53 protein-coding genes and 1 pseudogene (2 of these 54 running past the window's edge) are annotated in these 56,719 nt (G+C 61.3%); 27 read left to right on the plus strand and 27 right to left on the minus strand.

Annotated elements, in window-relative coordinates:
• Nucleotides 1–1,410, minus strand: the 5' portion of a protein-coding gene (locus QMG46_RS03845) for a S9 family peptidase (protein ID WP_281851157.1). 819 nt of this gene lie to the left of the window's left edge; only the first 1,410 of its 2,229 coding nucleotides appear in the window; its start codon is at nt 1,408–1,410; its stop codon lies beyond the left edge, outside the window.
• A 94-nt stretch (nt 1,411–1,504) separates the two neighbouring features.
• Nucleotides 1,505–2,209 carry a glutathione binding-like protein gene (locus QMG46_RS03850; RefSeq protein WP_281851158.1) on the minus strand — a complete coding sequence of 235 codons (705 nt, stop codon included), beginning with the start codon at nt 2,207–2,209 and terminating at the stop codon, nt 1,505–1,507.
• 130 nt (nt 2,210–2,339) lie between these two features.
• Between QMG46_RS03850 and QMG46_RS03855 the strand changes: the two genes are divergently transcribed.
• The 9 genes from QMG46_RS03855 to QMG46_RS03895 all read left to right on the plus strand — a co-directional run bounded on the left by QMG46_RS03855 (nt 2,340) and on the right by QMG46_RS03895 (nt 9,704).
• A complete protein-coding gene (locus QMG46_RS03855) occupies nt 2,340–2,750 on the plus strand; it encodes a hypothetical protein (protein WP_281851159.1) in 411 nt (136 codons plus the stop codon).
• Nucleotides 2,751–2,889: 139 nt separating this feature from the next.
• Nucleotides 2,890–3,783 (plus strand): ribokinase, encoded by an 894-nt coding sequence (locus tag QMG46_RS03860; RefSeq protein ID WP_281851160.1) that lies wholly within the window; start codon nt 2,890–2,892, stop codon nt 3,781–3,783.
• On the plus strand, nt 3,780–4,178 hold the full coding sequence (gene rbsD, locus QMG46_RS03865; RefSeq protein WP_281851162.1) for a D-ribose pyranase: 399 nt from the start codon (nt 3,780–3,782) through the stop codon (nt 4,176–4,178). The genes QMG46_RS03860 and rbsD overlap by 4 nt, the downstream gene beginning before the upstream one ends.
• Nucleotides 4,179–4,186: 8 nt before the next feature.
• Nucleotides 4,187–5,026, plus strand: coding sequence for a sugar ABC transporter ATP-binding protein (locus QMG46_RS03870; RefSeq protein WP_281851163.1), 840 nt, complete (start codon nt 4,187–4,189; stop codon nt 5,024–5,026).
• On the plus strand, nt 4,962–5,669 hold the full coding sequence (locus QMG46_RS03875; RefSeq protein ID WP_281851164.1) for an ATP-binding cassette domain-containing protein: 708 nt from the start codon (nt 4,962–4,964) through the stop codon (nt 5,667–5,669). The genes QMG46_RS03870 and QMG46_RS03875 overlap by 65 nt, the downstream gene beginning before the upstream one ends.
• 96 nt (nt 5,670–5,765) lie before the next feature.
• Nucleotides 5,766–6,734: an ABC transporter permease gene (locus tag QMG46_RS03880; RefSeq protein ID WP_281851165.1), complete on the plus strand. Its 969-nt coding sequence runs from the start codon at nt 5,766–5,768 to the stop codon at nt 6,732–6,734.
• Between the two features lie 38 nt (nt 6,735–6,772).
• Nucleotides 6,773–7,717: a ribose ABC transporter substrate-binding protein RbsB gene (gene rbsB, locus QMG46_RS03885; protein WP_281851166.1), complete on the plus strand. Its 945-nt coding sequence runs from the start codon at nt 6,773–6,775 to the stop codon at nt 7,715–7,717.
• 131 nt (nt 7,718–7,848) lie between these two features.
• Nucleotides 7,849–8,946, plus strand: coding sequence for a DNA polymerase beta superfamily protein (locus tag QMG46_RS03890; RefSeq protein WP_281851167.1), 1,098 nt, complete (start codon nt 7,849–7,851; stop codon nt 8,944–8,946).
• Nucleotides 8,947–8,999: 53 nt separating this feature from the next.
• Nucleotides 9,000–9,704 (plus strand): nucleotidyltransferase domain-containing protein, encoded by a 705-nt coding sequence (locus QMG46_RS03895; protein WP_281851168.1) that lies wholly within the window; start codon nt 9,000–9,002, stop codon nt 9,702–9,704.
• Between the two features lie 27 nt (nt 9,705–9,731).
• Here QMG46_RS03895 and QMG46_RS03900 read toward each other — a convergent pair whose 3' ends face one another.
• From QMG46_RS03900 to rpmH, 5 genes are all read right to left on the minus strand, one after another.
• Nucleotides 9,732–12,233, minus strand: coding sequence for a DNA translocase FtsK (locus tag QMG46_RS03900; protein ID WP_281851169.1), 2,502 nt, complete (start codon nt 12,231–12,233; stop codon nt 9,732–9,734).
• A gap of 135 nt (nt 12,234–12,368) precedes the next feature.
• On the minus strand, nt 12,369–13,712 hold the full coding sequence (mnmE, locus tag QMG46_RS03905) for a tRNA uridine-5-carboxymethylaminomethyl(34) synthesis GTPase MnmE (RefSeq protein WP_281851170.1): 1,344 nt from the start codon (nt 13,710–13,712) through the stop codon (nt 12,369–12,371).
• 230 nt (nt 13,713–13,942) lie between these two features.
• On the minus strand, nt 13,943–15,640 hold the full coding sequence (gene yidC / locus QMG46_RS03910; protein ID WP_281851171.1) for a membrane protein insertase YidC: 1,698 nt from the start codon (nt 15,638–15,640) through the stop codon (nt 13,943–13,945).
• 61 nt (nt 15,641–15,701) lie between these two features.
• Nucleotides 15,702–16,082, minus strand: coding sequence for a ribonuclease P protein component (gene rnpA, locus QMG46_RS03915; protein ID WP_281851172.1), 381 nt, complete (start codon nt 16,080–16,082; stop codon nt 15,702–15,704).
• 13 nt (nt 16,083–16,095) lie between these two features.
• Nucleotides 16,096–16,233, minus strand: coding sequence for a 50S ribosomal protein L34 (rpmH, locus tag QMG46_RS03920; RefSeq protein WP_019464789.1), 138 nt, complete (start codon nt 16,231–16,233; stop codon nt 16,096–16,098).
• A 202-nt stretch (nt 16,234–16,435) separates the two neighbouring features.
• Between rpmH and dnaA the strand changes: the two genes are divergently transcribed.
• The 9 genes from dnaA (at nt 16,436) to QMG46_RS03965 (ending at nt 27,051) form a co-directional block, all read left to right on the plus strand.
• Nucleotides 16,436–17,788 carry a chromosomal replication initiator protein DnaA gene (dnaA, locus tag QMG46_RS03925; RefSeq protein WP_281851174.1) on the plus strand — a complete coding sequence of 451 codons (1,353 nt, stop codon included), beginning with the start codon at nt 16,436–16,438 and terminating at the stop codon, nt 17,786–17,788.
• Between the two features lie 255 nt (nt 17,789–18,043).
• Complete coding sequence (gene dnaN / locus QMG46_RS03930; protein ID WP_281851175.1) at nt 18,044–19,144, plus strand: DNA polymerase III subunit beta; 1,101 nt, start codon at nt 18,044–18,046, stop codon at nt 19,142–19,144.
• Between the two features lie 100 nt (nt 19,145–19,244).
• Entirely contained in the window at nt 19,245–20,324 is a 1,080-nt protein-coding gene (recF, locus tag QMG46_RS03935; RefSeq protein WP_281851176.1) for a DNA replication/repair protein RecF, read from the plus strand.
• A 77-nt stretch (nt 20,325–20,401) separates the two neighbouring features.
• Nucleotides 20,402–22,825 (plus strand): DNA topoisomerase (ATP-hydrolyzing) subunit B, encoded by a 2,424-nt coding sequence (gene gyrB / locus QMG46_RS03940; protein WP_281851177.1) that lies wholly within the window; start codon nt 20,402–20,404, stop codon nt 22,823–22,825.
• Between the two features lie 410 nt (nt 22,826–23,235).
• On the plus strand, nt 23,236–24,540 hold the full coding sequence (locus QMG46_RS03945; RefSeq protein ID WP_281851178.1) for a tetratricopeptide repeat protein: 1,305 nt from the start codon (nt 23,236–23,238) through the stop codon (nt 24,538–24,540).
• Nucleotides 24,541–24,746: 206 nt separating this feature from the next.
• On the plus strand, nt 24,747–25,406 hold the full coding sequence (locus tag QMG46_RS03950; RefSeq protein WP_281851179.1) for an energy transducer TonB: 660 nt from the start codon (nt 24,747–24,749) through the stop codon (nt 25,404–25,406).
• A gap of 47 nt (nt 25,407–25,453) precedes the next feature.
• Nucleotides 25,454–26,203: a MotA/TolQ/ExbB proton channel family protein gene (locus QMG46_RS03955; RefSeq protein ID WP_281851180.1), complete on the plus strand. Its 750-nt coding sequence runs from the start codon at nt 25,454–25,456 to the stop codon at nt 26,201–26,203.
• Nucleotides 26,204–26,214: 11 nt separating this feature from the next.
• Nucleotides 26,215–26,628: an ExbD/TolR family protein gene (locus tag QMG46_RS03960; RefSeq protein ID WP_281851181.1), complete on the plus strand. Its 414-nt coding sequence runs from the start codon at nt 26,215–26,217 to the stop codon at nt 26,626–26,628.
• A gap of 6 nt (nt 26,629–26,634) precedes the next feature.
• Complete coding sequence (locus QMG46_RS03965; RefSeq protein WP_281851182.1) at nt 26,635–27,051, plus strand: ExbD/TolR family protein; 417 nt, start codon at nt 26,635–26,637, stop codon at nt 27,049–27,051.
• A gap of 90 nt (nt 27,052–27,141) precedes the next feature.
• Here QMG46_RS03965 and QMG46_RS03970 read toward each other — a convergent pair whose 3' ends face one another.
• Both QMG46_RS03970 and QMG46_RS03975 read right to left on the minus strand, forming a co-directional pair.
• Nucleotides 27,142–27,885 (minus strand): pyridoxine 5'-phosphate synthase, encoded by a 744-nt coding sequence (locus QMG46_RS03970; protein ID WP_281851183.1) that lies wholly within the window; start codon nt 27,883–27,885, stop codon nt 27,142–27,144.
• A 62-nt stretch (nt 27,886–27,947) separates the two neighbouring features.
• The gene (locus QMG46_RS03975; RefSeq protein ID WP_281851184.1) at nt 27,948–28,589 is read right to left on the minus strand and encodes a 4'-phosphopantetheinyl transferase family protein; all 642 of its coding nucleotides are present in this window, start codon (nt 28,587–28,589) and stop codon (nt 27,948–27,950) included.
• 104 nt (nt 28,590–28,693) lie between these two features.
• Here QMG46_RS03975 and QMG46_RS03980 point away from each other — a divergent pair, with 104 nt between their 5' ends.
• Together QMG46_RS03980 and QMG46_RS03985 are read left to right on the plus strand one after the other, a co-directional pair.
• Nucleotides 28,694–32,158, plus strand: coding sequence for a PAS domain-containing hybrid sensor histidine kinase/response regulator (locus QMG46_RS03980; protein WP_281851185.1), 3,465 nt, complete (start codon nt 28,694–28,696; stop codon nt 32,156–32,158).
• A 208-nt stretch (nt 32,159–32,366) separates the two neighbouring features.
• Nucleotides 32,367–33,797, plus strand: coding sequence for an insecticidal delta-endotoxin domain-containing protein (locus tag QMG46_RS03985; RefSeq protein ID WP_281851186.1), 1,431 nt, complete (start codon nt 32,367–32,369; stop codon nt 33,795–33,797).
• Between the two features lie 210 nt (nt 33,798–34,007).
• Here the strand turns inward: QMG46_RS03985 and QMG46_RS03990 are convergent.
• Nucleotides 34,008–34,088: pseudogene (locus tag QMG46_RS03990) on the minus strand (LuxR C-terminal-related transcriptional regulator); the annotation flags it as partial.
• A 309-nt stretch (nt 34,089–34,397) separates the two neighbouring features.
• Between QMG46_RS03990 and QMG46_RS03995 the strand changes: the two are divergent.
• Complete coding sequence (locus tag QMG46_RS03995; RefSeq protein ID WP_281851187.1) at nt 34,398–35,420, plus strand: M35 family metallo-endopeptidase; 1,023 nt, start codon at nt 34,398–34,400, stop codon at nt 35,418–35,420.
• Between the two features lie 107 nt (nt 35,421–35,527).
• Here the strand turns inward: QMG46_RS03995 and QMG46_RS04000 are convergent, their stop codons facing one another.
• Nucleotides 35,528–36,205 (minus strand): response regulator transcription factor, encoded by a 678-nt coding sequence (locus QMG46_RS04000; protein WP_281851188.1) that lies wholly within the window; start codon nt 36,203–36,205, stop codon nt 35,528–35,530.
• Nucleotides 36,206–36,302: 97 nt separating this feature from the next.
• A complete protein-coding gene (acs, locus tag QMG46_RS04005; RefSeq protein WP_281851189.1) occupies nt 36,303–38,243 on the minus strand; it encodes an acetate--CoA ligase in 1,941 nt (646 codons plus the stop codon).
• 274 nt (nt 38,244–38,517) lie between these two features.
• Between acs and QMG46_RS04010 the strand changes: the two genes are divergently transcribed.
• Both QMG46_RS04010 and QMG46_RS04015 read left to right on the plus strand, forming a co-directional pair.
• Nucleotides 38,518–39,975 (plus strand): hypothetical protein, encoded by a 1,458-nt coding sequence (locus tag QMG46_RS04010; protein WP_281851190.1) that lies wholly within the window; start codon nt 38,518–38,520, stop codon nt 39,973–39,975.
• Between the two features lie 80 nt (nt 39,976–40,055).
• Nucleotides 40,056–41,714: an MFS transporter gene (locus tag QMG46_RS04015; RefSeq protein WP_281851191.1), complete on the plus strand. Its 1,659-nt coding sequence runs from the start codon at nt 40,056–40,058 to the stop codon at nt 41,712–41,714.
• A gap of 63 nt (nt 41,715–41,777) precedes the next feature.
• Here the strand turns inward: QMG46_RS04015 and QMG46_RS04020 are convergent, their stop codons facing one another.
• Nucleotides 41,778–42,020 (minus strand): hypothetical protein, encoded by a 243-nt coding sequence (locus QMG46_RS04020; protein WP_281851192.1) that lies wholly within the window; start codon nt 42,018–42,020, stop codon nt 41,778–41,780.
• Between the two features lie 346 nt (nt 42,021–42,366).
• On the opposite strand from QMG46_RS04020, the gene QMG46_RS04025 reads away from it, so the two are divergent.
• Complete coding sequence (locus tag QMG46_RS04025; RefSeq protein WP_281851193.1) at nt 42,367–44,571, plus strand: hypothetical protein; 2,205 nt, start codon at nt 42,367–42,369, stop codon at nt 44,569–44,571.
• 2 nt (nt 44,572–44,573) lie between these two features.
• Here the strand turns inward: QMG46_RS04025 and QMG46_RS04030 are convergent, their stop codons facing one another.
• From QMG46_RS04030 to QMG46_RS04055, 6 genes are all read right to left on the minus strand, one after another.
• On the minus strand, nt 44,574–45,620 hold the full coding sequence (locus QMG46_RS04030) for an AI-2E family transporter (RefSeq protein WP_281852800.1): 1,047 nt from the start codon (nt 45,618–45,620) through the stop codon (nt 44,574–44,576).
• A gap of 116 nt (nt 45,621–45,736) precedes the next feature.
• Complete coding sequence (locus QMG46_RS04035; protein ID WP_281851194.1) at nt 45,737–46,054, minus strand: hypothetical protein; 318 nt, start codon at nt 46,052–46,054, stop codon at nt 45,737–45,739.
• A complete protein-coding gene (locus QMG46_RS04040; protein WP_281851195.1) occupies nt 46,051–46,545 on the minus strand; it encodes an ABC transporter ATP-binding protein in 495 nt (164 codons plus the stop codon). The genes QMG46_RS04035 and QMG46_RS04040 overlap by 4 nt, the downstream gene beginning before the upstream one ends.
• Before the next feature lie 21 nt (nt 46,546–46,566).
• On the minus strand, nt 46,567–46,929 hold the full coding sequence (locus QMG46_RS04045) for an ElaB/YgaM/YqjD family protein (protein ID WP_281851196.1): 363 nt from the start codon (nt 46,927–46,929) through the stop codon (nt 46,567–46,569).
• A gap of 91 nt (nt 46,930–47,020) precedes the next feature.
• On the minus strand, nt 47,021–47,176 hold the full coding sequence (locus tag QMG46_RS04050) for a DUF1328 domain-containing protein (RefSeq protein WP_281851197.1): 156 nt from the start codon (nt 47,174–47,176) through the stop codon (nt 47,021–47,023).
• 192 nt (nt 47,177–47,368) lie between these two features.
• Entirely contained in the window at nt 47,369–47,992 is a 624-nt protein-coding gene (locus tag QMG46_RS04055) for a YbhB/YbcL family Raf kinase inhibitor-like protein (RefSeq protein WP_281851198.1), read from the minus strand.
• A gap of 298 nt (nt 47,993–48,290) precedes the next feature.
• On the opposite strand from QMG46_RS04055, the gene QMG46_RS04060 reads away from it, so the two are divergent.
• Nucleotides 48,291–49,766 (plus strand): AAA family ATPase, encoded by a 1,476-nt coding sequence (locus QMG46_RS04060; RefSeq protein WP_281851199.1) that lies wholly within the window; start codon nt 48,291–48,293, stop codon nt 49,764–49,766.
• Here QMG46_RS04060 and QMG46_RS04065 read toward each other — a convergent pair.
• From QMG46_RS04065 to QMG46_RS04080, 4 genes are all read right to left on the minus strand, one after another.
• Entirely contained in the window at nt 49,763–50,161 is a 399-nt protein-coding gene (locus QMG46_RS04065; protein WP_281851200.1) for a DUF3224 domain-containing protein, read from the minus strand. The two genes, QMG46_RS04060 and QMG46_RS04065, sit on opposite strands and share 4 nt — an antisense overlap.
• 208 nt (nt 50,162–50,369) lie before the next feature.
• Entirely contained in the window at nt 50,370–51,377 is a 1,008-nt protein-coding gene (locus QMG46_RS04070; protein WP_281851201.1) for a YheT family hydrolase, read from the minus strand.
• Nucleotides 51,374–52,174, minus strand: coding sequence for a lysophospholipid acyltransferase family protein (locus QMG46_RS04075; RefSeq protein WP_281851202.1), 801 nt, complete (start codon nt 52,172–52,174; stop codon nt 51,374–51,376). The genes QMG46_RS04070 and QMG46_RS04075 overlap by 4 nt, the downstream gene beginning before the upstream one ends.
• An 80-nt stretch (nt 52,175–52,254) precedes the next feature.
• Nucleotides 52,255–52,731 (minus strand): Lrp/AsnC family transcriptional regulator, encoded by a 477-nt coding sequence (locus QMG46_RS04080; protein ID WP_281851203.1) that lies wholly within the window; start codon nt 52,729–52,731, stop codon nt 52,255–52,257.
• 135 nt (nt 52,732–52,866) lie between these two features.
• Between QMG46_RS04080 and phhA the strand changes: the two genes are divergently transcribed.
• A complete protein-coding gene (gene phhA / locus QMG46_RS04085) occupies nt 52,867–53,757 on the plus strand; it encodes a phenylalanine 4-monooxygenase (RefSeq protein WP_281851204.1) in 891 nt (296 codons plus the stop codon).
• An 18-nt stretch (nt 53,758–53,775) separates the two neighbouring features.
• Here phhA and QMG46_RS04090 read toward each other — a convergent pair whose 3' ends face one another.
• The 4 genes from QMG46_RS04090 to QMG46_RS04105 all read right to left on the minus strand — a co-directional run bounded on the left by QMG46_RS04090 (nt 53,776) and on the right by QMG46_RS04105 (nt 56,337).
• Complete coding sequence (locus QMG46_RS04090; protein ID WP_281851205.1) at nt 53,776–54,459, minus strand: RES family NAD+ phosphorylase; 684 nt, start codon at nt 54,457–54,459, stop codon at nt 53,776–53,778.
• Between the two features lie 132 nt (nt 54,460–54,591).
• The gene (locus QMG46_RS04095; RefSeq protein ID WP_281852801.1) at nt 54,592–55,005 is read right to left on the minus strand and encodes an MbcA/ParS/Xre antitoxin family protein; all 414 of its coding nucleotides are present in this window, start codon (nt 55,003–55,005) and stop codon (nt 54,592–54,594) included.
• Nucleotides 55,006–55,078: 73 nt separating this feature from the next.
• Nucleotides 55,079–55,831 carry an anti-sigma factor family protein gene (locus tag QMG46_RS04100; RefSeq protein ID WP_281851206.1) on the minus strand — a complete coding sequence of 251 codons (753 nt, stop codon included), beginning with the start codon at nt 55,829–55,831 and terminating at the stop codon, nt 55,079–55,081.
• Nucleotides 55,828–56,337, minus strand: a complete 510-nt coding sequence (locus QMG46_RS04105) for an RNA polymerase sigma factor (RefSeq protein ID WP_281851207.1) — start codon at nt 56,335–56,337, stop codon at nt 55,828–55,830. Before QMG46_RS04105 ends, QMG46_RS04100 begins: the two co-directional genes overlap by 4 nt.
• Before the next feature lie 120 nt (nt 56,338–56,457).
• Between QMG46_RS04105 and QMG46_RS04110 the strand changes: the two genes are divergently transcribed.
• Nucleotides 56,458–56,719, plus strand: partial view of a catalase family peroxidase gene (locus QMG46_RS04110; protein WP_281851208.1) — the beginning only. 848 nt of this gene lie beyond the right edge of the window; only the first 262 of its 1,110 coding nucleotides appear in the window; its start codon is at nt 56,458–56,460; its stop codon lies off the right edge, out of view.

Genomic DNA, 56,719 nt, shown 5'->3' on the forward strand with positions numbered 1-56,719 from the left:
CGAGTTCTGTTCGATCCAGCTGATCAACGTGCCGTCTGGCTTGTGCACGCTTACCTGCGGTGGCGTCTGCGAGTTGGAGAACGTATCTAGGTAGAACGCCGCATCGTGCGAGAACTCCGCCTGATGCGTGCCGTTGCCCTGGCTGATGCGCGCAGGCGCCGTCGCGTTGCTCCCATCGAGCTTGAGTTCGTAGACCTGACGATCGGGTACAAACTCGCGGTTCGAGCTGACATAGACCTTGCCGGCTTTTTCATCCACCGCCAGTACGCCGTCGAGCTGCCAGTCGCCCTGGCTCACCGGGTGCTTGAGCTTGCCGTCGATGCCATACAAGTAGAGGTGATGGTAGCCGCTGCGCTCGCTGCCCCACAGGAAACTCTTGCCGTCCTTGAGGAAGGTGAGGTCGTTGTTGAGATTGATCCAGGTCGGGCTGGTCTCGGTGACGAGCACGCGCTGCGCCAGCGTTTTGGCGTCGACCAGCCGCAGCTCCAGTTTTTGCTGACTGCGCGGCATCCACTGATAGCTCAGATGTTTCGCATCGGGTAGCCATTTCACGCGGGTGAGGTAACTGTCGGTGTCCGTGCCCAGGTCGATCCAGCGCGCCTGGCCACCGGCTGGCGCCACCAAGCCCAGCTTGACCAGCACATTCGGGTCGCCGGCAGCGGGGTAGCGCTGGTCGATCACATCGGTGCGATCGGCGTAGACCTCGGTACGCTTGACCGTGGGCACCTTGGATTCGTCGTAACGCTCGAACGCAATCTGGCTGTCGTCCGGTGCCCACCAGTAGCCCTCGCTGCGCTCCATTTCTTCTTGTGCAACGAACTCGGCCTCACCGTTGTGCACCGCACCCCCACCGTCGTGCGTCAGCTGGTGCGCGTTACCGCTGGCCAGATCGATCACCCACAGGTTCTGGTCACGCACATAGGACACATAGTGGCCCTTGGGCGAAATGCGCGGATCGATCACGTCGCCGCCGGTGTCGAGCTGGCGCGGTGCCGGCTTATCGGCGGCAAGGTCGTAGAGATAGAGCTTGCCGCCGATGGGGAACAGCAGCTGCTTGCCGTCCGGCGACCACTGATAGGTCAGGATGCCGTGCAGGCCGGCCGTGCGGGCCCGTTCGCGGCGTGCCTTTTCGGCATCGGACAGGTGCTCGCCCTGCGGCTCGAGCTTCTTGGAGTCGACCAGGAGATGCGTGCTGTTGTCCTTGATGCGGTATTCCCACAGATCGAGCTGATTCTGGTCGTCGGGCTTGGCGCGCAGGAAGGTGACGCGGGAGCCATCGGGCGAGATCTGCAGGCCGCGGGGCGCGGGACCGGCGAGGTTGCCGCCGTCGAAGATCCGTTCGATCGTCAGTTTTTCAGCCATCGCGGGACCAGCCATCGTCATCAAAGCCGCAAACAAGAGAGCGCGCATAGAGAACATCCTGATAAAGCGCCAACACAAAAGATCGAAAGATTAAAACGCGTTGTGTGACGCAATACCAGTATGTTTTCGCAATGGATCACACTCAGGCTTGCGGCTTGGCACCCTGGCCGAACAGCACTTTGCGTGCTTCTTCGTCCTTGGTCAGGTCGAATCCGTTTCGAATCGGCTCGCCTAGCGCATAGGCACGTTGCGTGGCCGGGCGGGCGGCAATGGTGTCGAACCATGCTTTGAGATGGGGGAAGTCGGCCAGGTCCATACCCTGCGCCTCGTGCGACACGGTCCACGGATAGGCCGCCATATCGGCGATGGTGTAGTCGTCGCCGGCAATAAAGGCACGGCCGTCCAGACGCTTGTTCAGCACGCCATAGAGACGGCGCGTTTCATTGACGTAGCGATCGATCGCGTAAGGAATCTTTTCCGGCGCGTAGCGATTGAAGTGGTGGTTCTGACCGAGCATCGGCCCCAACCCGCCCACCTGCCAGTACAGCCATTCCAGCACCGCGTAGCGTGCGCGGGTGTCGGTCGGGAGGAATTTACCGGTCTTGCCGGCCAGGTATTCGAGAATCGCGCCCGATTCGAACACGCTCAGCGGACCCTGGCCATCCGCCGGCTCGGTGTCGACGATGGCCGGCATGCGATTGTTCGGCGAGATCGCCAGGAAGGCTGGCTCGAACTGATCGCCCTTGCCGATGTTCACCGGTTTGATCGCATAGGGCAGGCCGCTTTCTTCCAGGAACATGGTGATCTTGTGGCCGTTGGGCGTGGGCCAGTAATACAGCTCGATCATGGGAAACCTTTAAAAAGAACGGACGGATCTCTGATTTTCGGGGCGTTGCACCGGCTTTCAAGCGAGAGAACGTCAACGCCGGCCGCGGGCGAGGCGTTGAGCCGTGGACCCAACCCAAAGGATCGGTCCGATGAAACGCTTGATACTCGCGTCGCTCTCCCTGGCTTTCGGCCTCGCCGCCGTTCCTGCGCTGGCCCAGGACAGTGCACCGGCCGGCCACGCTCAAGGCCAGCACATGGACCCGCAGCAGCAGCTGCAAAAGCTCAGCAAACGCCTGCAGCTGACCGCCGATCAACAGAGCAAGATCGGCGCGATCCTGCAGGACCGCCAACAGCAGGTGCAGTCCATCCGCGGCGACAGCAGCCTGAAGCCGGTCGACAAGCGCGCCAAGCTGAAGTCCTTGATGGAAAGCTCGCAAAGCAGCATCAGTGCCGTGCTGACCGACCAGCAACGCCAGCGCTGGACGGATATGCGCGAGAAAATGATGGAGCGGCGTGAAGCAAAACAGGATGGCCAGGCGGCACCGGCCAGCGGCAAGTAGTCAGATCTCCGAGAAACGTCGAACAGGAAAAGGGGGTTTGTCTCTCTTAGTATCTGTTTGAAAAAGCACCCTTTTGACGATCGGATCGCGCAGGATCGCGTATCCTGCGCGGTCTCTTAAATTCGTTCAAAGGAACCACATGACCCGTGTCGTCGTGGTTGGCAGCATCAATATGGATCTCGTCACCCTGGCGCCGCGCTTCGCCGGTCCGGGCGAGACCCTGCTCGGCGAGCGCTTTCTCACCCTGCAGGGTGGCAAGGGCGCCAATCAGGCCGTAGCCGCTGCCCGTCTGGGTGCCGAGGTGACGATGGTCGGTGCGGTTGGCGACGATGCTTTCGGCGATCAGCTGCGGGAAGGGCTGCAGCGTGAAGGCATCGCGCTCGATCACCTGCACCGTATCGACGATTGCGGTAGCGGTACCGCCTCGATCACTGTGGCCGGCGGCGAAAACCAGATCGTCATCGTCCCCGCAGCCAATGCCCGCCTGACACCCGCTCACGTCGAGCAGGCAAGTGACGCCATCGCGCGTGCCGATGCCGTGCTGGTCCAGCTGGAATCGCCGCTGGAAACGGTCGAGGCCACGTTGCGGATGGGCCAACGCCTCGGTGTGCCGGTCATCCTCAATCCCGCGCCGGCCCAGCCCTTGCCGCTGGACTGGCTCAAGCTCGCACGCTTCGTCACGCCCAATCAACATGAATTGGCGATCCTGCTCGGAGCCGATCCCAACGAAGACTTCCGCGAACTGATGCGCCGAACGCCTTGTCCTGTTGTGCTTACCCGTGGCGCCGACGGCGCCTGGTATCGCGATGGCGGCGAACCCCAATCGCAGGGCGGCTTCAGCGTCGATGTGGTCGACAGTACCGGTGCGGGCGATACCTTCAACGCTGCGCTTGCTGTGTTTCTCAAGGACGACCTGGGTACCGCCGTACGCAAGGCCTGTGCGGCCGGCGCCTTGTCGGTCACCCAGTTAGGCGCACGCGACGGCATGCCGACCCTGGCTGCCCTGGACGCATTTCTGGAGCGGCAATCGTGAGGCGCCAAGGCCTGCTGCATGCCGAGCTCAACCGGGTGATTGCCGCGATGGGACATACCGACACCATCGTCATCGCCGACGTCGGCCTGCCAGTGCCTGCCGGTGTGCCGTGTATCGACCTGGCGCTCGTCGCAGGTACGCCACGCTTCGTTGACGTGTTCGACGCGGTCTATCGCGAACTCGCGGTGGAGCGCATCACCGTGGCGAGCGAAATCCATGCGCGCAACCCTTCGATGCTGGCGCTGGCGGAGCGATTGCGTGCCGATGGCCTCGCCGTAGATGAAATGGCTCACGAAGATTTCAAACGCGCCTGCGCCTTTGCGCGGGCCGTGGTACGTACCGGCGAAACGTCGCCTTACGCCAACGCGATCCTGCACGCCGGCGTCACTTTCTAAGCATTCCCATGACTACCAACCTGGTCAGCATGCACGGCATCCATAAGGCCTTTGGGCCGGTGCAGGTGCTGCGAGGCGTCGATTTCGAACTGCGTGTGGGTGAAGTCCACGCGCTGATGGGCGAGAACGGTGCCGGCAAATCCACCCTGATGAAGATCCTGACCGGGCAGTACCGGCCCGATCAAGGCGAGATTCGCGTCGATGGACAGGCGACGACGATCGGCTCGCCCACCGACGCCGAGAAACATGGCATCGCGATCATTCATCAGGAACTGAACCTGATCCCCAACCTGACCGTGGCCGAGAATCTTTTCCTCGGCCGCGAGCTGCGTCGCTTCGGCGTATTGCAACAACGCGCGATGCGAGCAAGAGCGCGCGAGTGGTTGGCTCGCGTCGGCATGCAGGCGTTGTCGCCCGATGCCAAGGTGGACACGCTGTCGGTCGGCCAACAGCAGATGGTGGAGATCGCCAAGGCGCTGGCGCAGAACGCGCGCGTGCTGATCATGGACGAGCCCACTGCCGCGCTGACCGAACGCGAGACGACGACGCTGTTCGCGTTGATTCGCGAACTGCGCGAAGGCGGCACCGGCATTGTCTACGTTTCGCATCGGATGGAAGAAATTTTCGCGCTGTGCGATCGGTTGTCGGTCTTGCGCGATGGCCAGTTCGTCGGCGTGCGCGACGTGGTTGGGCTGGATCTGGACGAAGTCGTGCGCATGATGGTTGGACGCAGTCTGGAAGCTCGCTTTCCCTCGCGTAGCGCCAAGCCGGGGGCCCGTGCGTATGACAGTGCATGGGTTGGGGGACGACTACCTCCGCGATATCAGCTTCGACGTGCGTGCCGGTGAAGTGTTTGGCGTGTCGGGCTTGATGGGTGCGGGTCGCACGGAACTCGCGCGCTTGTTGTTTGGGCTACGCAAGCCGCGGACCGGCAGCATCACCCTGGACGGCAAGCCATTGACCGTACGCAATCCAGTCCAGGCCATCGATGCCGGCATGGGATTCGTCACCGAAGACCGCAAGGGCCAGGGCCTGGTGTTGGATCTGTCGCTACGCGAGAACATCAGCCTGGCGCATATCCCGGCACGTCTGGGCGTGATCGATCGCGGCCGCGAGCGCACGCAGGCGCGCGAATTGATCGAGCAACTGCATATCCGTACCCGCGATATGGAACTGGACGTCCGCGCGCTTTCCGGCGGCAATCAACAGAAGGTAGTGCTGGCCAAATGGCTGGCGCTCAAACCAAGCGTGCTGCTGCTGGACGAACCCACGCGCGGCGTGGATATCGGCGGCAAGGCGGAGATCTACCAGATCATCAACCGCTTGGCCGAGCAAGGTGTGGCCATCGTGATGATTTCGTCGGAGCTACCCGAAGTGCTGGCGATGAGCGATCGCATCCTGGTGATGCATGAAGGGCGTGCGACCGCATTGCTGGAAGCTGCTGCCACCACGCAGGAAGAGATCATGCGTGCCGCCACTGGCGGGCATTGAAGAACGTTGTAGGAGCGACTTCAGTCGCGACCGTTCGCTCACATGTCGCGACTGAAGTCGCTCCTACAAGACTAGCTATCTATCGAGACTCCGAACATGACCGACGCAACCGCTCCAACGCCTCCCTCACGCTTCAGCCTGGATAACACGCTGACCCTCCTGCAGCGTCTGGGCTCGGTGATCGGTCTGGTGCTGCTGGTGATCGCACTCAGCATCCTGAGCCCCGATTTCCTGACCACCGGCAACTTGCTCACGGTGCTGCGCCAGGTGTCGATCAATGCCCTGATCGCCTTCGGCATGACCTTCGTGATCCTCACTGGCGGTATCGATCTGTCGGTCGGCGCCTTGCTCGCGTTTTCCGGCGCAGTTACCGCGGGTGTCATGGCAGCGGGGCAGAGCGCGGGGCTGGCCATCTGTGCCGGCCTGGGCATGGGTACCTTGCTGGGCCTGGTCAACGGCGTGCTGGTGTCGTGGGGTCGCGTCGCACCCTTCATCGCCACACTGGGCATGATGACGCTGGTGCGCGGCTTGACGCTTTCGTACACGCAAGGTCGTCCGATCAGTGTCTCCAATCCGCGGTTCGCGTTGCTTGGTGATGGTTATGTCGCCCACCTGATTCCCATCCCGGTGATCTGGATGTTCGTGCTGTTCGCGGTCTGTGGCTTTGTGCTGCGCGGTACCGTGTTCGGTCGACATATCTTCGCCATCGGCGGCAATGAAGAAGCCGCACGCTTGTCCGGCGTACGCGTCTGGGCGATCAAGCTCGGTGTCTACGGTCTGTCCGGCCTGCTTTCCGCTTTCGCCGGCATCGTGCTGACCTCGCGGCTTTATTCGGCACAGGCCACCGCGGGTAGCGGTTACGAACTCGATGCGATCGCCGCCGTCGTGCTCGGCGGCACCAGCCTGTCGGGCGGACGCGGTTGGTTGTTCGGCACTCTGGTCGGCGTACTGCTGATCGGTTTTCTCAACAACGGCTTGAACCTGCTGGGCGTATCGTCGTTCTACCAGCAGGTCGTGAAGGGCGCAGTCATCCTGATCGCTGTACTCATCGATCGCCGCAAATAGTCCCCAGACAATCCCCGTATTACCGAAGGAGTACCATCATGCGCACACTAAGGCTCATTGCCGCGGCCACATTCGTCGTCTTCGCTGCCGCCTGCAGTCAGCAGGGCCCGGGTGAAGCCTCCGCACCGGCTGCATCGTCGTCGAGCGCAGCGGGTGGCAACAAGACCATCGGTTTGGCCATCTCCACGCAGAACAACCCATTCTTTGTCGAGTTGAAGGACGGCGCGCAAAAAGCGGCAGCGGCCGCCGGCTTGCAGTTGGTCGTCGTCGATGCGCAGGACGATCCGGCCAGGCAGATTTCTGGCGTCGAAGACTTGATCCAGAAGAAGGTCGGCGTGATTCTGCTCAATCCGACTGATTCATCCGCGCTGGCTGGCGCCGTGCAATCGGCGAACAATGCGCATATCCCGGTGGTGACGCTGGATCGCGCCGTCGACGGAGCCAACGTCGCTTCGCACATCGCTTCTGACAATCTCGCCGGTGGTGCCATGGCGGCGAAGTTCCTGTCCGAACAGTTGCAGGGCAAGGGCAATGTGCTCGAGCTTCAAGGTGTGCCCGGTACCTCTGCCGCGCGCGATCGCGGTAAAGGTTTCGACGACGAAGCGCAGAAAGATGGCTTGAAGATCATTGCGCAGCAGCCGGCCAACTTCGATCGCGCGGATGGACTCTCGGTCACCGAAAACCTGTTGCAGGCGCATCCCGACGCCAATGCGATCTTTGCGCAGAACGACGAGATGGCATTGGGTGCGTTGCGCGCGCTCGATAGCGGCAAGCACGGCAATATCATCGTGGTCGCTTTCGATGGTACGCCAGACGGCATCAAGGCAGTGAAGGACGGCAAGATGGCCGCCACCGTCGCCCAACAGCCCGGCGAGATCGGTCGTCTCGGCGTGGAAACCGCTCAGAAGCTGCTGGGCAATCAGAGCGTGGACAAGAGCATCGCCGTGCCGCTGAAGCTGGTGACCAAGGACTCGGCCGACTGAGCTTTCCTGTTACCCCGCCGACGATACACGTCGGCGGGGCACGCCGCTGTTGGAACCGATGCCATTGGCATGGCTTAATGCCGATCTTTGGTCAGCTGTCGCCCACCGTTGGGCAGCCCAAGGATCGCCGCATGTACTCCCTTGAAAGCTTGTTGGCCCACGACGCACCTGCCTTGCTATTCGAATGCATCGGCGGCAGCCATGCCTATGGCACCGCCACAGCGGAAAGCGACCGGGATATACGTGGCATCTTCGCCGTGCCCGGCCATGCCTATATGGCATTGAACGCGCCGACCAATCAGGTCGCCGATGCACGTAACGACATCGTCTTCTATAGCCTGCGCCGAGTCGTGGAGCTTTTGACCGGCGCCAATCCCAACGTGCTTGAGCTGTTGTTCATGCCGGCTGATTGCGTTCGCTGGACGTCTCCCGAAATGCAGGCTCTTGTGGAGCACCGGCATCTGTTCATATCGCGTCAGTGCGTTCAGACGCACCTCGGTTATGCGATCAGCCAGATCAAGAAAGCCCGGGGTCAAAACAAGTGGGTGAACCAACCCAGGGCAGAACGGCCGCCAGCCAAGGAAGACTTTTGCCACATTGTCCCGCGTGAGCATCTGCTGCCCGCGGGTCAACCTGCGTGTCGGCCAGTCCCTTTGCCGACGTTGCAATGGAATCTTGCGGAGTACCACGTATCCCGGCTCGAACATGCGCGCGACGGTTATCGACTGTATCGGTACGGCGCGCAAGCGCGCGGCGTGTTTCGTGAAGACATGATCGCCTGCGAGTCGATTCCGCTCGAACATGAATCCTCGCATTTTTCAGGGCTGCTTTTCTTCAATGAGCAAGCCTGGAAGCAGGCGCTCGTGGATCATCAGAACTACTGGATATGGCGTCGTGAACGCAACGAAGAACGTTGGCGGCAACAGGAATCGGGCGAGCTCGACTATGACGCCAAGAACCTTATGCATACGATTCGCCTCCTTCTTTCCGGGGAATCTATTCTTACCCGAGGCGAGCCGATGATTCGCTTCGAGGGAGAAAGGCTGCAGCTCTTGATGGACATCCGGCATGGCCGCTTTCAGTACGACGAGATCATGGCCATGGCACAAGACATCAGTGAGCGTTGCGAGAAGCATATGAATACCGATCTGCCGCCTGCCATCGATGCATTGGCCGCCGATCGACTGTTGCAGCAATTGACGACGCAATGGGAGGCGCGCCAGGTATGAATGAAGCTATTCAAGCCGCACTCAATGACATCGAACGCGAGCACCGGGTTCGTGTGCTTTATGCGGCCGAATCGGGAAGCCGTGCCTGGGGGTTCGCTTCGCCCGATAGCGACTTCGACGTGCGCTTTGTCTATGCGCATACACAGGACTGGTATTTGAGCGTGTTCGAGCAGCGAGATGTAATCGAGCGCATGCTTCCCGGCGACCTGGACGTAAGCGGCTGGGAGCTTCGAAAATCGCTTCGTCTTTCGTCGAAATGCAACCTTGCATTTAACGAGTGGTTTGATTCCCCCATCGTCTATCGACAGGATGAGGCGTTTGCGCGGGATATACGCAATGCGATAGCAGCGTGCTTTCAGCCTGCTCGAGCGTTATTTCACTACTTGAGCATGGCTCGCAGCACCTATGCGGATCATCTGGAGAGTGAACAAGTCCGCATCAAGAAGCTCTTTTACTTTCTGCGCCCGATCCTGGCTTGTCGCTGGATTGAACACTCGCGCTCACAACCGCCGACACGGTTCTCCGCGTTGGTGACAGCGCCATGGGTCAATGACGATGAGCGCGCCTGGATTGCCGACATCGAGGCTCGCAAGGCAGTCACCAGAGAAGGCGGCATGGAACCTGTGCCTGATTTTCTGCGCCAATGGATGCTGTCGGCGATGGAGCATTTCCAAGCCACCGGACATCAGCTGGCGGAGCGAAGCGAGATCGATCACGCTCTTCTCGATACGACGTTACGCCGGTGGATTCCAACCTGATGGTTCAACGCTATAGCGAGTTCGCAGTCACTCCGCGGGTGCGGGCGCAATCACATCGCGCTGACCATTGATCCCCATCGATGACACCAGACCCGCCGCTTCCATCGCCTCGACCAGGCGTGCGGCGCGGTTGTAGCCGATGCGGAACTGACGCTGCACGAACGAGATCGACGCGCGGCGTGTACGCAGCACGAATGCGGCTGCCTCGTCGTAAAGCGGGTCGAGCTCGGCGTCGCCGCCTTCTTCGGCAAACAGCTCGCCGGAACCTTCGCTCGGCGGACCGGCGAGGATTTCGTCCTTGTAGTCGGGCTCGCCGAATTGCTTGAGCCACGCCACTACACGATGCACTTCCTCGTCTGCGACGAAGGCACCATGGATACGCTGCGGATAGCCCGTGCCGGGCGGCAGGAACAACATATCGCCTTGCCCGAGCAAGCTTTCCGCGCCCATCTGGTCGAGGATGGTGCGTGAGTCGATCTTCGATGAGACCTGGAACGCCACGCGTGTGGGGATATTGGCTTTGATCAGGCCGGTAATCACATCGACCGACGGGCGCTGTGTGGCAAGGATCAGGTGAATGCCGGCGGCACGTGCCTTTTGCGCGAGACGCGCGATCAGCTCTTCGATCTTCTTGCCGGCCACCATCATCAGGTCGGCCAACTCGTCGATCACCACCACGATCATCGGCAGCGTATCGAGCATCTCGGGAATTTCCGGATGCGCCGGGAAAGGATTCATCAACGGCCGACCGGCAGCACGTGCGTCGCGCACCTTCTGATTGAAACCAGCCAGGTTGCGCACGCGCAGGTCGGACATCACCTTGTAGCGGTTCTCCATTTCCGCCACGCACCAGTTGAGCGCGTTGGCCGCGAGCTTCATATCGGTGACCACCGGCGCCAATAGATGCGGAATACCCTCGTAGACCGAGAGCTCCAGCATCTTCGGATCGATCATGATCATGCGCACGTCGTCAGGCGTGGCTTTGTAGAGCATCGACAGGATCATCGCGTTGACCGCCACCGACTTGCCCGAGCCGGTGGTGCCGGCGACCAGCATATGTGGCGCCTTGGCCAGATCCGCCACCACGGGATCACCAGTGATGCCCTTGCCCATCGCCAGGGTCAGCAGCGAATCGGAGGCACGGTAGGCATTGGAGTCGAATATCTCCGACAGCGCGATCATCTGCCGTTGCTCGTTTGGCAACTCCAACCCCATGCAGGTCTTGCCGGGGATGGTTTCGACAACGCGGATCGAGGTGCGACCGAGACCGCGTGCGAGATCCTTCATCAGCGCAACGATCTGGTTGCCGCGCACGCCCACCGCAGGCTCGACTTCGAAACGCGTAATGACCGGACCAGCCGAGGCGCCCACTACGGTTACCGGCACCTTGAACTCTCGCAGACGCTGCTCGATCAGTTCGCCGGTTTCCGCCAGCTGCGCGTCGTCGATCGACGAACTCTGCTGGCGTGGCGCGGAAAGCAGATCCAATCCGGGCAAATGAGCCGCGACGCGAGATCGTTGCGCGACGATAGATGTCGTAACGGCCACGGGCTTCGCCGTGGCTTCGACGATCTCATCATTCGCTGCGTAACCGAGCGCGCGTATCGGAGAGGGTGTGACTGCACGCGACCAGCGCGGCGGCTCCGGTGCGATCGGCGTTTCGGTATCGGATGCCTGCACAGGAACAGCGTATGTCTCCGGCACCTCGACGGGCGGGGCGGGAATGCCTGGCTCGTCGCCTGGGAGATTCTCATCCACTTCAAGTATCGCCCCGGCACCAACCGATGCAAACGATTCCTGCTGTGCGCGCTGCGATGCCTGGACTGCCGCAACGATGGCCCCCGTAGAAACCGATGGCGACCTCGGCGCAATTTCACGGCGGGGCGCAGGCGACGCTGACGATGGCCGGATGGTCTTGGGCAATAACCAGGGCTGGTCGATCACGCGTTCGCGCGGCGCAGGGCCACGGTCAACGCCAGGCCGGGAAGGCTCTGATGCCGCAACTGACGGCTCGACGCTTACCGGCGGTGCGGGCGCTCGTCGAGGACGCTGCGAACGATCCGCGCGGCGCACCGCCCCCGAACGCGGGCGTCGCGAAGCACCCGCGCGAGCGAACACGCGCTGTACGCCCTCGACTGCCAAAGCCCCCAAGGGTTCGATGGTGTCAGTGATGCGGGCAAGCGCTACCGACCAGGAGACGCCGAGATACCAAGGCAAGGTGGCGATCAGCACCACGAGCGCTAGCAAGGCGGCCAAGGCACTCCCTAACAGGCTGCCCAGACCGGTCGCGAGGGCACGGCAAACCGAGCCGCCGACAGTTGCTCCCGCAGTTACCCAATCGATGACGACGCCTTCCAGCGTTGCGCTTGCGAGCAATACCAGCAGTACGCCTAGCCAAAAGCGAATGGCACCGGCACCGCCGATCGTCATCGGCTCGCCACGGCGCCAAAGGGGCCGCAGCAGACGCCAGAAGGGCCGGATCAACCAGAGCGTAGACAGCCCGAAGCCGCCGAAAATAAGGGAGAACATGCCTGGGTTCGCAAGGACTATCTAGCAAACCCAATATGTTAGCGCCTACTTATAAGGTGTGACAGCAAAGCTGTGGATAAATCTCACGCTCGTGTCACCGAGGTTCATTTCGCGAACCAATTGTGAGTCGGCGAACTACTTGCCGATGCAGAACGAACTGAAGATCGCACCAAGCAGATCGTCGCTGCTATAGGTGCCGGTAATTTCACCGAGTGACTGCTGCGCCTGGCGCAATTCCTCGGCAGCCAGTTCGCCGGCGCGGCTGGTGTCCAGAATCTCGGCGGTGCGATCGAGATGGATGGCTACCTGCTGCAACGCCACGACATGGCGACGTCGCGCACTGAAGGCGCCTTCGCCGCTGCCCGCGCCGGCGAGTTGTTTGAGCGTATTGCGCAAGGCGTCGAGGCCGGTGCCGGTCTTGGCTGAGATCCACAACCACATGGCATCGCTACGTCTCTCGGCGTGCTCCGGGGTGGCGTCGATGTCGATCTTGTTGATGAGTACAAGGCGTTCCACTGTCGACGGTACATTCGCCAGCAAGGCCATATCGCGTTGCGCATGCTCGATGTCGGTAACGAGCAATACGACGTCCGCGCGTGTGAGTTCGCCATGCGCGCGGCGCACGCCTTCACGCTCAATGGGATCGTCGGTTTCGCGCAGGCCAGCAGTATCGGCCAATTCGAGTGCAATCCCGTCCAGTTGCAGGGATTCGCGCAGCACGTCGCGTGTCGTTCCGGCGATATCGGTCACGATGGCGCGTTCGCTGCCCGATAACGCATTAAGCAAACTGGATTTACCGGCATTGGGACGCCCGACGATGGCAACGCGCAAGCCGTCGTTCAAGCGCAGACCACGTTTGGCTTCGCGCAGCAGGTCGGCAAGTTGCGCGCGTAACGCGTGCAGTTGTGCGGTGATCGCCGGATCGGCGAGAAAGTCGATCTCTTCTTCGGGAAAATCGATCGCTGCCTCGATATGCACGCGCAATGCGATTAAAGCGTGCAGCAAGACATCCACTTTGCGCGAAAAGACACCTTCCATGGATTGCAATGCAGCGCGCGCGCCGGCTTGCGAGCGTGCGGCGATCAGATCGGCAACCGCCTCGGCCTGCGCGAGGTCGAGCTTGCCGTTGAGAAAGGCGCGCTCGGTAAATTCGCCAGGTCGCGCGAGGCGCGCACCGAGTTCGCAAACACGGTGAAGCAGGGCGTCGAGCAATACCTGGCTGCCATGGCCCTGCAGTTCGAGCACGTGCTCGCCGGTGTACGAAGCCGGAGCGGGGAAGTGCAGCAACAGACCACGATCGATCAATTGGCCTTTGGCATTGCGAAATGCGCTCATATGCGCATGCCGTGGTTGCGGCTCGCGGCCCAATAATTGATTGGCGATAGCCGGGACATTCGGGCCAGATACGCGTAGTACGCCCACGCCAGCAGCACCGGCGGCGGATGCGATGGCGGCGATCGTGTCGTTGGGGTGAGTCATGACGGAATGGTAGCGGCTTTGATTTTCTGTGGTGGGTAAGGCGAAGAGCCCCCCCTCACCCCAGCCCTCTCCCCCGGCAAAGCCAGGGGAGAGGGGGTATACCGAGGTAAGCTTGAATCGTGCGCGCTTTTGGCTCCCTCTCCCCTGGCTTTGCCGGGGGAGAGGGTTGGGGTGAGGGGGCCGGGTGCTCACCTGAACGATAAAAAAAGGCCGCTTTCGCGGCCCTTTTCTTAAGCGGTCTTGACCTTCTGGTCAGCCCGCTCGACTTGTTGCGTGATAAACCATTGCTGGCCCAGGCTGACCAGGCCGTTGGTCACCCAGTACAACACCAGACCGGCAGGGAAGAAGAAGAACAACACGCCGAACAGCACCGGCATCACCTTCATCATCTTCGCCTGCGCCGGATCCATGCCGGCGGCCGGCGGCGTCAGCCACTGCGTAGCGAGCATCACCAGCACATACAGCACCGGCAACACAAAGAACGGATCGGGCGCGGAAAGATCGTGGATCCAGCCGAAGAACGGTGCCTGGCGCAGTTCGACGCTTTCCATGATCACGCGATAGAGGCCGAAGAAGATCGGCATGGTGACCAGCACCGGCAAGCAACCCGTCATCGGGTTGACCTTCTCCTTCTTGTACAGCTCCATCATGGCCTGCTGCATCTTCACCTTGTCGTCGCCGTAGCGCTCCTTCAAGGCGTTGACGCGCGGCTGCAGCTTGCGCATCTTCGCGCCGGAGCGGAACTGCGTCGCGGTGAGCTTCCACAGCGCTGCCTTGATCAGCAGCACCAGCACGATGATGGACAGACCCCAGTTGCCGACGAAGGCGTGAAGCTGGGAGAGCAGCCAATGTAGCGGCTGTGCGATGACGGTGAGCCAGCCATAGTTAGTAGAGAGTTCCAGACCCGGTGCGATCGAGTCGAGCGTGCCCTGCAACTTCGGACCGACGTACAGGCGCGCACTCGACGTCGCGTTCTGGCCCGGTGCCACGGTCATCGACGGGCCGACCGAACGGATCAGGTAGGTCGGCGTGGCGGTGTCGGGGTTGCTCACGCTGGTGGAAAAAGTGCTTGCTTCATCGGCCTTGGGGATCCAGGCAACGAAGAAGTAGTGCTGCAGCATTTCCACCCAGCCGCCGGTGACGGAACGGTTGAGCGGCTTTTTTACAAAGTCGGTAAAGCTCAGGCTATCGAACTTGTCCTGCGGGCTGTACCAGCCGGCGCCGAAGAAGCTATGCGACGACGGATCGCTGAAACTCTGGAACCAGCTCTTGCTGGTGGCCGGCGCCAGGCGCTGCAGCTGTTGATAGGCGTTGCCCTGCCAGCTAGCGCTGCCGGCGTTGTCTATGCGCTGGGCCAGGTCGATGACGTAGGAGCCGCGATTGAGCGTGTAGGTCTTGGTGACCTTGATGCCGTCGGCACCGGTCCAGGTGAGGTCGACCTTGAGTTCGTTCTGGCCGTTGGCCAGCGCGTAGCTGGTCTGCGCGCTCTGGAACACCGCGCGATGATCGGGTGCATTCCCCTGCGCGCTCACCAGGCCGCTTTGTGCGGTGAAGAAATGCGCCTGATCGTCGTCCAGCAGACGTGCCGGCGCCGGGCTCGGATTGTTCTTGGTGCGTGGCTCAGCCGGGTAGTTGAGTAGTTCGGAACGCACCACGCTGCCGCCGCGGGTGTCGATGGTCAGACGCAGCAGGTCGTTGCTGACAGTAATCAGCTGCGCCGGTTGCTCCTTGCCGCCGACACCGGTCGTCGGAATCGCCGCGTTGCTGCCGCTGGCGCCGGGTACCGTGCCATCGGCGGACGGTGCCGTGCTGGTGGTGTTGGCAGCTACCGGAGCGGGTTGCGGGCCGTAGTCCTTCTCCCAGTCAGTCCATAACAGGTACGCCAAAGCCAACAAGGCGAAGATAAGAAACGTGCGCGTTTGATTCATCGCGGAGCGGTCCGGGGTGGGCGCTGCGGCACAAAGCCCGCAGCAAACAAAAGAAATAAGGTCAACGGACCATTGTGCCGGCCGAATCGTCCAGCTTCAACGGCTTGAGCCTGGCCCAGAGGGCATCGATGTCGGCCAGTAATTCGGCGCTCGACTGGCCAGCGGCGTGGTCGCGGCCCATGACCAGGACATCGATCGGCGGAAGTTCGTGACGAATGCGACGAAATGACTCGCGAACCAGCCGTTTCAGGCGGTTGCGATCCACCGCGCGCTTGGAGACGCGCTTGGAGATGGCCAGCCCCAGACGGGCGTGATCGAGGCCATTGCCGCGATAACGCACAGCAAAACAGCGCCCGCCTGAGCGGCCGCTGTTTTGGCGTAACGCAGCGAAATCACCAGCGCGGCGGAGCCGCGCATCGCGCGGCAAACCGGCGGCGCGCATAGTCGCGTGCCGCTTACGGGATCAGACGCTTGCGGCCCTTGGCACGGCGGGCGTTCAGAATCTTGCGACCATCGGCCGTGGCCATACGGGCACGAAAGCCGTGCGTGCGGGCGCGCTTGAGCTTGCTGGGCTGGAAGGTCCGCTTCGACATGGCTTCCTCCTATTGGTATGTGGGTAAAAAGGTTGGAAATTATGCAAGGCTTTCGAGCGGGATGTCAAATCCGCCACAATGGGCTGCCTGGGAACCCTGTGGATATCCATGTGGATATCCTCCACTTTGAGCAGCCTGCGTGCTGCTAGACTTCCCGGTCCACCCTGCGCGCAAGCGCCCCTTTCGTGGTTGAAAATTATTCATGAGTGATCTGTGGCGGCGCTGTCTGGAGCGTCTCGAGGGCGAATTGAGCGCCGAGGACCTGCATACGTGGCTGATGCCACTACAGGCACGCGACGACGCGGCCGGCATGCAGCTGTTCGCGCCCAATTCTTACACTCTCGACACGGTCCGCGAGCGTTACCTGCCCAAGATCCAGGCCATGCTGAGCCACTTGGCCGGGCATGATCTGACGGTCAGGCTGGAAGTCGGTTCCAGCGCTCCGCGCATGCCGCCCAAACCCGCCAGCGCCGCTCCTCCGGTGGCCAAGGCCGCGACATCGTTCAGTGAAACGGTGGCGCCTGCGCCAGTGTTCCACCACAACCTGGATCCGCATTACACGTTCGAGACCTTCGTGGAAGGCAAGTCGAACCAGCTGGGCAAAGCCGCTGCCATGCAGGTGGCGATGAATCCGGGCCGCGCCTACAACCCGCTGCTGCTTTACGGCGGCACCGGTCTGGGTAAGACGCACTTGATGCACGCTGCCGGCAACCTGATGCGCGAGCGCAATCCCGATTGCAAGGTGCTGTATCTGCGCTCCGAGCAATTCGTCGGTTCGATGATCGAGGCCTTGCGCACCAAGAGCATGGACGAGTTCAAGCGCCGCTTCCGCTCGGTCGACGCGCTGCTGATCGACGACATCCAGTTTTTTGCGGGCAAGGACACCACGCAGGAGGAGTTTTTCCACACCTTCAATGCGTTGTTTGAGTCCAAACAGCAGATCATCCTGACCTGCGACCGTTATCCGAAAGAGGTCGACAAGCTTGAGCCGCGGTTGAAGTCGCGCCTGGGCTGGGGCCTTTCCGTGGCGATCGAGCCGCCGGATTTCGAAACCCGCGCGGCGATCTTGCTGGCCAAGGCGCACGAGAAAAATGTCGCTGTCAGCGAAGACGTGGCGATGCTGCTGGCCAAACGCATCCGTTCCAACGTGCGCGACCTGGAAGGGGCGCTCAACACGCTGGCGGCGCGTGCCAATTTCTATGGCCGTCCGATCACCACGGATTTCGCCGAAGAGACCTTGCGCGATCTGCTGGCGACCCACGCACAGGCGGTGACGGTCCCCAACATCCAGAAGATCGTGGCGGACTACTACCAGGTTCGGCTGCAGGACTTGCTATCCAAGCGCCGCGTGCGTTCGCTGGCACGGCCACGTCAGATCGCCATGTCCTTGTCCAAGGAATTGACCGAGCACAGCCTGCCGGAGATTGGCGATGCATTCGGTGGGCGTGACCATACGACGGTGCTGCACGCGTGCCGGACGATCAAGAAACTGTGCGAAACCGACGCCCGGATGCGGCAGGATTGGGAGCAACTCATCCGCATTCTTACCGGTTGAGTTCGAAGTGCGCCAAGATGGGGAAAACGCTTGATAACCCCAGGGGCAAGCTGTGGATAATAGGTGGATGAAAACGGCCCCCAAAGTTATCCACAGAACACCCACAGTAAGCAGGTCGTTCGGAACACAGTGTAGAAATCGCCTAAGATTTTGTTTTTAAAAGAAAATCTCGGGTTTTAAAGTTATCCACGGCACCTACTGCCACTACTATTCTTTCTTTTAAAAACAGAACAGCAGTAAAGGGGAAGCGCCCACATGCAATTCAGCATTCAACGAGAAGCTCTGCTCAAACCCTTGCAACAAGTCGTAGGCGTCGTCGAACGCCGGCAGACCTTGCCCGTTCTTGCCAACCTGCTGGTTCGCGTTGCTGACGGAAAAGTGTCCTTCACCGGCACCGACCTCGAAGTCGAAATGATCGCCACCACCGAAGCTGAAAAGCTGGCCGACGGTGAAATCACGATTCCGGCGCGCAAGCTGTTTGACATCGTGCGTGCGTTGCCCGATGGGGCGCGCATCGAGCTAAAGCTCAACGGCGACCGCATTGCGCTCAATGCAGGACGTAGCCGTTTCACTCTGGCGACGTTGCCGGCAACCGAGTTCCCAACGATCGATGAGATCGAGCTGGTCGAGCGCGTATCGCTGCCGGAAGAAGTGCTTCGCGACCTGATGGAGCACACGTCGTTCGCAATGGCCAATCAGGACGTGCGTTATTACTTGAACGGCATGCTGCTCGATCTGCAGGAGCACACGCTGCGTTGCGTCGCCACGGACGGGCATCGCCTGGCTTTGAAGGAAACGCAGCTCGACAGTTCGGTTTCCGCACGCAGACAGATCATCATTCCGCGCAAAGGCGTCAACGAGCTGGTGGGCCTGTTCGAAACCGGCGACGGCCAGGTGGAGCTGGAGTTCGGACGTAATCATCTGCGTGTGCGCCGCGGCGATGTGGTTTTCACCTCGAAGCTGATCGACGGACGTTTCCCGGATTACGAAGCGGTGATTCCGCTTGGTGCAGACAAGAAAGCGGTACTCGATCGCGAAGTGCTCCGCGGGGCGTTGCAGCGTGCGGCGATTCTGTCGAACGAGAAGTATCGCGGCGTGAAGCTGGAGCTGTCCCCGGGCAAGTTGCGCATCGTGGCGCACAACCCGGAGCAGGAAGAAGCGGTGGAGGAGCTGGAAGCCGACACGGTGGTTTCCGATCTGGCTGTGGGCTTCAACGTCGGTTATTTGCTGGATGCGTTGTCTGCACTTCGTGGCGACAAGGCACGTTTGAACCTGCGCGATGCACAATCGAGCTGCCTGGTGCAGGAAGACGAAAACGAGCAGGCTCGTCACGTCATCATGCCGCTGCGCCTCTGATTGGCGGAACATCGATCCATGAGGACAGGCAGCAGGCTAGCCTGGAGCGCCGGAGCCGTCGAAAGACGCTCCGGCGTTCTCATATCGGGGCGCCGTACTGATGCGTCTTGAACAATTGCGTGTTCGCGGCTTGCGTTGCCTTTCTGATGCGGATCTTGCGTTAGGAGCCGGAATCAACGTTTTTATCGGTGATAACGGGGCCGGCAAGACCAGCGTCCTGGAGGCGGCTTTCTTGTTGTCTCACGCGCGATCGTTTCGTAGCGGGGCGAAAGAGGCGTTGTTGCAACGTGGCGCAGCCGGGCTTTCAATATTCGCGGAACTGCGTCATGACGACGAGCGACGGGTTAGGTTGGGCTTAGGGCGCAATGGTTCTCGATGGGAAGCGCGGGTCGACGGCGAGAGCGTGGCTATTGGGCAACTCGTTCGTGATTGCGCAGTGGTGTGCTTCGAGCCCGGCTCTCATGCGCTGATTGCGGGGGCGGCCGAAGAGCGGCGCCGTTATCTCGATTGGGGCGTGTTCCACGTGGAACAGCTTTTTCTCCCCGCGTGGCGTCGCTATCAGCGGGCACTCAAACAGCGAAACAGCTTGTTACGCTCTGGGGATTTCATCACCGACGCCTTGCTCGAACCCTGGGAAGCCGAGCTCACACAAGCAGGTTCACTCATCGATGCTCAACGACAGGCGTACCTGGAACTTTTGCGGCCCAGACTGGCCGCGGAAGTCGCCGAGTTGCTGCCTGAGCTGGGCGATATCGAACTTCGCTACAAGCGTGGCTGGGGGGAGGGACGTGAGCTCGCGGAAGAACTGCGCTCGCAGCGTGGCAGAGATATCGCCCGTGGTCACACGACGCTTGGTGTCCATCGCGCCGACTGGTCCCTGGCCTTTGAACGCGCTCCGTTGCGCGAACACTTGTCTCGTGGCCAGGAAAAGCTCACCGCGCTGGCATGTGTGCTTGCCCAGGCGACGCTCTTCGCGGAGCGCCGAGGCGAATGGCCCATCGTCGCACTGGATGACCTCGCCTCGGAGCTCGATGCCACGCATCAGGCATCCGTGGTTCGTCGGCTCACGGCCGCCGGAGCGCAAGTCCTGCTGACTGGAACCGAGCTACCGTCGGCCCTGCAGTCTGTTCCGGCCCAAGTGTTCCACGTGGAACAGGGGACCATCGCGCCCCTGCTATAATCGACAAATTATGCCCCCGTTCGGCCTTTAGGCGCCGTGCTGGGCGGGGCCGCTGGCGCCAGGAAAACGGGCAGGGCATGAGCGACAACGACAATTACGACTCAAGTAACATCAAGGTTCTAAAAGGTCTGGAAGCAGTGCGCAAGCGCCCTGGCATGTACATCGGTGACACCGATGACGGCACCGGCCTGCACCACATGGTGTTCGAGGTCGTCGATAACGCGATTGACGAGGCTTTGGCTGGCTACTGCGACCATGTCATCGTCACCATGCTGGACGACGGGTCGGTCAGCGTGTCGGATAACGGCCGCGGTATCCCGGTCGACATTCATCCGGAAGAGGGCCGCTCGACCGCAGAAGTCGTGATGACCGTGCTGCACGCCGGCGGCAAGTTCGATGCGAACTCCTACAAGGTCTCCGGTGGTCTGCACGGCGTGGGCGTGTCGGTGGTGAACGCGCTCAGCTCGCATCTGTGGCTGACGATCTACCGCGAAGGCCAGGAACACCAGCAGGAATACTCGCTGGGCGAGCCGCTTTACCCCCTCAAGGTGGTGGGAGCATCGACCAAGCGCGGTACCACGGTTCGGTTCCTGCCCAGCACCGGTACCTTCACCAATACCGACTTCCATTACGACATTCTGGCCAAGCGTCTGCGCGAACTGGCCTTCCTCAACTCCGGTGTCACCATCGAGTTGAAGGATGAGCGTGGCCCCGAGCCACGTGAGGATGTGTTTGCGTACGAGGGCGGTATTCGCTCCTTTGTGCAGCATCTGGCCCAGCTGAAGACCGCGCTGCATCCGAACGTGATCAGCCTGAGCGCCCAGCAGGACGGGATCAGCGTGGAGCTGGCGATGCAGTGGACCGACTCCTACCAGGAGACGATGTTCTGCTTCACCAACAACATCCCGCAGCGCGATGGCGGCACGCATCTGACCGGCTTCCGTGCGGCGCTGACCCGTTCATTGACCAGCTACATCGAGAAGGAAGGCCTGGCCAAGAACGCCAAGGTCGCTCTTTCCGGTGACGACATGCGCGAAGGCATGATCGCGGTGCTGTCGGTCAAGGTGCCTGATCCCAAGTTCTCCTCGCAGACCAAGGACAAGCTGGTTTCGTCCGAGGTGAAGACCGCGGTGGAGCAGGCCGTCAACGAAAAGCTGAGCGAATTCCTGCTGGAACATCCCAGCGAGGCTAGGGCCATCGCTTCGAAGGTTGTCGATGCGGCCCGCGCCCGCGAAGCTGCCCGCAAGGCACGCGAAATGACTCGCCGCAAGGGTGCCTTGGACATCGCCGGCCTGCCGGGCAAGCTGGCCGACTGCCAGGAAAAGGATCCCGCGCTTTGCGAACTCTTCCTGGTCGAGGGTGACTCTGCAGGCGGTTCGGCCAAGCAGGGCCGTAATCGCAAGACCCAGGCCGTGCTCCCGTTGAAGGGCAAGATCCTCAACGTGGAGAAAGCGCGATTCGACAAGATGCTGTCCTCGGCCGAGGTCGGCACCCTGATTACCGCGCTGGGTACTGGTATCGGTAAAGAGGAATACAATCCGGACAAGCTGCGCTATCACCGCATCGTCATCATGACCGACGCGGACGTGGACGGCTCGCACATCCGCACGCTGCTGCTGACGTTTTTCTACCGTCAGATGCCGGAGCTGATCGAGCGCGGCCACGTCTATATCGGCCTGCCGCCGCTGTACAAGCTCAAGCAGGGCAAGCAGGAGATGTATCTCAAGGACGACGCGGCGCTCAACGCGTACCTGGTTTCCAACGCGGTCGACAACGCCGAGTTGCAGGTGGGTCCGAGCGCTCCGGCCGTGACCGGCGAGGCACTGGAAAAACTGCTGCGCGATTATCAGCTGGCGCTCGACCAGGTGGGGCGCCTGAGCCACCGCTTCGACAGCAATCTGCTCCACGCCATGATCGAGCACACCGCGCTGGAGCCGGCGGTGTGGAGCGATGCCAGCGCCATGCAGACATGGATCGATGGGCTCACCAAGCGCCTGGCTGCTAGTGGCCTGGGTAAGCCACGTTATCGCGTCAGCCTGCGTCCGGCTCTGGATGAGCAGCCGGCCGCACTGGAAGTGGTGCGCGACCAGCATGGCCTCAGCCATACCTGGCTGCTGCCGCAGACGTTCTTCGCCAGCGGCGAGTACCGCCCGATCCTGCATGCCAGCCAGGACCTTGCCGGCCTGCTGCAGGCCGATGCGGTCGTGCGGCGAGGCAATGGGTCGCGTGGGGTGCTCAGCTTTGCCGAAGCGCGCGCCTGGTTGCTCGAGGAAGCGAAGAAGGGCCGTACGATCCAGCGATTCAAGGGTCTGGGTGAAATGAACCCGGAGCAGCTGTGGGAGACCACGGTCAACCCGGAAACCCGTCGCATGCTGCAGGTCGGTGTCGAAGACGCCTTCGCCGCCGATCAGATGTTCTCGATGCTGATGGGCGAGGCGGTGGAACCGCGCCGCGACTTCATCGAAGCGAACGCGCTGAAGGTCGCCAACCTGGACGTCTGAACCCGGGGGCTGGCACGGCATCGCGCCATCCCTTGACTCGATGACCGGACGAGCCGCGATTGCGGGAAAATCGTCCGGTCATATTTTTGTATACATGTATTAGTGTATTAGTACGTTAGTGTGCGCGACCATTCGACCCATTTCTCAAGCCGACGACCACCCGGCCGATATGCTCGGCTGCCGGCAACGCGAAGTGGCTCGGAAAAGCAAAAGTAGGATTTATACGACAACAAAGATCGATATAAGTGCAGGGAAAAACAGGCAAATACGCTGGCGTATCCTGCAACTAATTGATATTTAACAACCTTTGCTGCGGCACTGCGACTTGTCCTGATGGGGCACATCAGGTTACGCTCAGTGATCCCCCGCACAGTTTGTGCGAGAAACCTTACACAGAGGCTCCGTCGTTCATGAAGCATGTTCCCGTAATCAAGTTGCTGGCCGGCGCAATCATCGCGCTGACCGTTGCGAGCAGCCCGGTGATGGCGCGCGACAGCAATGCGAATTCGAAGGACAAGGACAAGAAGGAAGCGTTGTATCCGAACGCGACCCGCACGGAACCCAAGCTCGACCTGACCAGCGAAAAGGACCAGAAGGCCTTGAACGAAGGCCTGGACGCGGTCAACGCGCAGGACAAGGAAAAGGCGACGCAGATCCTGCAGCCGATCGCCGACTCGAGCAAAAGCAAATACGCGCAGGCGCTGGCCCTGCAGGGTCTGGCTAACGTTCACTACAACGACGGTGACGTGAAGGGCGCGATCGATCTGTTGAAGCGCTCGCTCGACAACGGCACGATGCCGAACGACACCTACTTCCAGCTCGAATACATGCTCGCGCAGTTCTACATTGCCAGCGAGCAGTACCAGCCGGCGCTCGACACGATTGCCAAGTGGCGCGCCGAAGGCAAGAAAGAAACCGCCGAATCGTATGCGCTCGAAGGCAACGCGGAATACCGCCTCGAGAAATATCCGGAAGCCATCGCCGCCATCAAGAAGGCGCAGGCGCTGTCCCCGGACAAGCCGAACGACAACTGGAACCAGATCCTGATGGCCAGCTACGCCGAGTCGGGTCAGACCGACCAGGCCGCTCAGCTGGCCCAGCAGCAGCTGGCCGCCAACCCGAACGACACCACCGCGATGAGCAACGCCGTCGCCGTGCTGATGCAGTCGCAGAAGTATCCGGAAGCCATTGCGCTGATGGAAAAGCAGCGCGCGTCGGGCAATCTGAAAGACGAAAAGAGCTACGTGAACCTGGCCAAGCTCTATCTGGTCACCGGGCAAGAAGGCAACGATGCCAAGGGCAATGCCGTCAAGGCAGCCGGCGTGCTCAAAGAGGGCATGAGCAAGGGCATCGTGCAGCCGAGCTACGACAACTACAAGTTGCTGGGCGACGCGTCTTATGTCGCCGAGAACAACAGCGAAGCCATCGACGCCTATCGCAAGGCAATGCCGATGGCCAAAGACGGTGAGGCCGCGGTACGCGCTGGCCAGCTGTTGCTGAGCCAAGACAAATTCAGCGAGGCGAAGAGCCTCATCCAGCAGGGCATTGATAAGGGCGTGCAGAAGAAGGGCACGGCTTACATGCTGCTGGCGGAGGCCGAACGCGGTCTCAAGAACAAGCCCGGCGCAGTTGCCGCCATGCAAAAAGCCGCTCAGCAACCCGAGACGGCCGACAAAGCGAAGGCTTGGCTGAAGCAGGCAGGAGCCAGCAAATAAAACACGGTATTTGTAGGCGCTCAGGCCGCGGTATATATGCGTTTCGACCGCGTTCAGAGTGCTATACAAACGCCATGTGCTGTTGTACCGTTGGATACTTTCCTTGTACGTGTCTAGTGGCAAATGTCATATCCCTCAGGGAGATGAATTTGCTGCCGGGTGCTGCGACCACGTCATTCCGAATGACCCGCTCCAGAAAATGACAGATGGCCTCAAGTAACGAATCAACCGGCCAAGGGCCGTTCAATTGGAGGCGTACCTGGGCGTTGGCTGTTGCCATCGCGCTGCATGCGTTCGCGTTCCTGTTGCTGGTGGCGCCTATGGCACCTCCGAAGGCAGCAGATAAGAAGGTGGAGCGTACAGTCCAGGTAAACTTCATCGAGCCGCCTCCGCCTCCCCCTCCGCCGCCGCCGCCGCCACCGGAACCGCCGAAGCAGCCGCCGCCGAAAATCATCCAGATGGTTAAGCCGCCGCCGACACCGCCGCCGCCGGCTCCGCCGCCGGCTGTTGAAGAAGCGTCGTCCAATCCGATTCCTGCGCCGCCGCCGGCTCCGCCTTCACCGCCGGCTCCGCCGACGGAGATTCAGGCCAGCTCGGATCTCAGCTATAACAGCCGTAATCCGCCCAAGTATCCGCCGCAGGCCATTCGCCAGCGTCACGAGGGCACGGTTACGCTGATGATTCTGGTTGGTACCGACGGTTCGCCGAAGGACATCAAGGTCGAGAAGTCTTCGGGCTTCCGCGAGCTCGATCAGGCCGCGATCGAAACGGCACGCAAGTGGCGCTTCAATCCGACCACAAGGAATGGGCAAAAGGTTGAGGGTTACGCACGCGTTCCCATCAACTTCAATCTTAACCAGCTGTAATTCCAGTTACAGTCACAGTTCACGCTTGACTTTCCAAGGGTAGCGTTATGTTCTTCCAGCAAACTCCTCCTGCCGCCGGTGGCGGTACCTCCAACGCCGAAGCCATGAAGTCGATGGGTTTCGACCACCTCATCCACAACTTCGATCCGCTGGGTTGGATCGTGTTCGTGGTGCTGGTGGTGATGTCCTTCTCCTCCTGGTACTTCATCATCGCCAATGCCATCCGTAACTCGATGGTCCGTGGCCGCGCCGACAAGGTGATCAACGGCTTCTGGGGCAATGGCTCCACTCAAGATGCGATCCGCGAGCTCGAGGCTCAGCCTAAGGGCGAACCCTTCTCGAAGATTGCCCTCGACGCCGCGTCGGCCGTCGCCCATCACCAGCAGGCAGCTGCCGGTGGCGGTCGCCTCGCCGAGTCGCTGAGCCGTTCGGAATTCATCGACCGCGCTCTGCGCCAGGCCGTGGCTCGCGAGAGCCTGCGTCTGGAAGGCGGCCTGACCCTGCTCGCCACGGTCGGTTCGTCGGCACCGTTCATCGGTCTGCTTGGTACGGTGTGGGGTATCTACCACGCGCTGATCAAGATCTCCGCGTCGGGCAATGCGTCGATGGAAGCTGTGGCAGGTCCCGTGGGTGAAGCTCTGATCATGACCGCGTTCGGTCTGTTCACCGCTATCCCGGCCGTGCTTGCGTACAACTTCTTCAACCGCTCGAACCGCTTGACCTACGCTCAGTTCGACGAGTTCGCGCACGACCTGCACGACTTCTTCGCTACTGGCGCGCGCGTCGAGCAGAAGTGAGGGATTGACCCATGGCGATGAGCTCCGGAGACAATTCCGGCGGTCCGATGTCGGAAATCAATGTCACGCCTCTCGTGGACGTGATGTTGGTGCTGCTGATCATTTTCATGATCACCGCGCCGCTGATGTCTCATCGGATCACGGTTGCGCTGCCGACCGCGAATCCGAAGGTTGCGGATAACGAGCCGGTTGAGCCGATGGATCTGGCAGTGAAGCCCGATGGCACGATGTATCTGAACGATGCAGAGGTCAACGAGGCTGAGCTGAAGCTCCAGTTTGCGACTGCGGCGGCAAAATCGCCGCAGCCGGAACTGCAGATCCGCGCGGACAAGACCACTGAGTACAAGATCGTGCGTAAGATTCTTGGCGCCGCCAAGGAGCAAGGCATGGTCCATGTCGGTTTCATCACGACCGGCAAGGAGTAAGCAGTTATGGCATTTAGTAGTGGTAGCGGTAAGGGACCGATGGCTGACATCAACGTCACGCCGCTGGTCGACGTGATGCTGGTGCTGCTGATCATCTTCATGATCACGGCACCGATGCTGACCCATAAGGTGAAGATCGATCTGCCGCAGCCGAACCCGAACGTTGTCAATCCTGACAACCCGCCGGAGCCGGTGCGTTTGAAGATCGATCAGTCCGGCGCGTTGTACTGGAACGACACGCCGGTGAGCGAAGATCAGCTGAAAGGCCAGTTGTCGCTGATCGGCGCGATGGGCGATCCGGCCAAACAGCCGGAAGTACAGATCAACGCCGACGACGCCGTGGCGTATGAGAATGTAGCCCGCGTGCTGTCCGACGCGAAAAGCTATGGTCTGACCAAGATTGGCTTTACCGAAGGCCAGTGATCTTCTAGATCGCAAGCAGCGTTACCCGAAAGCCCCCGCCTTGTGCGGGGGTTTTTTTATGCTCGACGCGGAGGCAACGCGAACTGCTGCTTAGCGCAGGATCTGCAGATAGTTGCGCACGGTGGTGGGCAGCCCTTCGTACAAGGCTTCGCCGATCAAGGCATGGCCGATCGATACCTCGGCCAGACCGGGAATCGCCGCCTTGAAGGTGCCGAGATTCGCCTGGCTCAGATCGTGCCCGGCATTCACCGCCAGCCCTGCTTGCTGCGCGCGCCGCGCGGTTTCCACGCAAAGCGTCAGCTGCTCCTGCGCCTGGCCTTCTTCAAAGGCCTGTGCGTAAGGACCGGTATAGATCTCGACACGTTCCACGCCGATGGCGACGGCTGCCTCGAAACGAGTCGTGCCGGCGTCGACGAAGAGACTCACGCGGCTGCCGATGGCGCGCAGCTCGGCGACCAGCGGCGCCAGTCGTTCGATATCGCCTTGCATATCGAAGCCGTGATCGGAGGTGATCTGGCCGTCGCCGTCCGGTACCAGCGTCACCTGGGTAGGACGCACTTCGCGAACCAGCTCGATCAGGCCGGGATAGGCGCCACGGGCTGGAGCAAAAGGGTTGCCTTCTATGTTGTATTCGACACGGCCGCGTATCGCCGAGGCCAGTGCGCGAACGTCGTCCGGACGAATGTGGCGCAAGTCGGGACGCGGGTGCACGGTGATACCGCCGCAACCCGCTTCGATGCAGGTCAGCGCGGCGCGCACGATATCGGGTTCGGTGCCGCCGCGGGAGTTGCGCAGCACGGCAATCTTGTTGACGTTGACGCTCAGCAGGGTCATGGATGCTTTACGAATCGGCCGACGAGACTCGGCACTGTGGACCGCCAACAGTGCGCCAATCGCTAGCGCTCGGCAAGTGTCCCGTATCGAAGCGTTCGCGGGCCGCCCCGCCATGCGATCGCACCGATATGTGCGGCGTCCAGCGTAAGCCGGCAAAGCTGCCAGGCCTGCGCGTCGTCATCGTCCAGCCAGCGCAGGTGCAACCGGTCGCTTTGGATGGCGATACGCAGCCGATGGAGTCCGAAGGCGATGCCCCGCCCAAGCGCCTTGAGCACGGCCTCCTTGGCCGTCCATAACTCCAGGAACGCGGCGCTTCGTGCCTCTTCGCCTGCCGCTTCAAGCGCACGGGTTTCCTCGGCATCGAAATAGCGCTGCGCAATCTCGAGCGCGCGCGGCCGGGGCCGCAAACGCTCGATGTCGATACCGGGTTGGACGTCGATGCCAATGGCAAGGACGGCCTGATCGCCACTGTGCGACCAATTGAAAAACAGGCTGCTGGCGTGCACCGAGGCGAGCTCGGGGCGGCCATGCTCCGACTCGATCAGCTGCACCTCGCCGGCGTCGCAGCGCAGATAGGCGGCGAGCAACTCGCGCAGCGGTTCGCGTCCCTGGTGGTGGCCGTAGACCATCCGCCAAATGTGCAACTCGTCAGGACGCAAGTGCTCTGCTACTTTCGTTACCGGTTGACCTTCCACTGTCTTCATAAGGCGCATGGTGCCGGCCAAGCGGCCATTGACACAAGCGCGCCGGCGAAGGGAATGGCAACTCCCTCGCCCTGGAAGGCACCGGTCGACACGGGGGTATTGATGTGATCGCAGGCTGGTTGCTGTTACTGGTGTCGCTGTCCTATCTGGGACTGCTGTTCGTTGTCGCCTATATGGGCGACCGACGCCCGCTGTATCCGCGCCAACCCAAGCTACGCCCGGTCATCTACAGCCTCGCGTTAGCCGTCTACTGTTCGTCGTGGACGTTCTACGGCGCGGTCGGCACGGCCGCACGCGACGGCCTGAGCTATCTGCCGATCTATCTCGGGCCGATCATCCTGTATGTGTTCGGTTATGGCCTGCTGCGCCGACTGGTGCTGGTATCCAAGCAGCGCAACATCACCTCGATCGCCGATTTCATTGGCGCACGCTTCGGCAAATCGCATGGCTTGAGTGCGCTGGTGGCGGTCATCGCGATGATCGCGATCGTTCCCTATCTCGCACTGCAGTTCAAAGCCGTATCGATGTCGTATGCGGTGCTTGGTTCGCCGGATGTTCCGGCCTTCGGCGACAGCGCCATGTGGACAGCGATCCTGTTGGCGGTGTTTGCGATCCTGTTCGGTACGCGCACTATCGATGCGACCGAGCACCACCACGGCATGATGCTGGCGATCGCGCTGGAATCGCTGATCAAGCTGGTAGCCTTCGTGGTGTTGGCCGGCTACGCGTTATGGCACGGCCCAGGACTGCAAGTGACCGCTACCCTGCCGGTCAAGCAACTGGCCGACGGCATTTCGCCGGGATTCTTTGCCAAGACGCTACTCGCGTTCTGCGCCATGTTCTGTCTCCCGCGGCAATTTCAGATCGGCGTGGTCGAGTGCGAGGACCCACGCGACCTGCGTCGCGCTCGCTGGATGCTGCCGCTTTACATGGCGATCATCAGCGTCGCCGTGCTGCCCATCGTCGCGGCCGGGCTGCACCTGCCATCGGTGCGCGAAGGCATGCCCGACGCGTGGGTGCTGAATCTGCCGCTGACGCAGGGCGACCGCGGTATCGCGCTGCTTGCTTTTGTCGGTGGGTTCTCCGCTGCCACCGGCATGATGATCGTCTCTTCCGTGGCGCTGTCGACCATGATCAGCAACGATCTGGTGATGCCGGCGTTGCTGCGCATCCGTCGTTTTCGACTCGACCAACGGACGGATCTTTCGCAACTCGTATTGCTGGTGCGTCGTATCTCGATTCTCGGCCTTGCCTGCCTCGCTTATGTCTACCACCGCGCCGTGGACGACTCCGCTTCGCTGGCATCCACGGGCTTGCTCGCCTTCGCCGCGGTTGCGCAATTTGCACCGGCCATCATCTCGGCCTTGTACTGGCGTGGCGCGAGCCGCCGCGGCATCGTCGCCGGATTGCTGGCGGGGTTTGGCGTCTGGGCGTATACGTTGTTGTTCCCGGCGATGGATCACACCGCCACGTGGTTGCAGACCGGTCCGCTGGGATGGCATTGGCTGCGACCGCAAGGCCTGTTTCATCTGAGCGGGTGGGATCCGGTGATGCATGGCACCTTCTGGTCCCTGCTCGCCAATATCGGCTGCCTGGTGTTCGTCTCGCTACGCTTTCGCCCAAGCCTCGAAGAGCGGCTGCATGCGGCGATGTTCGTGGCGCCCTATGTCACTGGCGCTACCGGGGCCGGTGACTGGCGCGGACGTGTCTCGGTGCGCGATCTGCGCACCATCGCCGAACGTATCGTGGGTGACCGCAGTGCGGAGCGGGCTTTCACCGAATATGGCGAGCGCAGCGGACGGGTGCTGCAAGGTGGCGAATCGGCCGACCGCTCGCTGATTCAATACACCGAGCGTCTGCTTGCTGCAGCGGTCGGCGCGGCCAGCGCGCGGCGTATCCTGATGGGGGCGCTATCAGGTTCGGGCCTGGACATCGCCGAAGCGATGGCGCTGATGGACGAAGCCTCGCAAGAGCTCCGGTTCAATCGCGAGCTGCTTTCCACCACCCTGGAAAACGTCTCGCAAGGCATCAGCGTGGTCGACGCGCAGATGTGCCTGGTAGCGTGGAACCGGCGTTACCTGGAATTGTTCGACTACCCCGACGGCATGGTCTACGTGGGCGTACCGGTGGCCGACCTGATCCGCTGGAATGCGGAGCACGGCGAATGCGGGCCCGGCGAAGTCGAAGCGCACGTCGCCAAGCGTATCCGCTTTATGCATGTGGGTTCGCCGCATCTGTTCCAACGCATTCGACCCGATGGAACGGTTATCGAAATGCGCGGTCGCGCCTTGCCGGGTGGCGGTTATGTCACGACGTATACCGATGTCACAGCATACAAGCACGCCGAACAAGCGCTGATCGAAGCCAACGAAAATCTGGAGCAGCGCGTCGAACAACGCACTGCCGAGTTGCGCGAGGCACTTGAAGCCACCGCCAATGCGCGGCGAGACGCAGAAGCGGCGAACGCATCCAAGACGCGTTTTCTCGCAGCGGCGAGTCACGATCTTCTGCAACCGCTGAACGCCGCTCGTCTGTTTACTGCCGCACTTCGTCAACAACCTGGTTTGGACAGCCAGACCAACCAGCTTGCCGAACGTATCGACGCGTCTTTTCGCGCAGCAGAAGATTTGCTGGATGCGCTGCTGGATACCTCACGACTGGATGCCGGTAGCTACCGGCCGGATATCGGCCTGTTTGCGCTTGCGGATGTGTTCGATTCGTTGCGTGCGCAGTTTGCGGTAGTCGCGGAACAACGCGGCCTGCGCCTGCATGTCGTGCCAACCAAACTGGCGGTGCGAAGCGACCCACAGCTGTTGCGACGGATCCTGCAGAACTTCATCTCCAACGCGCTGCGTTACACCGAAAGCGGTGGCGTCCTGCTCGGCGCACGGCGTGTCGGCAACGAAGTACGAATCGACGTCTGCGATACCGGGCCTGGCATCGCGGCCGAGCAGCAAGCGCGCATATTCGGCGAGTTTCAGCGCCTGGATCACCCATCACCCTGGGGTGAGAAAGGCCTGGGCCTGGGCCTGTCCATTTGCGAGCGCATCGCGGCCATTCTTCGTCACCGCCTGGATCTCACGTCGCACACAGGGCACGGCAGTCGCTTTTCGATCACGCTGCCGCGCGCGGAAGTGAAAGTTGCGCCACGCCGCATCGTCAGCCAGACCGTGTCGCTCGAAGAGTTGCCGCTCACCGTGCTTTGCCTGGACAACGACATGGTGATTCTCGAAGGCATGCGTGCGCTGTTGCAACGCTGGGGTGTCGATTGCAGGACCGCAGTCGATGTTCAGCATGCACTGGTAGAGCTGCAGCATGGTCCGATCGATCTTATCCTGGCCGACTATCACCTCACCGACGATATGAACGGCCTGGAGGCGATCGCGCACTTGCGTCATAACGTTGCCCAACTCCCACCCGTGGTGATGATCACGGCCGATGGCAGCAGCGACTTGAAACAGCAGACGCGCGCGTTGGGCTACCCGATGCTGCACAAACCGATCCGGCCGGCTGCACTGCGAGCGTTACTGAGTGCACTTGTTCGCAAACGATCGACGACATTGACCTGACGGCGAACTTCGCGCTTTGCGCAGACCAGACGAACGCGATCCGAAGAGCCGACAGATGGCCGACGCGACAAAGCCACGTAAAGCTTTGCGCTCCATCCTTACACATGCCTGAGAAGCCGCTACCGCGCTAGCTATGGTTTATAGCGCTCTGCACGAGTATGTTTTTAGCCGGGTGAGGGATAACCGTCGAATAGAAAAAGGAATTTCTATGAATACGAAAAACAAACAGACCCACCAAAGCGCCGACCTTTCCAGAAGACTTTTTCTGAAAAGGACAGGTGTGAGTTCCGCTTGTATAGTGGCCTCACCGCTGCTGGCAAACGGTATCGTAATGCCTGCCTTGGCCCAGGAGAACTTGCCTGACAGCGCCACGTTCAATGCAGAGCTAGACAGCAGTGACGAACTTTTTTTTAGTATTCTGCGTCAAGTGTCGCTAAAGGCAGTCAGCCTTATCCCTTATGTCGGAGGCATTCTCAGCACCATAGGTGCGTTGGTCATTCCTGGCCCGGAGGAAACGCCGGAGCAGAGGTGGAAAAGAATCATCGACAGCATCAATAGCATTGTCGATACAAAGATCACCGAAGCTATCTACTCATTGATAGCAAGTGATCTCAAGGGTATGACAGATCTGTCGGCAGATTACATAGTACTGACCGAGAGAAGAGCGCAGGAAGATCTGAAAACCTTCAGCATAAGCTGCGAGAGCACGTTCACAGCAATGATGCCTCGCTTCGCGACAAAAGGGCACGAAAAGTCGCTGATAAACATGTACACCATTGCAGCAAACATGCATCTTGGCTTGCTGAGAGATCTGGTGACCACGGGAAAGATGCTCGGTTTCGAAGAAAAAACCATAGACCTCTATCGAAAAAAATTGAGCGAAAGGGCGATTATCTATGGTGATCACGTAGACCGAACAGTAGAAAGCATTCTGACGGACGTTGCAAACAAGAATCCAGAAACCAAAGACAAACGGAATGAGCCTCTTGCTTCGGTCCTCAAGACCAAGGCGCAGTATCAATTGACCGCTCTGGACATCAGGGCAATATGGCCATACATGGATGCGGCCATGTATCCGGATAAAGTGGAGGTCCGCCTGGACCGAGAAATCTTTTCGCCTCTATGCGGATCATATTTCGACAAGAAGGTGCCAGTTCCTCGGCGCATGGGAAATGTCGCTGTGCCCAAAGCTCCGCTATCGCTACTGGAGATACGCCACTATGAGTTTATCGATGGCATGACGCTCAACTACGGGCCAGCTCAAAAAGAAAGTATTGGCGGTAACGGCGGAATGCGGAACTTCCAATGGAACGAAAAAATTCCGATCGTCAATGTTATATGTGAGTACGCGAATGCGATCGCGGCAGTGACGTTCATCAGAACGGATGGTTCCACAACGCCGAGATACGGCGATCGAAGCGGAACCAAGTTGCTCACCAAATTTCGGGCGGGATATCCAGGCCATAAGCTTTCTTCCATTCGCGGTTTTGGAACGGCGACGGGCTACGGTAATGTGCTCTCCGGATGCGTGTTTGGGTTCCAGTTGATCAAGCAAACAGGAAGTAATCTCTCCATGAGCGCGATACGTAAGCTTGCCGAGAGCGCTCCACCCAGTTTGCTGCCGATGTACTTGGAATAAGACCGCCAAAAAGGGACATACTCAGGAGCCTGTTCGCTATGATCAGGCTCCGCGCGTGGCGGCGACGGTAGTTCATGACGGACCGAGTGGAAAGAGTTCACTCTCTCAATCCGGGTTGTATCGACCTTGAAATCTCAATAATCGAGCGGAGATCGCATATCCGCGCGACGACATTGCGTCGCACTTGGCAGTGCCAGTGATTGCGAGGGGGTCGTACGCGATCTGCTTGTTGAGTAGGCCTTCGGCGAGCATCGTCAAGACACGCAACTGCTGCGGTGTAAGAGACGCGATGCACGCGCCTACTTGAAGCAGCAGACGCGTGCATTCGGCTTCCCGATGCCGCACAAACCGATTCGGCCGGCTGCGTTGAGCGCATTGCTCAGCGTGCTTGTTCGCAAAAGAGCAACGACGGTAACGTAGGGTTTCTTACCGAAGTCGTGGCGAAGGCATCCTGTTTCGAGGCATCTACGACTGCATCGTCTTCAGAGACGGGATGTATGCCCAATATCCTTTGTCGTCACGACGAAGGGATATGAGCCGACTTCGCTGAGCTTGATATTCACCACATTATGACTCCCACCATCCGCACAGGGAGTTGCAATGAAGAAGGTATTCTTATCAGCCTGCGTCGTTTCGGCATTAGCTTTGACGAATGTCGCTCTTGCAGGGATCGTCGACATAGAACTCAAAGCCGACACATCGCTCGGCGCTGCTGCTTCCAGCATCACGGTGACGGCGACCAATCGTGGCGATGTGGAGGAACGTATCTCGCGATGGGATCTGCCGATCGAGTTTGAAGGGAGCCTTGGCGCACCATTGCTCGACGTGACCCACGACGGCCAGCCGGTGGACTACATCGGCAAGCTGGTAAAACGGGCCGATGGCGATGAAAGCGACCTCATACGCCTTGCATCCGGTCAGGCGATTGCGATGAAGGTCGATGTCGCACACGCGTACGACTTGACGCAAGGTGGCCGTTTCGAAGTGCGCTACAAGGCAGATGACACGCAGGTCAGCCGCAAGCGAGCAACCACCGGCAATGCCATCATCATCGATGTCGCACCAAGCATGCCGAAGTTCGCTGCCGCCGCATTCAACCAGGTCGCCGCCGGAGACACGCAGTTTCGCAGCTGTACCGCAGATCAGACCCGAGCCATCCAGGGCGCCAGGCGAGCTGCCGGACAGATGATCAATGGGGCTCATTCGGCGATGTCCCGCACGTCGGCTGGAAACCGATATCGATACTGGTTCGGCAATCACGATAACCAACGATATGCCAGCGTCAAAGACAAGGTCGGCAAGATCAAACTGGCGGTCGACAATGCAGGAATCACGGTCGATTGCGGCTGTTCGGATCGAGGGATCTACGCTTACGTTTATCCGAATCGCCCCTATGACATCTATGTCTGCGGCGCCTTCTGGTCAGCCCCTGAAGCCGGCACGGACTCGCGCGGTGGCACCCTCGTCCACGAGCTCAGCCATTTCACCATCGTTGCCGGTACACAGGACCACGCCTACGGGCAAACCGCCGCGCGTCAATTGGCTCAGAACGATCCGGCGCGCGCCATTGCGAACGCCGACAACTATGAGTACTTCTCGGAAAACACGCCGAATCACGATTGATGCGGCAAGGGCCTTTTATGTGACACGCAAGAACTCGAAGGTTTGCTTCGAGCTCTTGCCATGACTCCATGCACCTCGATCGTACTGCCTGATACGGAGCGAACTGACTAGATGTCCGAATCTTCAGGCACGGATGGAATCGCCGTTTGATCGACCGCAAGATGGCCGGCAGCCAACGCTACCTGCGTGCGATTGTTGACTCCGAGTTTGCGCATGATCGCGGTCATATGCGCTTTCACCGTGGCTTCTGACACACCGAGGTCGTACGCGATCTGCTTGTTGAGCAGGCCTTCGGCGATCATCGTCAAGACACGAAACTGCTGCGGTGTAAGCGACGCGATGCGAACGGCGACGTCTGCCTCATCAGGCTTCAAGGCGACGTCGTTGCCACCCATCAGACGATGAGGTAACCACACATCCCCATCGAGCACGCTGCGGATCGCCGTAATGATGTCGTCGCCGGAGGTCGATTTAGGAATGTAGGCCGATGCACCATGCGCAAGCGCCCGTCGAGCGACCTGCGCTTCTTCATGGCCGGAGACGACAATCGTCGGCAGGCCAGGATATTGGCCACGGATATGTGCCAACGCCGAATAACCCCTCGCACCGGGCATGTGCAGGTCCAGCAGCAACAGCTCGGCATCGGGGTAACGTTCGATCAGCTCGAGCAGGTTCGGCACGCTGTCGGCGCTATGCACCTGTGCTTCGGGAATGGCTGCGACAACCGCGCGTTCCAATGCGTCGCGGAACAACGGGTGGTCATCGGCAATCAATACGTCGGGCATGTTTGGGTAAACAGTAAACGGTCAATAGTTAACAGAGAGAGCCAAGAATTCAGCTTGATGCTCTTATTTACCATTTACTGTTTACCATTCCTCGCTCCTATTTGATCAAGCGCTCATCGACCAGGTTCTTCACCACGCTCGGATCGGCCAGCGTGGAAATATCGCCGAGCTGATCGGGCTGGTTCTCACCGATCTTGCGCAGGATGCGGCGCATGATCTTGCCCGAGCGCGTCTTGGGCAGGCCGGGGGCCCATTGCAGGTAGTCCGGCGTGGCGATCGGGCCGATTTCCTTGCGCACCCAGGCGATGAGCTCCTTGCGCAGCTCATCGGTGCCGTTCTCGCCAGCGACCAGGGTGACATAGGCATAGATGCCCTGACCCTTGATCTCGTGCGGGCATCCGACCACCGCCGCTTCGGCGACCTTCGGATGCGACACCAGCGCGCTTTCCACTTCGGCTGTGCCGATGCGATGGCCGCTGACGTTGATCACGTCATCGACGCGGCCGGTGATCCAGTAGTAACCGTCTTCGTCGCGGCGCACGCCGTCGCCGGTGAAATAGTTGCCCGGATAGGCCGTGAAATAGGTTTCGATAAAACGTTGATGGTCGCCGTACACCGTGCGCATCTGGCCCGGCCACGAATCGGTGATGACCAGGTTGCCTTCGGTCGCGCCATCCAGGATCGCGCCATTGGTGTCGACTACCGCCGGCTTGATGCCGAAGAACGGCAAGGTGGCCGAGCCCGGCTTGGCATCGATCGCGCCAGCGAGCGGGGTAATCAGAATGCCGCCGGTTTCGGTCTGCCACCAGGTGTCGACAATCGGGCAGCGCTCGTCGCCGACCACGCGGTAGTACCACTCCCACGCTTCCGGATTGATCGGCTCGCCGACCGAGCCGAGCAGGCGCAGGCTGGCGCGCGAGGCTTTCTTGACCGGACCTTCGCCCTCGCGCATCAATGCGCGGATCGCGGTAGGTGCGGTATAGAACAGGCTTACCTTGTGCTTGTCGACCACCTGCCAGAAACGACTCGTATCGGGATAGTTCGGCACGCCGTCGAACATCACCGTGGTGGCGCCATTGGCCAACGGGCCGTAGACGACATAACTGTGGCCGGTGACCCAGCCCACGTCCGCGGTGCACCAGTAGATATCGTCCTCGCGCAGGTCGAACACCATCTCATGCGTGTAGCTGGCATAGACCAGGTAACCGCCGGAGGTATGCAGCACGCCCTTGGGCTTGCCGGTGGAACCGGACGTATAAAGAATGAACAGCGGATGCTCGGCCTCGACCGGTTCGGCCGGGCAGTCGGCCGATTGGCCTTCCATCAGGTTGTGGTAATAGCGGTCGCGCGGCGATTGCATCGGCACCGCACTGCCCGTGCGCTTGACCACGATGACGGTCTCGACGCTGTTCGTGCCCGGGCGCTGCAAGGCGGCGTCCACATTGGTCTTGAGCGGGATCTTCTTTCCGCCGCGCACGCCTTCGTCGGCGGTGATCACGACCTTGGCGGTGGAGTCGGCGATGCGGCCGGCGAGGGAATCGGGCGAGAAGCCGCCAAACACCACCGAATGGACGGCGCCGATGCGCGCACAGGCCAGCATCGAGACGGCCGCCTCCGGAATCATCGGCAGGTAGATCGCCACGCGATCGCCCTTCTTCACGCCCAGATGCTTCAAGGTATTGGCGAACTTGCACACTTCTTCATGCAGCTGGCGATAGCTGATGTGACGCGAGTCGTTCGGATCGTCGCCTTCGAAGATGATCGCGGTCTTGTCGCCGCGCTTTTCCAGGTGGCGATCCAGGCAGTTGGCGGCGACATTCAGTTCGCCGTCTTCGTACCAGCGGATGCGGAAATCCGTGGGGTCGTAGGAGACATTCTTGATCTTGCCGGGTTGGCGGCTCCAGTCCAGGCGCCCGCCGATCTTTTTCCAGAAGCCTTCCGGGTCGTTTACCGATTCGGCATACAGCCGCTGGTATTCCTCCTTGCCGATGCGGGCCTTGGCGGCGAATTCGGGCTTGACCGGGTAAAGCTTGGACATGGGGACTCCTAAAAAATAGTGCCGGGCGCCCGGATTTTCCGGATGCGGTGCCTGGCGATAGCCGAACGCTGACGTTACTGGATTCTGGCCTACGCCGGAATGACAAGTTGCAGGCTTTGCGTTGCCGATATCGGCCCGGAAGTTTAGCCGGCCGCCGGTGATCGGGACGTCGCCGCGGCTTATCGACTTTGGTCGAGTTTCGACCATTGGGGAATAGTCGCGCCAAAGCCGCTAAACCCATGCTCGGCTAGCCATAGCCTGGGGAGGCAAGAACATGGTTTTCAGACGTTTCGGTAGCCGTTATACGGCGATCGCATGCGGTATCGCCCTTGCCCTGTCGTTGCCGATGGGGGCACATGCCGCGGACCAGACCAAACACAAGAAGGCACCGACGCCGCGCGAGAAGCAGCTCGAACAGCGTGTCGACCAGCTCGAACAGGAGCTGGCCGAACTCAAGGGGATGATCCAGCAGCAGCGGGCCGAAACCGCACAGGCGACGCAAACCGCGACGCAGGCGCAGCAGACGGCACAGACCGCGCAGGCACAGGTGCAGACCGTGGCTGCCGCGCCGCCGACACCCGCGGCCAAGCCGCAGTTCGTCACTGCGCCGGGCGTTACGGTCGCGCTGCATGGCTGGCTGAACGCCAGCGCATTCAGCCAGAGCAAGAATTTCAACTACGGCAACGGCCAGAACGCGGAATACCCCGTACCGGGTAACAAGGGGTCGCTGAGCGGCGTGGATATTCGCAATACACGCTTCTGGCTCGATTTCACCGGCGCGAAGTTCACCGGCGACTGGGTCGGGTCCGGTCGTCTCGAGATGGATTTCTTCGGCGGCTTCAATGGTACCGGTGCCTATGCGCAGCAGCAGGCCATCCCGCGCCTGCGCCAGGCCTATATGGACCTGATCAATCCGAACTCCGGCACCACGGTGCGTATCGGTCAGGAATGGGATCTGCTGTTCCCGCTCGACATGATCCCGACCTCGCTCTCGCACATCGCCTTTCCGTTGGGCTTCTCCACCGGTGTGATCGGTTGGCGCTATCCGGGCGCGATCCTGATGCAAGACCTCAACCACGGTGCGGAAGGTACGCAGTGGCGCCTGGATCTGGCGGCGTTCGAAGGCTCGTGGAGCGGTCCGGGCAACACCACCAATTTTGGTACCGCCGGCAGTGCCGGCTTCCGGCCGCAGCTGGAAGCGCGCCTGCATGCGCAAGGCGAGAACTGGCTGGCGTTCGCCGTGGGCCACTACAGCAAGATGGATCTGCACGGTGTGGGCGACGCGGTTCCCAATCCGCCGATCAAGACCGACATCACCAGTACCGCCTTTGAAATCGGTGCGAACTGGAAGCCGGGTCCGTGGAATCTCAAGGCGCTGGTCTACACCGGCAATGCTCTGGGCCAGGTGTTCGGTGCCGAGTCGCAGTTCGGTGACATCAAGGAATCCGGTGGCTTCGTCCAGGCCGGTTACAACTTCACCAAGAACTGGAGCGTCAACGCGTTCTACAGCATGGTCAATCCGAGCAAGGACGATGTGGTCCGCTGGATCGGCCAGGGTGCAACAGGCAGCCTGAAGAACCGCCAGGCCGCGTTGAGCCTGCAATACGCCGCCGGTGCCTACGAACTGGGCGTCGAAGTGCTGCATGACAAGCTCGATTCGACCACCAATGGCGCGGTCGTTCGCACCACCACAGGTAACCAGGTCAGCTTGAACGGCCTGTACAAGTTCTGATCTATGCAAGGCAGGAAGGCGGTCGACGTTCGACCGCCTTCGGCATCACGGCAGTTCATCATTCGATCACGGGAGCATCCATGGCCACGACCGCCGCCGGCGCAAAAGCAAGTCTCGATGTCAGCCACAAGCGGGTGGTGTTTGCATCGAGCCTGGGTACCGTTTTCGAGTGGTACGACTTTTATCTCTACGGATCGCTCGCCGCGCTGATCGGCAAGCACTTCTTTACCGGCCTGAACGAAACCAGCCAATTCATCTTTGCGTTGCTGGCGTTCGCTGCCGGCTTTGCGGTGCGCCCCTTCGGCGCCATCGTCTTCGGTCGGATCGGCGACCTGATCGGCCGTAAATACACCTTCCTGATCACCATCGTCATCATGGGTACCTCGACATTTCTGGTCGGCGTCCTGCCCGGTTACGACAGCATCGGCGTGGTCGCGCCGGTGATACTGATCGCATTGCGCCTGTTACAGGGTCTTGCACTGGGTGGCGAATATGGCGGTGCGGCAACCTATGTCGCCGAGCACGCGCCACCCGGCAAGCGTGGTCTCTACACCAGCTTTATCCAGATCACGGCAACATTCGGCCTGTTCCTCTCGCTGCTGGTGATCCTGGGTACGCGCCTGGGGCTGGGCGATGCGAGTTTCGATAACTGGGGCTGGCGCATTCCGTTCCTGATTTCGTCCATCCTGGTGGCAGTGTCGGTGTATATCCGCCTGCAGCTGCATGAGTCGCCGGTGTTCCAGCAGATGAAGGCCGAGGGCAAGGGTTCGAAAGCGCCGCTGACCGAAGCGTTCGGCCGCTGGAGCAACCTCAAGCTGGTGATCCTCGCCCTGCTCGGCGCCACCATGGGTCAGGCGGTGGTGTGGTACACGGGCCAGTTTTACTCGCTGTACTTCCTGACCCAGAGCCTGAAGATCGATGCCACCACGGCGAATCTGCTGATTGCCGCGGCACTGTTTATCGGCACGCCATTCTTCGTCTTCTTCGGTTGGCTGTCCGATCGCATCGGTCGCAAGACTATCGTGCTGGCCGGTTGCCTGCTGGCGGCGATTACTTACTTCCCGATCTTCAAGGGCATTACCCACTTCGGTAACCCGGCGATCGAGCAAGCAGCCGCTACCGCGCCGGTCGTGGTGATCGCGGACCCCAACGCCTGTAGTTTCCAGTTCGATCCGGTCGGCAAGAGCAAATTCACCAGCTCCTGCGATGTGGCCAAGAGTTCGCTGGCGAAGAAGGGCATTCCGTATAGCAACCAGGCCGCGCCCGCCGGCAGCGTTGCCCAGATCAAGCTGGGCAATACCACGCTCGAATCGTTCGAAGGCGGCGGCCTGGACAGCAAGGCGTTTGCCGCGCAGAGCAAGGATTTCGTCGCCAAGCTGGCTGCCGATCTGAAGACCGCGGGCTATCCGGAAAAAGCGGATGCGTCGCAAGCCAACTATCCGATGCTGGTTATCCTGCTGGCGATCCTGGTGCTTTACGTCACCATGGTTTACGGGCCGATCGCGGCCTGGCTGGTGGAGATGTTCCCCACGCGTATCCGTTACACCTCGATGAGCCTGCCCTATCACATCGGCAACGGCTGGTTCGGCGGCTTCGTACCGACCATCGGCTTCATGCTGGTGGCCTGGAAGGGAGATATCTACTACGGCCTGTGGTATCCGATCGGCGTGGCCGTGGTGTGCTTCTTTATCGGCCTGCTGTTCCTGCGCGAAACCAAGGATGTGGATATCCGGCACTAATCGACGACGCAACGCTCATATCAAAATGGCGGCCTGGGGCCGCCGTTTTTTTACGCTCTGTGCTCAGGCATCGTCACGCTGGTGCTTCAGCGGTTCCTTGCCGGCACGCAGCTGTTGCAGGTCGTATTCGGAAAGCATGCCGTCGTCACGCGAGCTGGCGCTGATACGCGCCTGCACGAAGGCAAGCACCGTGGCAAAGATGCCGAGCAAGCTAAGCACCAGCCAGGCACCCATGGCACCGCCGGTGTGCCGGGTAAAGCAAATGACCAGGGCAAACAGCGTGGCGATCAGCAGGATCCAGCGCATGGCGACATGTCCAGGAGTGGGCGGTTTTTGGGAACCTGAAATAACCTCAGTTTTTCCATCGTCATCCCGGCGCAGGCCGGGATCCAGCGGCTTCAGTTTCCGGCTCCCGCGATAGAGCAAGAACAGCTGTTATTGCCTTCGCGACAACCGACCATAAAGCCACTGGGTTCCGGCCTGCGCCGGAATGACGACTTGAGAAATTCTTCGAGATTCCCTCTTGTTGCGCAAATCATAACCAGGGGATCGCAGGCTTTGGGAGACCCCAAGTCCGAGGGTGTGACACAGCGCAGGGTCGCCTGTCACCGCGCCTGGCGTACCATGAGGCCGGTATCGTCGGGGAAGTACGATGGGTGCAAAAGCTTTCGCCAGCCTGGCCCGGACCCTTTGGGTTGCCGTGCGCTGGCTGGGGTCCCACCTCCCTTTGTGGCTCGATCACGCCAGGCCCGTGCGCATTCCGCTGCTGGTGTTGGCTATCGCCGTGTTTGTCGCCGTCGGTGTGGATCAGGCCTCGGAACTGTTCCTGATCGCCGTCTGGGTCGATCCCAATAACTGGCGATTCCTGGCGCTACTGTGCAGCAGCGCGTTGACGGGTCTGACGATCTGGTACGCGGCGCGCAATGCGTATCGCCTGAACTACCCGCGCTGGCCGGCGCTGCAGGATGAAAGCGGCGCAGGCCTGCGCGAGTGGACGCCGAGGGTGCTGGGTGCGTTGGTACCGGCGCTGGTGCTGCTCGGCTATCTGTTGGCGCTGTTCAAGGTGCCGCATGTGCCGTGTACTGCAACTGGTGACTGCATACGACGCGACTGGCGCGCGTCGCTGTTACTGGTCGAGTCGGTTCTCATGGTGCTGTTCTTCATCGTCCGCCGGCCGATGCTGCACGCCCTTCAGAAGAACACCACCGTCGCCAAACGGCCAGCCGAGGAAGTTCGCGTCGCACGTGTACGAGACCTGGGTAAGACACCGCTGCGACTCTCGCTGCTCGCCGTAGCCTGCAATCTCATCGCACTCGTCTTGATTGCCTGGTGGCCCGAACTGCTCGACGGCATCGGCCCGCTGGCGATCCTGCTGATCGCTTCGGCGTTCTTGTGCTTCAGCGGCGGCTTTCTGTGCATGATCGTCGATCGGCGCGGCTGGCCCTTGCTCACCACGTTGTTGCTGCTCAGCGCGGCACTGCATGCGCTGCATTTGAACGATAACCATCTTGTGCGGCAATACCCGCATATGAGCACGCATCAGACCCCGGACGTACCGCCGCCGGATCTGCGACCGCATTTCGCCGATTACGCGAATGCGTGGTTGTCCGATCGCTGCCCCGGCCATGATCCGTGCCCGGTAGTACTGGTATCGGCCGAAGGTGGCGGCATTCGTGGTGCTGCGTGGACGGCGCTGGTGTTGAGCCGGCTCACCGCCCTGATCGATGCCGAACATCCCGCAGGACAGGCCGAACCCTTGCTCGGCCGCTACCTGTTCGCAGGCAGCGGGGTTTCGGGCGGCAGCCTGGGGCTGGCGACCTATGTAACGATGCTGCGCCATGCCAGTACGGCGGCCTCGCTGGAAGCGGACAGCCAGCGCCTGTTGAGCCATGACTACCTCGCACCGACGCTCGCCAACATGATGTTCGTCGACTTCACCCAGCGCTGGCTGCCGGGTGCCTGGTTCAACGATCGTTCGCGTGCGCTTACTCGCGCATGGGAACGCGCCGCCAAGGCACAGCACGTGGACGATTTTTCCGAATCGTTCAGTGCGATGTACATGGATGCGAACGGCCAACCCAACACACGCACGCCTGCGTTGTTTCTCAACAGCACCACCGTGGCCGAGGGACGACGCTTTATCCAGCATCCGTTCTATCCGATGGCCTCGCCGCAGGCACAGCCATGGACCGCCGCCTTCGACGGCTCGGCGTGGCTCGATCCACGCGTGCCGTTGAGCGAGGTGGTATTGAACAGTGCGCGTTTTACCTACGTGAGCCCGGCCGGCACGCTGCAAAGCACGGCACCGAATGCACCGTTGCCTTCACGCCTGCAACTGGTCGATGGCGGCTACTTCGAGAACTCCGGTACCACGACGTTGCTTGAAGTCATGCGCCAACTGCGCGCGGTCGCGAAACAGCGAGCCATCGCATTGCGCTTTATCGTGCTGCATATCAGCAACGATCCGGATATGAGCGATTTCATCGATCAACACGACAAGAGCCGGTTCCAGCCGTGGTTCTCCACGGCCTGCCCGGCGAGCGAACCTACGCCCAAGGATAACGAAAGCGGCGAGGCGACCGCGCCGTTGCTGGCGCTGCTCGATACGCGCGGTGCGCGTGGCGAATATGCACGCGTGCAGCTGAAAAATGCCCTGCACGCGTCCGACAGCGACCCTGCCGCCGGCGACATGCTGTGGCATTTCCGTTTATGCCACGGCAACTACCCCATTCCTTTGGGGTGGACGATCTCCACGCCTGTGTTCGGCGAAATGGATCGACAGCTGGAACAGAACTATCCGTTGCAGGCCATGGCCCACGCATTGGGCGAGCAACTCAGCGCGCCGGCGCAGCCCTAGGCTTAGCGCTGCACCATCTGTGCAAACCAGCCCCAGCCGCGCACACGCTCGGCGATCAGCTTGGTGCTGGTCAGCATCGGCACGGCAAGCAGGGCGCCGGGGATGCCCCATAGCCAGCCCCACAACAGCAGCCACAGCAGAATGGCGATCGGCGACAGGCGCATGCGCCGGCCCTGGATCAGCGGCGTGATCAGGTTGCCTTCGATCGCGGTAATGGCTGCAAACGTCAGCGCCGGTAGCAACGCCTGGCCGGGATTGTCGATATTCATCAGACCGACCAGTGCGAGTACGGAGGTCGTCGTGATCGCACCGACATAGGGAATGAAATTGGCCATCATCGCCACGGTGCCCCACAGCAGCGGGTCGGGGATGTGATACAGCCAGAGCATGCCGGCGGTGAGCGCGCCCAGGGTTGCGTTGATGAGCATTGTGGTCAGCAGATAGCGCGACACTTCGCTCTGGATGCCACGCACGATGCTCACCGCGTGGCGTTTGTAGCCAAAACCAGGTGACGCCTCGACCAGGCGCCGCAGGATCAGGTCGCCGTAGATCAAAAAGAAGAACACCAGCAGGATCACTGTCAGCACCGCCGCCACGACCTTCGGCGTGGTCGATGCCACGTCCCACACGTTGAACGCCAATGCCGCCGGCCGCGGCGGTTGCGCACGCACCGGCGTACCGACCAGGCTTTGTGTGGCGCGGTTGGCCGCTTCGATCGGCTCGACTACGCTTTTCAGCTTTGGCACCAGATTCTTGATCACCGCGGGCATGTCGTGGAACCAATGAATCGCCGACGGCGCGAGCATGCCGATACCGGCGCCGATACCCACGATCAAGCCGATGACCAGCACGCTGGCGGTCAGCCAGCGCGGTATGCGCCGACGTGCGCCGAAATGCACGATGGGATTGAGTGCCAGGCCGATAAAGCCAGCCAGTACCAGGGGAATCAGCAGCGCCTTGATGATGGTGATCGTATAAAGCAGCGCCAGCGCCAGCAGCATGTTCAAGATCACCCGGATCGCACGCAGGTGGCGGCGTGTCGCCTGCATGGTTTGTAGACGCTGGGAGAGCTTGCGTTGCAGTTTGGGCACAGCCTCGGCAGGCACCGTGATCATCGGTTCGGCCGCCGTGGGGAGCGGTATCTGATCAGGCGGCGCCGGTACGTTCATGACGCGTCGTCGATGCCATCGTCGGCCACGTTGTCGCCGGCCTGGCTGGCGAACTCGGCGATCATTCGCGTGGCATACGCAACGATTTCCGCGGCGGTGCCGCTGAGCAGTGAACCCAGGCCGGGGATGCGCAACGGGTGCACGTTCAATTGCCCAAGTATCACGCCGGCTCCGGCAGCCGCGCCAACCGTGATCAGCGGATAACGCTCGCTACGCGCCAACAAGGCGGATGCGGGTTCGACGACAGCCTGGCGCGCCAGGCTCATCTTCGCTTGCGCTTCGCGCACCTTGGCCACTTTTTTGTGGATGCTCATGGTCTTTCCCCTTGCCGTGCACCGGCGCGTTCCTGTGCATCGGCGGCCGCACGAATATCGGCACGCTGCACCGTATCGTGCACGATAGCGCGCCACTGGCCGCGTGTTTCCGGCAGGCTCATCCAATGCATGCAACGGCGGAAGAGCCAGAGCGCACCGAGCAGTAACGACAATTGCAATATCGCCAGCGCGCCCAGTGCCCAAAGCCAGGAGCCGAACCACTGTGCCAGGGCGACACCGACCAAGCCCAGCAAGGTCAGACCCAGCGCAACGCCGGCGACGGTGGCGACGAGCCCCGCGGCAAGCATCCAGGATACCGCGCTGCGCGCCAGGCCGAGTTCGGCCGAAAGCAATGAAAGTTGCGCACCGAACAACTGCTTGAAGGCGCGTCCGAGCCGGCCTATGTCATCGAGAAAGTTCGATGGTTTCGGCTGCTGGGGTGCTTCGCCACCGGTCGGACCGGCGGCCTCCTCCGGCCCGGCTTGTTGCATGGATGGCCTCCTTCGGTCGCATCAGCGACGAAGGATACGGCCTAATAGCCAGCCCGCGCCAAGCGCGATGGCGACCGACTGTACGGGTTTCTCGCGCACATATTCGCGCGCCCGCTCCAGCCACAGGTCGGCTTGATCCATCGCATCGTCATAGGCTTCGCGCCCGCGCTCGCTGATATCGGCGGCTTTTTCGGTAGCCCGCGTGGCGGCGCCGGCGGCCTTGTCGGTGGCGCGATGAAGCCCCTCTTCGACCCGGTCGGCGGTGCGATTGACCGTTTCCTTGGTGCTGGCTACCGCGTCGGAGGTCGCCTGCTTGATGCGCTCCGCGCCTTCCTCGATGCGGCCGGTAGCTTCCGCTTCGCGCGCTGGGATCTGCTTGGTCATGTCGTTCTCCGTAGGCATGCTGGACCTCACTTTAGCGGGTTATGCGGCACCGCGGCGACCATGGCGCACGGTGCGGTAGGGAACCGTTCGGTCAACTTGCGCGACGGAAGAACGCAATGATGGCGAGCACGAGGAAAATGACAAACAGCACCTTCGCGATCATGGCCGCTGTACCGGCAATGCCGCCGAAGCCGAGGAACGCGGCAATGAGCGCGATCACCAGAAAAATCAGGGCGTAATGAAGCATGGGTGTTCTCCTCTATGGCTACCACCCCGCTGTTGGCGTGTCATCGGCAACGGCAGGTGTGATAGCCATCATTCCCTTGCCCGTGCCTTGTGGGCGTGAAGAGAGGAGCTTTCACGGTTTGTATGCGTCTTACCATTCATCAAGCCATGTATCCGGCTTCAAATCCCGACTAAGGACGCACCGATTCGTGCTTCAGGCTTTTACGGCCGGATTGAGGCTGTACGTACCCATGACTTCGGCTTCGGCCAGCACATGGCCGGCCATCGCCGTGCGCAGCGCGTCCAGCGTGAATCCGTCGGCCAGATTCAGGTTGTCCACGTCGAGCGCGTACACACGAAAATGATAGTGATGCACGATGGAGTCGTTCCACGGGGGGCAGGGACCGTCATAGCCGAGATATTCGCCGGCCATGTCCTTGTCGCCTTCGAACCAGCCGGTATAGCTGTTCATACCTTGCACACTGCCGGGTGGCCCGTACGGCACACGCTTGCCCCGCGCCACGACACCATCGCTGCAGGCACCGGCTTCGAACTCGCCGCATTCGCGCGGAATGTTTGCCATCAGCCAATGCACGAATTCCACGCGCGGCAGGTCGGCAGGCACGGTGCGCCCTTGTTGGTTGACGTCATCGGGCTTGCTGGGTACGTCGTAGTCGAGACAGGTGAGCACGAACGAGCGCGTCTCATGCGGCGCATCGCGCCAAGCCAGGTGAGGGCTGCGGTTGTCGGAGAGCTCGACCGGCGAGGCTTGCCTGGCAAAAGCGAACTCGGCCGGGATCGCCTGACCGTTCTGGAAACTGTCGCTGCGCAAATGCATGGGTGATTCCCTTTGCTTCGATGCCGAAAAGTTACGGACTGTAGGTTACGCGATACAACGCTCAACTCAGGTCGCCGCTGACCAGCAGGCTGCGATCGGGCAAAGGCTGCACCTCGGCCAGGCGGCCGGTTGCCTTACAGATCACATGCCCGTTTGCGCATCGCCATTATCCCTGGAGATTTCGAAGAGCCGATCATACCCCCAGGCCCGGCGTTGGCGCCTGTCGGCATTGCTCCGGGGCCCGTCGTTCGGTGCTATCCGGTCTGCTAAGGTGCGCGCCAGGGACAGGGATACGGTAATGAGTGAACTGCAAGACCTGACGACGTTGGTACGCGCGGCGACACCGCTGCTGGTGATCGAGACGATCGACGAGCAACGCGTCATCGAGTGCTTTCGGCATGTCATTTCGCAAACGCTGCGGCCATTGTGGCGCTGGACCCTGACCGACGGCCTCTCGCGGCTCGACTTCGGACAGGATGATCGTGCCAGTGCGCCGGATGTCGATTCAACCCTGGAAACCATTCGTGCGGCCAACACCGCGGGCATCTATCTGCTGTTCGACATGCATCCGTTGCTGCGCTATGCCATGAGCCTGCGCCAGCTGCGCGAAATCGTGCAACGCCAGCGTTCAGCCGCGCACACCATCGTGCTGATCGGCGCGAAGATCGAATTACCAGAAGACCTGGAAGCACTGGCGCTGCGCGTCCCGCTGTCGTTGCCCGACATCAAGGAGCTGGCGGCGATCATGCGTGCCGAAGCGCTGGCTTATCAGCGCGAACAGGGCCGCCGGGTCGAGGTGGACGGCGATGCCGCGCGCACGATCGTCCGCAATCTATTGGGCTTGGCCGCTCCGGATGCGCGGCGCATCGTGCGCAAGCTGATTTATAACGACGGGGCGCTCAGAGCCGACGATCTGCCGGAGCTGATGCAGACGAAGTTCGAACTGCTCAATCGCTCGGGCTTGCTGCACTACGAATACGCGACGGCCAGTTTCGCTGATATTGCCGGCGTCGCGCGCTTGCGCGAATGGGTGCAGCGCAGACGTGCGGTCTTTCTCGCCGCCGAACCCAATCCGATGCTCGATCCGCCCAAGGGCGTGTTGTTGCTCGGCGTGCAGGGCTGCGGCAAGAGCCTGGCCGCCAAGGCGATCGCCGGCGGGTTTGGCGTACCGCTGGTGCGACTGGATTTCGGTTCGCTCTACAACAAATACCAGGGCGAAACCGAAAAGAACCTGCGCGAGGCGCTGGCCAGCACCGAGTTGCTGACGCCATGTGTGCTGTGGATCGACGAGATCGAAAAAGGCCTGGCCAGTGGCGGCGATGACGGTGGCGTATCTCGCCGTGTGCTCGGTTATCTGCTGACCTGGATGGCCGAACGCAAGTCCAAGGTGTTCGTCGTGGCGACGGCCAACGCGGTTCACGAATTGCCAGCCGAGCTGTTGCGCAAAGGCCGCTTCGACGAGATCTTCTTTGTCGATCTACCGCACCAGGACGTGCGCGAGCAGGTGTTCGCCCTGCATTTGAAGCGGCGCAAGCTGCCGATCGAGGACTTCGATCTTCCCGCACTGGCCGCGGCCAGCGACGGGTTTTCGGGCGCGGAAATCGAGCAGAGCATTGTCAGCGCGCTTTACGACGCCAGCACCAGTGGGCAGCCGATAGCACAGCCGGCCTTGCTCGATGCCTTGCGTTCCACACGCCCCTTGTCGGTGCTGATGCGCGAGCAGGTCGAAGCACTACGGCAATGGGCACAGGGCCGTTGCGTGCTCGCCGATTAATGCACGGGCAACGAGTATTGGAAGTCGTAGGCGTGCTTGCCGTCGGTGACGATGATCGTCATGCGGCCGTTGATGCCTTCCAGTTCGCCCGAACCCGAGCCGGGCACGACCTGCACATCCATGCTCGACTTTCCGCCCTGCATGGTCCCTATGTGCTGCAGCGAGAAGCTGCCCTTGCGGCCGGACAAGCTGCCGCTGATGCGCTCGATGGCAACGTAACCGCCGGTGCTGTTGTCCGAACGCGAACCGAGCATCTGCCCTTTGCTGACCGCGTCCAGGTCGCCGTGGAACTGCTTTTCCAGGGCGAAGCGGCCGATCGAGGGATCGCCGATAGCGACGTCGTCGGTCTGCGGTAGCACTTTGACGTCGAACGTGCCTTTGGCGTGCTCAGTCATGATGCGACTCTCTGTCGATGCAACAGCTGGTGGTAGTTTCGAAGCGAATGCCGCCAAACCAAATGCCGTTATAAAACACGCTGCGGCGATGCGTGTACCTGCCGACATCAAGTCCCCCCGGACCCGTTCCTGAGTTCGACATCGTCAGGCCCGGAATACATCGACGTCAAGAGCGACGTTGGTTTTGTCGCCATGCGCGCGCGGATGTTCAGCGTGCGTCCGCTACGGCGTTGAAGCGCGCGGCGATGTAGTCGTCGGTAAAGCTGGTCATGTTGAAGCCGCTGATAAAACCGCAATGGCCACCGTAGCGGGAAATATCCAGTTCCACGTTGGATGGTAATTGCAGGTTGCGAAAGCTCGACACGGGAATCACCGGGTCGTCTTCGGCCGTAAGAATGGTGGCCCGGATCGGCATCGCTGCCAGCGCATTGCCGGCCACCGAATAGCCGTCCAGATAGGCCTGCAGCGAACCGAAGTCGGTATGGCGCAGCACCAGCGCTTCGGTCAGGCCACGCAGGCTTTGCCTGAGTTCGGCCAGCTCGAAGAACTCGCGGTTGGGGAAGGCGGCCTGCTTGGTCTTCAACGAGCGGCGCCACTTGTGCATGAAGTACGCCTGGTAGAACCACGGCGCGGTTTCTTCCAGCGAGAACAGGCCTTCGCCCGGATCGATGATCGGGCACACGGCGAGCGCGTAAACGAGCGGGATGCCAGCCTGCGGCGCACGCAAGGCGGCGCGCAACGCAAAATTACCGCCCAGCGAAAAGCCGGCCAGTGCCATCGGCCGCGCGGGATACCGCCGCGCGATATCGGCCAGCGCATTGACGACCTCGTCGATGCGGCAAGAATGAAACAGTGCTTCGTTGAGCTGGTGACTGTCGCCGTGATCGCGAAAGTTCAGCCGAAACACGTCCCAGCCGTCCTGCAGCAGGCGGCTGCCGGTCTGCAACACATAGGTGGAGTCGACGCTGCCTTCCCAGCCATGGAACAGCACGGCCAGGCCGCGAGCTTCTTTTTGCACGCGTTGGACGGTATGGGCACCGGTCAGTCGTACACCGTCGCCACCGTCGACCACCACATGCTCGGCACCGTCCTGCACGCTATGCGCGCGACCGGGCAACAGCTGGCGGCGCACGCCGCTGGACGAAAGCATGGTCTGGATGTGACCGCTGGTCAGCGGCCAGGGCGGACGAAAGTCCTTACCTGAGGGCAACGTCATTGCGGGCTGTCTTCCAGCGCGGCGGCAATGCGTTCGCGCGAGTACTCCGCCATGCGACGGCGCGCATCCGGCGACGCCGGTACCGGCTCGAGGAAATGCACCTCCGCATCCAGCGGCGCTTCGCCGAGCAGGCGCAGGAAGTTCTGCATGAAGTTCTCGTTCTCGCGGAAACCGGCGTCGACGACACGGCGACCGTTGCGCGCGAAACGTAGCGCCACCGGTTGCACGGCCACTTCGGCATCCAGTGCGGCCTGAAAGATGCGCGCATGGAAAACGCGCAGCACGCCGTTGTGCCCGGTGCCTCCTTCAGGGAACACGGCGACCGAACGGCCGGCATGCAGGCGGTCGACCATCACCTGCATCACCGCCGCCAGCGAATGGTTGCTACCGCGGCGGTGGAAAATGGTGCCGCCCGCGGCGGCCAGCCAGCCGACCAGGGGCCAATGGGCGATTTCGGCCTTGGCGACGAAACAGGCCGCGCGCTGGCTATGCAGGAGCTCGATGTCGATCCACGAGGTGTGGTTGGCCACGAACATGACCGGATCGGCCAGCGGTTGTCCCACTCGCACCGAGCGCAATCCGAAGATGCGCAGCAGTACGGTCGACCACCAGCGAATCATCCGGTGCGTAAACGGCTCACGGCCGTTCTTCATCACCTGATGGCGGTTCCAGGTCAGGATGCCGCCGCACAGCAGCACACCCAGCACGACGTGCAGCAGCAGCAGCGGCACGCGCCACAGGTAGCGCAAGGGACGAATCGGGTCGCTGACTCGGGCAGGAACGGTGTCGGTACTCATCGGTCCGGTTAGTTTACCGTTAGTTGACGCGATTGCGGTCGCCATTCCTACAAAAAGCCACGCAACTTTTTGAGGAATGCCTAATGCTCCAGCTGCTTCAACGGCAACGCCGGCGAGCGCTTCACGGTACGCAGCACAAAGCTCGAATTGACGTCGGCCACGCCCGTCGCATTGAGCAACCGGTCCAACAGGAAGCGCGAAAAATCCTGCAGGTCGCTGACGTAGATTTGCAGGAGATAGTCCATGTCACCGGTCAGCGCATAGCAGGCGACGACTTCGTCCCAGGCGTTGACCTGCGCGGCGAAGCGTTCGACCGCCTCGGCTTCATGCTTGGCCAGCTGCACGCGAACGAACGCCTGCAGCCCCAGCCCGACGGCCTGCGGGTCGACCTGGGCGGTATAGCCGGTGAGCACCCCTTCGCCTTCCAGTCGTTGCAGCCGGCGCAGGCAGGCCGAGGGCGACAGGTTGACCCGCTCGGCCAGCTCGGCGTTGGTGATGCGGCCCTCGCCCTGCAATACCGCCAGCATGCGTAAATCCGTGCGATCGAGCTCGGTCATGCAATATTTCACCGATAATATCGAATCAATAGGTTGAATATTGCTCCTATGTAAGGAATAGATGCAATAAAACAACCATCGTGCGACTCGCCGGGCGTATTCTGTTGCTCCGCTTGAAGAACTACCGAGGCCGCCATGGACACCACTCCCCGTCGCGTCGAACACCAGCAGACCGATCGCGGCTATGTGCCGGTTTACGCCACCGGCGTGGTCGAGCAGCCGTGGTCCGGTTATAGCCGCACCGACCATGAGGTGTGGGACACCTTGTTCAAGCGTCAGCGCGAGCTGCTTCCAGGGCGCGCCTGCGATGAATTCCTAGCCGGCGTCGAGCGCTTTGGCCTGGGTGACGGCGGCATCCCGAAGTTCGCCGATCTGAACAAGGTGCTGGGCAAGGCCACCGGCTGGGAGCTGGTGGCGGTCGAAGGGCTGCTCCCCGACGAAGTGTTTTTCGATCACCTGGCCAATCGTCGTTTTCCGGTCAGCTGGTGGATCCGTAAGCCCGATCAGCTCGACTACCTGAGCGAGCCCGATCTTTTCCACGATCTGTTCGGGCATGTGCCACTGCTGCTCAACCCGGTTTTTGCCGATTACATGCAGGCCTACGGCAAGGGAGGCATGAAGGCCTTTGCGATCGGCCCCGAAGCGTTGATGAATCTCACGCGCCTGTATTGGTACACGGTGGAATTCGGTCTGATCAACACCGCCGCCGGCATGCGCATCTACGGTGCCGGCATCGTCAGCTCCAAGGGCGAATCGATTTACTCGCTCGACTCGGCGGCGCCCAATCGCATCGGCTTCGGGCTGGAGCGCGTGATGAGCACGCGCTATCGCATCGACACGTTCCAGCAGACCTACTTCGTCATCGACAGCTTCGAGCAGTTATTCGACGCGACGCGTCCGGACTTCACCCCGATCTACGCCAAGCTGCTCGACGAACCGCCGCATGCGGCAGGTGATGTGCTCGATGCCGATCGTGTGTTCAACCGCGGCACGCGTGAAGGTTGGTCGACCGCCGCCGATACCTGAGCATGGGCGGTGCGCCCTTCAGCGCCGCTTCCACTCGCTGATCGACAGCACCTGGCTGACCCGCGTGCCGTCCCAGCGGTAGATGAAATGTTCGCTCTGCACGCAGGGCGCGACGCGGTCCGGATAGAACACGGCGACGCATTCGCCACCGGGATCGCGCACGCTGTCGAAGACCAGCCCGTCCGAACCCTGCGAGCGCAGCTTTCGCGCCAAGGCGACACTGGCGACGTAGCTGTTGGGATCATGCTCCGCTGGCCAGCCGCCGCGCAGGTCATGCAGCAGGGCATTGATGCTGGTGCGATAGCAGCGCACCTCCAGGTCGCATGGCGGTTCCGAGGTGGCGGCCAGAAAGCGCTCGCGGTGATAGACGGTTTCTTCCACCGCGGTGTTGACGCTATGCCCGGCATAGAACACACCCCAGCTGCCATCGGAAAAACGGCTGCCATCGGGATTCAAATGCGTGAATGCCGCCATCACCGGCGTACTGCCCGGGCCGCTGATACGGCGCTCGGGCGGCACGAGGCTCAGCTCGCCCGCTTCCTGGCGCAGCCGCGGATTGGTCATGGCCTCGATCGCGAAGATCGCATCCAGATCGCGTGGATCGGCGATGCGATCGAACACGCCCACCGGCGGAAAGCGGCTGGGAACGATGCGGTAGGCGTGAATCCAGCGGATGCGTTTGACGGGCGGTAGCTGGGTCATTCGGCAATTCCCTGCCTGGCGAATCGGAAATCACAGCATAGCAATCGGGAGTATCGCTGACTGCGACGCGACTCGCTTTAAGCGTAGCGTATCTCTCAAGGCCGCACAGATTCATCCAGTACAGCTTTAATGTCAGCCGCGCTGCGCGTCCAGATACTGACGCACGACATAGAGATCGGCGACGTTGCCAGAAAGCATCCGTTCCATCGCTGTGTGCCCGCCGAACAATGGTGCCTGATTCGACCGATGGACCCAGGCGTTGGCCTGATCCGGATCGCTGAACAGAATATGCAGGCTTTTATAGATGCCCAATAGATAACTGATACGTTCGATGACGTCGCGACCGGGTGTGCCGTCCTGCTCGCGCTTCCACTTGTAGAAGGTGGATTCGGGCGGGCCGCCAAGCAGCTTGCGCTGGTCGACGATGCGCAGCTCCCAGGCATCGGCAAGACGGAAAAAGGCACGCAATGCGGCGCCGCCCAGTTCCTCGATCGGCTGGTCGGCCGGGCCGTTCTTTTGCGGCGTATGGGTGACGGCGGAATGCATGGTCACGTAACTTCCTGTGTGAAGTTGGTAGCAACTTTACCACACTGGTGAAGTTGTTGCCATAACGCGCCCGTCACGTCGCCGAGGGGATGGCCGCCTGTACCACCGAGGTCCGTGGGTCATCCGCCCGGCCCACCACGGCAAAGCCGTAGCCGTTGCGGAACCAGTATTTGGCCAGCAGGCCGTTGTCCTGCCGCGAGCCGCTGAGGTCGCCCGGAAAGCGAGTGCTGGGCCGTACATAAAGACTGATGCGTTGCCCCTGCTCGTCCTCGTACATCACCAGGGCCGCTGGACCGTCGCTGGTGGATAGCAGGCGTCCGCCAAGCAACTTGAAGCCGTAGGAGCCCAGATCCGGCAGGGACATCGGTCGCCCGATCCGCCCCGAGAGCCAGCTTTCCAGGGCATTGGCATGGCTGCCATCCATTTCCACGGGACGTAGCCGGTCGGTAGCAAAGGTCCGATAAGCCTCCAGCGCGTCCTGCATCGGCGGATGGGCCGCCGCCAGACTGACATTGCGGGCCTGCCAACCGCCCATGCCGCCGGCGCCCAGGGTGATCAGCAGCGACGCGCATAGCGCAAGCCGCCGCTGCCGCCGGCGGCGCACGGTGCGGCGCACTGCGACAGGATCGAGCGCTGGATTGGCTGGCAGCAGATAAGCCGGCAGCGCGGTGCGAAGCATCTCGGCCTGGCGGCGCCATTGCGCGACCCCGGCGGCCTGATCGGGATGCTCGGCCAGCCATGCCTCGATATCGCTGCGCCGGGTGGCGTCCAGCTGGCCATCCACATAAGCGTGGAGCTCGTCTTCGGTAGGAACAAACGGATTCATTTCACCCTCCGCAACGCGGTGGTTGAGCTGCCGTTGCCGGTCAACTCGCGATAAGCCTTGCGTGCCCGTGACAGGCGCGACATGACGGTACCGAGCGGGAGATTCAGCGCGGCAGCGGTTTCTTCGTAGCTCAAGCCTTCCACGGTGACCATCAGCAACACCGCGCGCTGGTCGTCGCTCAATTGATCGAAACTGCCCAGCGCGCTGCGCGCCGCGTAGGTGTCTTCGGCCGAAGGCTCCTGCGCCAGGTCATCCCGCCGAAAAGCATCGAACAACCGACCCCAACGCTTGGCGCGCCGTTTGTCGTCGATGAACTGGCGATACAGGATCGAGAACAGCCAGGCCTTCAGATCACCGTCGCGGCGCGAAGCCCAGCGCGACAGTGCTTTTTCCATGCAGGTCTGTACCAGATCGTCGGCCGTCGCGGCATCGCGGGCCAGCCATAGCGCGAAACGCCGCAGGGCCGGCAACAGCTCGCGCAGATCGTCGTCGTTGATAGGGTTCATGGGGCCGGTTCCGGAGTACCGTGATGTGACGCCGCAACCTGGAATTTATTCCATCGGGAATAAAGCCGCGTCTGCGGCGTCTCGCCCTGGTCGGTACTAGCCACTCTAGGAGCCCAAGCCATGTCCGAACCCACACCTCCCCGCCGCCCCGAAACCTTGGCCAAGGGCGCATTGATCGGGGTCATCCTCGCTGTCATCGCCGGCTTGTTTGTCTGGGCCGCCGGCTGGCTCAGCCCGTCACGCATATCGGGGGGCCGGATAGTGGATGCCCTGGAAACCCATGGGGTCCACCCTGGCGTGCGCCGCGCGCACGAAAAAGGCCTGTGCTTCGCCGGACATTTCGATGCCAACGGCAACGGCACGGCCCTGTCCAGGGCCGGGG

The organism is Dyella sp. GSA-30, assembly GCF_027924605.1.
Taxonomy (GTDB): Bacteria; Pseudomonadota; Gammaproteobacteria; order Xanthomonadales; family Rhodanobacteraceae; genus GSA-30.

Excerpts from the sequence above, each read along its gene's own strand:
- QMG46_RS03850 (WP_281851158.1), bottom strand. The coding sequence starts at position 2,209 with ATGATCGAGCTGTATTACTGGCCCACGCCCAACGGCCACAAGATCACC.
- QMG46_RS03855 (WP_281851159.1), top strand. The coding sequence starts at position 2,340 with ATGAAACGCTTGATACTCGCGTCGCTCTCCCTGGCTTTCGGCCTCGCC.
- QMG46_RS03860 (WP_281851160.1), top strand. The coding sequence starts at position 2,890 with ATGACCCGTGTCGTCGTGGTTGGCAGCATCAATATGGATCTCGTCACC.
- QMG46_RS03870 (WP_281851163.1), top strand. The coding sequence starts at position 4,187 with ATGACTACCAACCTGGTCAGCATGCACGGCATCCATAAGGCCTTTGGG.
- QMG46_RS03875 (WP_281851164.1), top strand. The coding sequence starts at position 4,962 with ATGACAGTGCATGGGTTGGGGGACGACTACCTCCGCGATATCAGCTTC.
- QMG46_RS03880 (WP_281851165.1), top strand. The coding sequence starts at position 5,766 with ATGACCGACGCAACCGCTCCAACGCCTCCCTCACGCTTCAGCCTGGAT.
- rbsB (WP_281851166.1), top strand. The coding sequence starts at position 6,773 with ATGCGCACACTAAGGCTCATTGCCGCGGCCACATTCGTCGTCTTCGCT.
- QMG46_RS03890 (WP_281851167.1), top strand. The coding sequence starts at position 7,849 with ATGTACTCCCTTGAAAGCTTGTTGGCCCACGACGCACCTGCCTTGCTA.
- QMG46_RS03900 (WP_281851169.1), bottom strand. The coding sequence starts at position 12,233 with ATGTTCTCCCTTATTTTCGGCGGCTTCGGGCTGTCTACGCTCTGGTTG.
- mnmE (WP_281851170.1), bottom strand. The coding sequence starts at position 13,712 with ATGACTCACCCCAACGACACGATCGCCGCCATCGCATCCGCCGCCGGT.
- yidC (WP_281851171.1), bottom strand. The coding sequence starts at position 15,640 with ATGAATCAAACGCGCACGTTTCTTATCTTCGCCTTGTTGGCTTTGGCG.
- rnpA (WP_281851172.1), bottom strand. The coding sequence starts at position 16,082 with ATGCGCGCCGCCGGTTTGCCGCGCGATGCGCGGCTCCGCCGCGCTGGT.
- rpmH (WP_019464789.1), bottom strand. The coding sequence starts at position 16,233 with ATGTCGAAGCGGACCTTCCAGCCCAGCAAGCTCAAGCGCGCCCGCACG.
- dnaA (WP_281851174.1), top strand. The coding sequence starts at position 16,436 with ATGAGTGATCTGTGGCGGCGCTGTCTGGAGCGTCTCGAGGGCGAATTG.
- dnaN (WP_281851175.1), top strand. The coding sequence starts at position 18,044 with ATGCAATTCAGCATTCAACGAGAAGCTCTGCTCAAACCCTTGCAACAA.
- recF (WP_281851176.1), top strand. The coding sequence starts at position 19,245 with ATGCGTCTTGAACAATTGCGTGTTCGCGGCTTGCGTTGCCTTTCTGAT.
- gyrB (WP_281851177.1), top strand. The coding sequence starts at position 20,402 with ATGAGCGACAACGACAATTACGACTCAAGTAACATCAAGGTTCTAAAA.
- QMG46_RS03945 (WP_281851178.1), top strand. The coding sequence starts at position 23,236 with ATGAAGCATGTTCCCGTAATCAAGTTGCTGGCCGGCGCAATCATCGCG.
- QMG46_RS03950 (WP_281851179.1), top strand. The coding sequence starts at position 24,747 with ATGGCCTCAAGTAACGAATCAACCGGCCAAGGGCCGTTCAATTGGAGG.
- QMG46_RS03955 (WP_281851180.1), top strand. The coding sequence starts at position 25,454 with ATGTTCTTCCAGCAAACTCCTCCTGCCGCCGGTGGCGGTACCTCCAAC.
- QMG46_RS03960 (WP_281851181.1), top strand. The coding sequence starts at position 26,215 with ATGGCGATGAGCTCCGGAGACAATTCCGGCGGTCCGATGTCGGAAATC.
- QMG46_RS03965 (WP_281851182.1), top strand. The coding sequence starts at position 26,635 with ATGGCATTTAGTAGTGGTAGCGGTAAGGGACCGATGGCTGACATCAAC.
- QMG46_RS03970 (WP_281851183.1), bottom strand. The coding sequence starts at position 27,885 with ATGACCCTGCTGAGCGTCAACGTCAACAAGATTGCCGTGCTGCGCAAC.
- QMG46_RS03975 (WP_281851184.1), bottom strand. The coding sequence starts at position 28,589 with ATGAAGACAGTGGAAGGTCAACCGGTAACGAAAGTAGCAGAGCACTTG.
- QMG46_RS03985 (WP_281851186.1), top strand. The coding sequence starts at position 32,367 with ATGAATACGAAAAACAAACAGACCCACCAAAGCGCCGACCTTTCCAGA.
- QMG46_RS03995 (WP_281851187.1), top strand. The coding sequence starts at position 34,398 with ATGAAGAAGGTATTCTTATCAGCCTGCGTCGTTTCGGCATTAGCTTTG.
- QMG46_RS04000 (WP_281851188.1), bottom strand. The coding sequence starts at position 36,205 with ATGCCCGACGTATTGATTGCCGATGACCACCCGTTGTTCCGCGACGCA.
- acs (WP_281851189.1), bottom strand. The coding sequence starts at position 38,243 with ATGTCCAAGCTTTACCCGGTCAAGCCCGAATTCGCCGCCAAGGCCCGC.
- QMG46_RS04010 (WP_281851190.1), top strand. The coding sequence starts at position 38,518 with ATGGTTTTCAGACGTTTCGGTAGCCGTTATACGGCGATCGCATGCGGT.
- QMG46_RS04015 (WP_281851191.1), top strand. The coding sequence starts at position 40,056 with ATGGCCACGACCGCCGCCGGCGCAAAAGCAAGTCTCGATGTCAGCCAC.
- QMG46_RS04020 (WP_281851192.1), bottom strand. The coding sequence starts at position 42,020 with ATGCGCTGGATCCTGCTGATCGCCACGCTGTTTGCCCTGGTCATTTGC.
- QMG46_RS04025 (WP_281851193.1), top strand. The coding sequence starts at position 42,367 with ATGGGTGCAAAAGCTTTCGCCAGCCTGGCCCGGACCCTTTGGGTTGCC.
- QMG46_RS04030 (WP_281852800.1), bottom strand. The coding sequence starts at position 45,620 with ATGCAGGCGACACGCCGCCACCTGCGTGCGATCCGGGTGATCTTGAAC.
- QMG46_RS04035 (WP_281851194.1), bottom strand. The coding sequence starts at position 46,054 with ATGAGCATCCACAAAAAAGTGGCCAAGGTGCGCGAAGCGCAAGCGAAG.
- QMG46_RS04040 (WP_281851195.1), bottom strand. The coding sequence starts at position 46,545 with ATGCAACAAGCCGGGCCGGAGGAGGCCGCCGGTCCGACCGGTGGCGAA.
- QMG46_RS04045 (WP_281851196.1), bottom strand. The coding sequence starts at position 46,929 with ATGACCAAGCAGATCCCAGCGCGCGAAGCGGAAGCTACCGGCCGCATC.
- QMG46_RS04050 (WP_281851197.1), bottom strand. The coding sequence starts at position 47,176 with ATGCTTCATTACGCCCTGATTTTTCTGGTGATCGCGCTCATTGCCGCG.
- QMG46_RS04055 (WP_281851198.1), bottom strand. The coding sequence starts at position 47,992 with ATGCATTTGCGCAGCGACAGTTTCCAGAACGGTCAGGCGATCCCGGCC.
- QMG46_RS04060 (WP_281851199.1), top strand. The coding sequence starts at position 48,291 with ATGAGTGAACTGCAAGACCTGACGACGTTGGTACGCGCGGCGACACCG.
- QMG46_RS04065 (WP_281851200.1), bottom strand. The coding sequence starts at position 50,161 with ATGACTGAGCACGCCAAAGGCACGTTCGACGTCAAAGTGCTACCGCAG.
- QMG46_RS04070 (WP_281851201.1), bottom strand. The coding sequence starts at position 51,377 with ATGACGTTGCCCTCAGGTAAGGACTTTCGTCCGCCCTGGCCGCTGACC.
- QMG46_RS04075 (WP_281851202.1), bottom strand. The coding sequence starts at position 52,174 with ATGAGTACCGACACCGTTCCTGCCCGAGTCAGCGACCCGATTCGTCCC.
- QMG46_RS04080 (WP_281851203.1), bottom strand. The coding sequence starts at position 52,731 with ATGACCGAGCTCGATCGCACGGATTTACGCATGCTGGCGGTATTGCAG.
- phhA (WP_281851204.1), top strand. The coding sequence starts at position 52,867 with ATGGACACCACTCCCCGTCGCGTCGAACACCAGCAGACCGATCGCGGC.
- QMG46_RS04090 (WP_281851205.1), bottom strand. The coding sequence starts at position 54,459 with ATGACCCAGCTACCGCCCGTCAAACGCATCCGCTGGATTCACGCCTAC.
- QMG46_RS04095 (WP_281852801.1), bottom strand. The coding sequence starts at position 55,005 with ATGCATTCCGCCGTCACCCATACGCCGCAAAAGAACGGCCCGGCCGAC.
- QMG46_RS04100 (WP_281851206.1), bottom strand. The coding sequence starts at position 55,831 with ATGAATCCGTTTGTTCCTACCGAAGACGAGCTCCACGCTTATGTGGAT.
- QMG46_RS04105 (WP_281851207.1), bottom strand. The coding sequence starts at position 56,337 with ATGAACCCTATCAACGACGACGATCTGCGCGAGCTGTTGCCGGCCCTG.